Here is a 57671-nt window from a genome sequence, read left to right as displayed (position 1 = left end):
AGAGTGTCAGTTGGATGATGCCGGGCATGGTGATCATGCTGGGCATACTGATTGGCTACGGTGCTTTTTCTGGTGGCTTTGCCGAAGCTTGGTCTTTTCTGTTTTCGTTCAATGCCGAAGGGTTAAGCAGTGAAGGGCTCTTAGCAGCACTGGGGCATGCCTTCTTTACCTTGTCGCTCGCGTCTGGTGCCATTCTTACCTACGGCTCTTACCTGCCAGAAGGGCACTCCATTGCACGCACGACATTCAGTGTGGCCATTGCTGATACCGTTGTCGCGCTGATGGCTGGCTTGGCTATTTTCCCGATTATTTTCGCTAACGGAATGAATCCCGGCCAAGGGCCAGGGTTGATCTTTATGAGCTTGCCCCTGGCCTTCCAAGCAATGCCGTTTGGTACGCTGTTTGGCGTCCTGTTCTTTGTGATGCTGTCGATGGCCGCGCTTACGTCGTCGATTTCAATGATCGAAGCGACAGTGGCCTGGCTCGTTGCCAGCAAAGGGATGACGCGCAAACGGGCATCCTGGGGTGTGGGTATCGTACTGTGGTTGGTGAGCACCTTGGCAATGCTGTCCTTCAATGTGGGCGCGGACTGGACGGTGGCAGGCCGCACTTTCTTTGATTGGCTGGATTACCTGACCTCCCGTTGGATGATGCCGCTAGGCGGTTTAGGTACGGCGCTGATGGCAGGCTTCCTGCTGCGTACTGAACTATTCAGGGAAGAACTAGGACTCTCCCGTACCCAGCACACGCTGTGGCTGTTTATGGTGCGTTACGTTAGCCCGTTAGGCATCGTGTTAATTTTCATCGATGCGCTGGGTCTTGCCACCCTTCAAGTAGGCACTCAGTGGCCGTGGCTGCTAGCCCTGCTGGTGGTTATTACCGTGGTGGGAGAGTTAGCTAGCCCACGACTGCGGCATCAGGCTTCCTGAAGCAAGTCATTAGAATAAGACATTAAGAAGAGTCATCAAAGCGCTCCCATCGACTATCGATGGGAGCGCTTTGCGTTAACGTGCCGCTAACGCATCAAAGGCATTGGCGTTAGGGCATAAGCGACGGCACTCATCAAGCTCGGCACTTGCCCGCATCGCTTTCCAACAATCGCCAACGGCTGCGCAGGCGTTGCAGGTGTCACGCAGTGCAACATAGTCGGCATGATTGATCACTCCGCCTTCTTCAAGCGCACTCTCGTTAAGCCCAAAGCGCTGCATCATAACTGGCATTAAGGTTTTGGCTGGGCTGAAATGAGCGGGTTGGCCTGCTGCTAGCTGCCTTGCCACTGCCTGCTCAAAGCGTGGCTCTAGCGGTCTTTCCAGGTCGTTGATCAGTGCATCATAGCTAGCGCCTGCTTGCTGCTTTATGTTGCGGGCTAACGTCGCGGTTGATGCTGTATAGCAGCGCTCTGTGAGGCGGCCCCACCAAGAGGTGGTATCTGTATGTTGGGCAGTATCCATGGTCATTCTCCCTCGGCGGTTCTTGATGATGACATCAGTATCAACCGACGAGAGATAAACTATCTTGACGCGGATCAAGTTGGTTTCAAGTGAAACAGAGATGCGGGAGGAGGGAGTGGAGGGAAGTGATAGAAAAGTAGCTGCTTATAGGGCGTCATCAGAATGTGAGTGCTGCTCTCGCCGCCTATTATACGGCCGCGGCGAGAGCATCTAATCAAGCGGCTCAGTGACTGACAACACTCGCTTCGATACGCTCTTCGGCCGCTGCATTGACTAACTGTTCATGAAAGAAGGCAAGTGCGGCAGGCGCGTCGACACCACGACTCTTTATCGACTCACTCCAGGCATCTTGTAAGTTGCTCGCAACGCCCCTCAGGTAATCAATGTCTTGTTCCGATGCTTGGGTAAAGGTTGCGCCATTCTCTTCACCAAATTCAACACCGCGCTGGTCGGAAACATCCATCATGTAGCCAAACAAGCGTGAAAGCCGCTCACCCGATACGCTTTCAATCGCCGCGCGGTCTTCGTCCGACACTTGGTCCCAGAACATCGGGTTCATAACAATCGCAAAGCTGCCGCGATAGAAACCGCCGTCTACGGTAAGGGTGTGCGGAGCCACTTCAGCCACGCGGAAGCTGCGCAAGCTCTCAAGCGTTAGCATCGCGCCGTCGACAACGCCCTGAGAGGCTGCTTCGTAGGTGCCTGTCGGAGGAATGGAAACTCCGGTCACTGACATTGCTTCGGCTAAGCCACTCATCACGCCGCCGCCCACGCGCAATCGTTTGCCAGCAAGCTCATCGATGGAGCTTATTTGGTCACGGGTAAATATTTGCCCAGGCCCGTGTACGCCCATCGCAACGACATCAACACCACGGTGCTCATTGGCTTGCTGCAAATACTCTTGGTGGGTGTGCCAATAGGCAGCCGAAGCATCTTCTGAAGAGAACTCCTCAAAGGTGGGGAACTCAGGTAGCTGCGTGGCTAGAAAACGTCCCGCCATATGGGCGTGAAAAATCCAGCTGGCGTCTGCAATTCCATCAGCAACGATCTCCATTTGTGCGGGAGGAGGCCCCATATCGTGTACCACTTCTACCGTGACACGGTCATCCGTGGCTTCTTCAATCCACGCCTTCCAGGTTGGCCAAACAATGGTATTAATACCGTGATTCGGCCCACCCCACGTGCTCACGGTGATCGTTGCCTGAGCAAATGAAGACATGCTGAACGCCATGCTGGAAAGCGCGATAGCACCCACGAGTAAGCGAGCTGGTTGTTTCATGCGGAAACTCCAAAACGACGTTATTAACGTCTGTGTTGTTATTGGTAACGCCTAACTCCGAGCAAGTAGCGCCTTCTCAGGTGGCGTAAATCGCATTGCTTACCTTGCCTCTAGATAGTTTCAATAGCAACTAATTTAAGGTTGGTTGAGTTGATACTTAAGTCTTAATTTTTGAAGTTTTGAATGTTAGCTCTAACGGACAGCAAGGTTTGGTGGTCTCGATCAGTTGATTCAACGAATCGGGATAGCGGTCTCTTCTTTGATATTGCGCAGCACGAAATTGGAGCTGACCTGTGAGATACCGTCCAAGGTGAAGAGTTTTTCATTCAGAAATCGGTCATAAGCCGCCATATCCTCGATCACTACTCGCAATACGAAATCGGCATTGCCGGTGGTGGCGTAGCACTGCAGCACTTCTGGATATTGCAGAATGCGATTTTCGAACTCGACGGTATTGTCGATGTGGTGGCGAACCAACGTCACCATGACCAGTGCTGATAGTGGTTGGCCCACTAGGCTGGGTTCCACCAACGCCGCAAAGCGGCGGATAACGCCACTCTCCTCTAGGGCTTTTACGCGTCGCCAACAGGCAGCGGGGGAGAGCCCGATCTGTTCGGCGAGCTCATTGTTGGTAATACGCCCCTGTTGCTGAAGCAGGGTAAGAATGCGCTGATCATGCCTGTCTAAGGTGATTTCTTTGATTGCTTCTTTCATGGTGCCATTTCATTTATTTGTGGTTTGTTGAATATCATTGCGTCAAAACTAAAAAAATGAAAGTAATGATTAATAACCAGACGTTTGAAGAGTTAATTAGCAAGCACCTTTAGTGCGCTCTTGGCTAGACTCAAATGTATTACAACCATAACTCTTCAACCGTACTGGTGAACTCTCATGACAACCCCCTCAATTGCTGAGCAGGCGGGTTCTATTACCCAGCCTCTCGAGATCGCACTCGATAATTATCAGCTGGCCGACCGCTATAGCCGCGGCGAAGGCCGTATTTTTCTTACTGGCACCCAAGCCTTGGTACGCATCGCCTTACGCCAGGCGGAGCTTGATCGCCACAATGGCCGCCAAACGGCAGGGCTTATCAGTGGCTATCGTGGCTCGCCCTTGGGCGGTGTAGACCAAGAAATTTGGCGGGCGAAAGCCGCTATGGAAGCGCATCACATCGATTTTGTCCCTGCGATCAATGAAGACCTGGCCGCTACCATGATGCTGGGTTGCCAACAGGTAGAGACAGATCCTGAGCGACAAGTCGAAGGCGTCTTCGGCATGTGGTACGGCAAAGGGCCAGGCGTTGACCGCGCGGGCGATGCGTTAAAGCACGGTAATGCCTACGGTAGCTCGCCGACGGGTGGTGTGCTGGTGGTCGCGGGTGATGACCATGGGTGCGTGTCGTCCTCAATGCCACACCAGTCGGATGTCGCCTTTATGGCCTGGTTTATGCCGGTCGTAAGCCCTGCCTCATTGGCGGAATACGAGCGCTTTGGGCTATGGGGTTATGCACTTTCACGCTTCTCGGGTTGCTGGGTGGGTTTCAAAGCCGTTTCCGAAACCGTAGAGAGTGGCGCATCGGTGGACGTGCCACCTTTGCCGGAATATGTAACGCCGGATTTCGAAATGCCGGAAGGCGGGCTGCACTACCGCTGGCCTGACCTGCCGGGGCCTCAGCTTGAGACCCGTCTTGAGCACAAGCTGGCCGCCGTTCAGGCGTTTGCCACGGCTAACCCGATTGATCAGTATTTATTTCGCCAAGAACAGGCGACGTTTGGGCTGGTTACCACAGGCAAGGGCCACCTGGATTTACTTGAGGCGCTGCGTTTGTTGGGGCTGGATGAAGCGAAGCTGCGTGAATTGGGGGTGGAAATATACAAAGTCGGGATGGTGTGGCCGCTCCATCGCCCCGGCATTCTTGAGTTTATTCATGGCAAGCGCGAAGTGCTGGTCATTGAAGAGAAGCGCGGCATTATTGAAAGTCAGCTTAAAGAGTACATGTCCGAACCCGATCACCCTGGCGAGGTGATCGTGACCGGCAAGCAGGATGAAACTGGCAAGCCCTTGATTCCCTTTGTTGGGGAGCTGGGCCCGCGTCTCTTGGCAGGCTTTGTCGCCGAGCGTCTCGCGCGCTTTTTCAAGATTGATTTTAGCGACAAACTGGCAACCGTTGACGCTTGCCAAGCCGGTGTTAAGGAGCTTGGTGGTGTGCGCCGCATGCCGTATTTCTGCTCCGGTTGCCCACACAATAGCTCGACCAAGGTGCCGGAGGGCAGTAAAGCCTTAGCGGGGATCGGTTGCCACTTTATGGCCTCGTGGATGGGCCGCAACACCGAATCGTTAATTCAGATGGGCGGCGAAGGCGTTAACTGGGTGGGCAAGAGCCGCTTTACCGGCAACGGCCATATTTTCCAGAACTTAGGTGAAGGCACCTGGTTTCACTCGGGCTCAATGGCGGTGCGCCAGGCAGTGGCTGCCAACGTAAATATTACCTATAAAATCCTGTTTAACGACGCGGTTGCCATGACGGGCGGCCAGCCCGTGGATGGGCAAATCAACGTGCCGATGATCGCTCGGCAGTCGCTGGATGAAGGTGTTCGTCGGGTAGTGGTGGTCAGTGATGAACCCGAAAAATACCGTGGGCATGAAAAGGAGTTTCCTAAGCAGGTAACCTTCCACGGGCGCGAAGAGATGGACACGCTGCAACGTGAACTGCGCGAAATTCCTGGCTGCACCGTGTTGATTTACGACCAGGCTTGCGCGGCTGAAAAGCGCCGTCGGCGCAAGCGTGGTTTGATGGAAGACCCCGCCCGTCGGGTGTTCATTAACCATCATGTTTGCGAAGGTTGTGGTGATTGTTCTGTACAGTCCAACTGTTTATCGGTGGTGCCTCGCGAGACCGAACTAGGCCGCAAGCGCAAAATTGATCAGTCGTCCTGCAATAAGGATATGTCCTGCGTTAGTGGCTTTTGCCCCAGTTTTGTCACGGTTGAAGGTGGCGGGCTGCGTAAAGGCCAGGGCGTCACCGCAGATAATGCCTTTTGGCAACGCATAGCTCATTTGCCAACCCCTGCGATTGCCACTTTAACGGCCCCTTATGACTTGCTGGTGGGAGGCGTTGGAGGCACAGGCGTGGTGACCGTTGGGCAGTTGATTACCATGGCCGCACACCTGGAAGGCAAGGGCAGCAGCGTGCTCGACTTTATGGGGTTTGCGCAAAAAGGTGGGGCGGTACTGAGCTATGTGCGTCTGGCATCACAGCCCAGTGAACTGAATCAGGTACGTATCGAAGCCGGTCAGGCCGATGCGATGATCGCTTGCGATATGGTGGTGGCGAGTTCACAGAAAGCGCTGAATGTGCTGCAACCGACCACGCGTATCGTGGCGAATCTGGCCGAGCTAGCCACGGCGGATTATGTTCTTTATCGCGATGCGGATATGCAGCCCAGCAAGCGCCTTAACATGCTGTGTGAAGCGGTAGGCGAGGAACGCTTTGCTTCCCTGGATGCCAATCGCCTAGCCGAACAGCTGCTGGGCGATACGGTGTTTTCCAATATGATGATGCTGGGGTTTGCCTGGCAACAGGGGTTGGTGCCGCTTTCTGAGCCTGCGCTGCAGCGTGCTCTGGAGCTAAACGGCGTCGCTGTGGAGAAGAACCGTCAGGCATTTGCCTGGGGTCGTTTGGCTGCGGTGGAGCCCGACTACCTTCAGCAGCATTTGGATACGCTACCCCTATCCGCGAATGCCACACTGGACGATGTAGTTGCGCGTAACAGCCGCCACTTGGAACGCTATCAGAACCGTGCTTGGGCTGAGCGTTACGTTACTCAAGTAACGAAAGTGCGTGAAGCAGAAACAGCGCTAAACGGTGGCCAATCGTTGAGTGAAGCCGTCGCCCATCAGCTCTATCGCTTGATGGCGTATAAAGATGAGTATGAAGTGGCGCGACTTTACACCCAAAGCGATTTTATGGATGAGATCAAAGCAACCTTTTCGGGTGATTACCAGTTAACCTTCCACTTGGCGCCGCCGCTTATAGGTGGTCGTAAGGATGCTCAGGGGCGCCCAGTGAAGCGCCGCTTCGGCCCCTGGATGCTGAAGGCAATGGGTGCGTTGGCAAAGATGCGCGGTTTGCGCAACACGGCTCTCGATCCTTTCCGCTTCAGCGCCGACCGCAAACTCGACCGCGCCTTATTGGCTGATTACGAGCAGCTTATCAATGAGTTAGTGGCTCGTCTTGATGGCACGAATCACGCCACGGCCATAGCGCTTGCTAAGCTGCCGGAAGAGATTCGTGGTTTCGGACCAGTCCGCGAAGCTGCCGCTGAGAAAGCCAACGAGCGCCGCGAGACGTTGTTGAAGGAACTACGTGAAGGGCACTCGAAGACCATCGCTGTCGAAGCTGCTTAAGGCAACCCAATATAGGTAAAAAAGGCCACGCAATGCGTGGCCTTTTGCTAGGTAGCGAGACAGTGATTCAGCTACGTCTCTTTTCGGCGGCGTACCAGCAGCCAGTGGCTTAGCAAGGCGAGCAGCCCCATTAGTCCGATCGTCAAGGCCATGGTGCGCGAGCTGCCGTCGTGGAATTGCCCGACTAACCCACCTACCACAGCGGCAATCGTCATTTGCAGAAAACCAAACAAAGAAGACGCTGCGCCCGCACATTGAGGGTTGGGCGCTAGTGCACCGGCCATTGTTTGTGGCATCAAAATGCCAACCCCCAGCATGAACACCATATGCGGCCCCACCACCGCCCACGGATGATGAACGCCAACGGTGGCCAAGCCCGCCATGACGACGCCCCCAATTGCGCAAATTACGCTGCCCAAAGTAACAAGGCGATCACGCCCCAGGCGGTGGCTATAGCGACCGCTGATCAGCGTCCCGAAGAAGAAGCCCGCGACAATCAGCGTGAACAGCACGCCATACAACGTGGGCGCGACACCCAGGTACTCGATGAGTACAAAAGATGAGCCCGAAAGGTACGCGAATAGCCCGGAGAACGCGGCCGCATTCACCAAGGTGTAGCCAATAAAGGCACGCTGAGTCAGTAGTAAGCGGAAGTTAGCCAGTACTGTTTTTGGGTGGATCGATTGCCGTCGCTCCTTCGCCAACGGCTCGGGTAGCATAAAGATCAGCACCGCCAGCATCACTGCCGCGTAGAGCGCCAGCACCACGAACACCGATTCCCAGCCAAAAAACAGCAGTAACCCTGCGCCCACCACGGGGGCCAGAGCAGGGGCGAGGGCCATCGTGCTTGCCATATAGGAGAGAATGCGCCCAGCCTCGATAGGGCCATGAATATCACGCACCGATGCCCGTGCTAATACCGGGCCAGCAGCACCGCCGAAGGCCTGTAAAAAGCGCCCTACCAGCAACCACTCGACGCTAGGCGCCCATGCACACAGTAGGCTCGCAGCGAGAAACAGCGATAAACCCGCGATCATCACCGGGCGGCGGCCAAAGCGATCAGAGATTGGCCCGCACACTAATTGGGCCAGAGCGAATCCAGCCATATAGAGGCTAAGGGTCAGCTGTATTCGGTCTGGGCCAGTATTCAGCGCGTCTGCCATCGCGGGCATGGCTGGCAAGTACATATCCGTGGCCAGCGGGCCAAGTGCAGTCACCGCGGCTAGGGCCACGACGGTGGCGGTAGAGGGCAGCTTTAGCACCCCTTAACTCCTTTTGGTTGGATGTGATGCCCCTTCGGACACGAGACGGGCGCCTTCCCGAGTGGAAAGACGCCCGCTTATGTTAGCCTGCTTAGTATAACTTAATCGTATCGCTTTATTTGGCTTGGCTTCAGCTTAGTTGGCGTCAGGCTGTGCCCCGGGGGCGGCTTTTGCGAAAGCTGGCAGCGCACGACAATTGGCAGCGATACGCTGGATCGTCAGGTAGGCTGACAAATCGCACTCGAAGCGTTCTGCGTTATACACCTGGGGAATCAGGCAGATATCCGCAAGCGTTGGGGTGTCGCCATGGCAAAAATCGCCGCTGTTTGAATCAGATGCTAGCGTTGCTTCCAGAGCTGCAAAGCCCTCGGTAATCCAGTGGCGATACCATGCTAACTTGGCCGCCTCATCCACTCCCAGTTCATTGACGAGATACTTGAGCACCCGCAGGTTATTGAGCGGATGAATCTCGCAAGCGACCGACTGGGCAAGCGCACGAATTCTTGCGCGCGCTAAAGCATCAGCCGGTAGCAGCGCAGGCTCGGGGTGTAGCTCATCGAGATACTCACAGATCGCCAGTGACTGGTTAACTACTGAGCTATCGTCCAGTACCAGGCTAGGCACCATCCCCTGAGGGTTGCGCGCCAAATGCTCGCCATCACGCTGCTCGCCTTTCACCAAGTTGACCGGAACCTGATCGTAGTCCAAGCCTTTCAGGTTTAAGGCGATCCGTACCCGGTAAGCAGCCGACGAGCGGAAATAGCCGTAAAGCGTCGTCATGTTACCTTCCTTGTGTTGGCTTTATTTGGGCTGGTACTTCACGACTTGCTGATCGATGGTACCAAAGAGGTTGTTGCCATCGCGGTCAAACATCTCGATGCGCACCCGGTCGCCAAAGCGCATAAAGGGGGTTTTCACCTGGCCGTAAAGTATCTGCTCGACCATGCGTACTTCGGCCAAGCAGCTATAGCCTACGCCGCCGTCAGCCACCGGTTTTCCAGGGCCGCCATCGGGGTCTGGGTTGGAAACAGTACCCGAACCAATCACAGCGCCCGCGCCGAGGTAGCGGGTCTTGGCCGCATGGGCAACCAACTGTGGAAAGCTGAAAATCATATCGGGACCCGCTTCTGGCTCGCCAAACTTCTCGTCATTCAGGTGCACGGTCAGCGGCAGGTGCACTTTGCCTTCTTGCCAAGCATCGCCCAGTTCGTCTGGAGTCACCGCGATGGGCGAGAAAGCAGAGGCGGGCTTGGCTTGGAAAAAGCCGAAGCCCTTCGCCAGCTCGCCTGGAATCAGGCCGCGCAGGCTGACATCGTTGACCAGCATCACCAGTTTAATGTGCTTGGTGGCTTCCTCGGGAGTGACGGCCATCGGCACGTCATCGGTAATAACCGCGATCTCACCTTCAAAGTCGATGCCATGCTCTTCACTCACCGCCTCGATATCTTCGGTGGGCGCCAGGAAGCAGTCGCTACCGCCCTGGTACATAAGCGGATCGGTCCAGAAGGTTTCGGGCATCTCGGCATTACGCGCCTGACGTACCAGTTGGACATGGTTCAGATAGGCGGAGCCGTCGGCCCACTGATAGGCACGCGGTAACGGAGAGTGCAGCGCACGCTGATCAAGCTCAAAAGTACCGTCGGCATTGCCATTGTTTAGCTGCGCATAGCGTTCTTCAAGCTGAGGGCTAACGGCTTCCCAGCTTTCAAGGGCCGCCTGAAGTGTGGGAGCAATATCAACAGCGCTTACGGCACGGGTGAGGTCGCGAGAGACGATGATAAGTTCGCCGTCGCGGCCTTTGTTAAGTGTTGCAAGTTTCATGGGCATTCAATCCTTGTCGTCAGGGGGCGATAAGTTTTACGGCTGGTTTGGGTTGAAGTGCGAACGCAGCGTTGACCAAACATCCACATAGTCACGTTGGCGGAAGTCAGCCTCCAGAGCCGCAGGGGTTGGGTGGAAGAAGTAGCGGCTTTCAAACATGAAGGCCAATGTATCGCCTATGAAGTGTGGCTTCAGCTCAGCATTGGAAGCTTTCTCGAATGTCTCAGCATCCGGGCCGTGGGGTGACATTGAATTGTGTAGGCTGGCTCCGCCTGGAGTGAAGCCTTCCGCTTTCGCATCGTACTCGCCATGAATAAGCCCCATAAACTCGCTCATCAGGTTGCGATGGAACCAGGGCGGCCTGAAGGTGTTCTCGGCAACCATCCAGCGCGGCGGGAAGATGACAAAATCCAGATTGGCCATTCCCGGCGTATCGGAGGGTGACGTTAATACGGTGAAGATTGACGGATCTGGATGGTCGAAGCTCACCGTATTGATGGTGTTGAAGTTGGCGAGATTATATTTATACGGCGCGCAGTTACCGTGCCACGCCACTACATCTAACGGCGAATGGTTAAGCTTTGTTTCCCAGAAACGGCCAGAGAACTTAGCGACTAAACGGTAATCACCTTCCAGGTCTTCATAAGCTGCCACCGGGCTTTGGAAGTCACGCGGGTTGGCTAAGCCGTTGGCCCCGATGGGACCGAGGCCGGGCAGTTCTAGAGGGCTGCCGTAGTTCTCACAAATATACCCCCGCGCAGCGTCAACACCCTGTGCTTTACGCACTTGGAACTTCACGCCGCGAGGAATAACGGCAATCTCACCGTTATCAATCTCGAGTTCACCAAACTCGGTGCGTAGACGAATAGCCCCCATCTGCGGAACGAAGAGCAGTTCGCCATCTGCGTTGTAGAAAAAGCGTTCAGTCATGTCTTGATTGAACGTATAAACATGCACGCCCACGCCAGCCTGGGTGGCCGCATCACCGTTCACTGCAATGGTAAACAGACCATCGATAAAGTCAGTCGGTGCATCCGGTATCGCAACCGGGTCCCAGCGCATTTGGTTGGGGTCCGCCGCTGGCTTCTCTAATGGGGATGTGTGTACGTTGCTATTTTCCAGTGGCTGATACGCGCTCTGAACAACTGAAGGGCGAATGCGATAAAGCCAGCTACGAAAGTTTTGATGCCGAGGCGCAGTGAATGCGGAACCAGTGAGTTGTTCAGCATATAAGCCGTAAGCACACTTTTGCGGTGAGTTTTGCCCAATTGGCAGTGCACCCGGCAGCGCTTCGCTTGAAAAGTGGTTATGGAAACCGTTCTGATATTGCAATTGTTCAGTCATTGTTAAGACCTGCTGTGTTTGGACGTTACTTAAATAAATCTAAGTCTTATAAACATAGACGCGGCGATTAATCACCATCACCAACCGCATGGGAAATGGCTGCTTCTAGCACGGTTTGATCGCCGATATGATTAGCCAGTAACAAGATCAAACGCGCATTGATGCGCTCACTCTCTGCCTCGCTGCGGTCGCGATGTAGCGCGGTGAGTGCCGCGTAAAAGGCGTCCGGATCAGTGAAGTTGGGATTTAATTCAAGCCTTGGCATGGCAACGCTCCTGAAAGGTCGTGTCAGCGGTACCCGCAAGATAAACGCCCAGCGCGCGGTCTAATGCGTCTTCAACCTGGTGGGCAGTGACGGTGTGCCAGCGAGCAGTAACGTGCTGGTCAGGACGGATAAGGTATCCGCCACCAGCTTTGAGGCCGTAGCGTTGCGTCACTAGCCCTTCGGTATCGTCTATCACGGTGGTGCGCGGTAGAGCGCCAAACTTATCCGGAGCTGGGCCAACCACCACAAGGCGTAAGTCAGTGTGGCGATCTAACAGCTCGCTCAGCTCTCTTAACGGCGCAGTGGCGTGACCGTCATCAATACGGCCATCGAGTAACAGTACAAAACCATTACCCAACTGATTGAGTAGCCAGGCGCTCTGTTCGCCCAATCGAATAGGGGCATCTTTAGTCGGGCTGCCAGGGCGCAGTTCGCTTGGGCCACCATCAACATCGGGCGTATTAAGCGGTGAGCTGTCATAGCGACACGGCATGGAAAGGCGGCCGCTGTTGACTAGGCTGCGTGCGAAGGCATGTTTCTCCGCCAGCTCCAGCGTCACATCGCGGAATACCTGGCTGATATGGCTCTTCGGGGTAATAAAATCAGTGGCGCGGGTAGAGTTAAGCAGGTTTTCTGTCGCACCGTGCTGGCGCTCGGTGTTATACGTGGATAAGAGTGTTTTCGGTGCCTGCGCTTTGAGAACACGCGCCAGTTTCCAGGCTAAGTTCTCCACACCCTGGAGGGCGCCGTTGGCACCTCTGGCACCAAAGGGGGATACCTGATGAGCGGCGTCGCCCATAAATATCACGCTGTGATGAATGAAGTTATCCATCTTACGGCAGCGGAAGGTGTAGACACTGGCCCACTCAAGCTCAAACTCCACGTCCGGGCCAAGCATCGCCTGCACGCGCGGGCGAATGTTCTCTTCTTTCTTTTCTTCTTCCGGGTCAGCGTCCCAGCCTAGCTGGAAGTCGATACGCCACACATTGTCGGGTTCTTTGTGCAGCAGCACCGATTGATTGGGATGGAAGGGCGGATCAAACCAAAACCAGCGCTCTGTCGGGAAGTCAGCCTTCATCACCACATCCGCAATCAGGAAGCGGTCTTGAAATACTTGGCCTTTGCAGTCAAGGCCTAGCATGTCGCGGATGCGGCTGTTGGCACCATCCGAAACAAGCAAATAGTCGCAGGTTAGTGAGTAGTCACCATCCTGAGTCGACACCTTGATGGCGGTGCTATCAGGCTGAGCATCAACATCAATGACCTTATGTTTCCAGCGCAGATCAATTTGCTCAGCAAAGTCGTGAGCGCGATTGACCAGAAACTCTTCAAAGTAATACTGCTGCAAGTTAATAAAAGCGGGAATGCGGTGGCCATCTTCGGGCAGCAGGTTGAAGTCATAGACTTCGCGGTCTTGGAAAAAGACGCGGCCATGTTGCCAAGTGACGCCTTTTTCAAGCATCGGCTCGACGCAGCCTAAACGGTCAATAATTTCCAGTGAACGCTTGGCAAAGCACAATGCCCGCGACCCCACGCTAACGGTGTTGTTGTCGTCCAGGACAATTGAATGAATGCCTTGCTGAGCCAAATCGATGGCGGCGGCGAGGCCGCTAGGTCCGGCACCGACAATCACCACCGGGTAATGGCGAATATCTTGAACATCAAGTTCAGGCGGGCGTCGGTAAGGATAGACAGGATTTTTATAGGTTGTTGGCATCTATTGCTCCCCTGCAGCGTCGGGTGCGTTACACCCGACAGCTGGGCATGATCAGTGGGTGTCTCAAGTAAGCACTTACTGATTTTCGACGGCGTCCTGCAGGGAGTGCCACATAGCGGTATCGCGCTCTGCCGTCCAGATACGTGGATCTGGATATTCGCCACCTGCTTCGTCATAGCAGCGAGTGATATCGAAAGGCACGCAGTGATCGAAGATGACCCAGTGGCCATACTTCGGCTTCAGAACCGCGTAGGTCTCGGCGTAGCACTCAGAGAGTGACTTGCCCGCCGCTTTGCCTGCTTTGACGCTGCCATACATATCGCTCAAGAAGTCGCGGGTGCCCTGAATGGCTTCCTGGCACTGTTCGGCAGTTTGCAGCGCATCGCCACGGCCGGGTACCAGCTTTTGAGGCTGCATGGCCTGTAGGCGATCAAGCGTAGCAGGCCAGTCCTCGTGGTAAGCATCACCGGTATAAGGAGTAGCGCCATACTCAACGAGGTCACCGGAAAACATGATTTTTTCTTTCGGTAACCAGACAACGGTGTCGCCCTTGGTGTGTCCACGGCCAAGATGAATGATCTGCACCTCACGCTCACCCATAAACACCGTCAGCTTTTCCTGGAAGACGATGGTTGGCCAAGTCAGGCCAGGCACAGAATCGACCCCTTTGAACAAGCGGGGGAAGCGGCCAACCTCGGACTCATAATCTTGCTGACCACGCTCGACAATCAGATCATAGGTGCTCTGGCTCGCGTAGATATTCTCGGCATCGTATGCGGATGCGCCGAGAACACGCACGGCATGGTAATGGGTCATGACCACATGCTTAATCGGTAGGTCAGTCACCTCGCGGATACGGCGGATAACGTCCTGGGCCATGATGGGGGTTGCCTGGGTGTCGATGACCATCACGCTGTCATCGCCAATCACTATGCCCGTATTGGGGTCACCTTCAGCCGTGTAAGCATAGAGCCCCTCTGCCAGCTTGGTGAAACTGATCTGTTTCTCTTCGGTATCGGCATGGGACGCGAATTTCTTACTCATGGTATCTCCGGTGCTAACAGGGTGGTTCAGCTGTTTATTGGATTGTTGTATGCCATGAGGATAGTTTCTAATGAAACTAAATGTCCAGCGCTCCATAGGCGAGTCAGCCGTTCTTGTGCATGAAATCGACAATAACTCTCAATAAATCAGATGATTATTGCAATATAGTACCTAAGTATAATAATTAAAATCAGCAAATTAGTTGCATAAGAGAGTATCTGTCGGCACTGTTCTGGCTAATGCTGACAGGGCTTGCCCTGAGCGTTGGCAACCTAACGCTGATGACATTTTTGTGTGATAAAGGCGAGTAAACGGTGAGTCGTTTTATTCAAAACAGCGTTATTGGATGGAGCCAAGAGGACTCTCTTCCTCAAGGTGGTCAGTATGATAGGCGCGTTGCTGGTGTCTATATTCCCAGCTATGGTGCTGATTTTTATCATCACCACCCCTGACAAACGGTGGCTCTAGGAGAAACACAATGACGATGGATAAAGCAGCAAGCGATGCTCCTCTGGAGTCTTCAGCCAGGGCAGAGCTGGATCTCAACCAGTTTTTACCCTATCAGCTTAACCGTTTAGCTGACCGCATCAGCCAGGCGTTAGAGAAGCTTTATGCCGAGTCTTATGATCTCAACATTGCTCAGTGGCGTGTACTTGCATGGCTTAGCCACTGTGATGATTTAACCGCTAAGAAGGTGTGTGCCTACACCAACATGGATAAGGCGCGCGTGTCTCGGGCTATTCAGTCGCTGGAAGAGCGTGGGCTGATAAGCCGCACGCCATCCCAGCAAGATCAGCGACTGCACGACTTACATCTGACAGAGGTAGGGCAAGCGCTACTTAATAAACTAGTGCCCGAAGCTCAGGCGTGGGAAGCCGATCTAGTGTCTACCCTCAGCGTTGGTGAATATCGTGACTTGCTCAATACCATGCGCAAGCTTGAGCGGCAGTTGGAGAGAATTGGTTAACAGCGCGACACCCTACAGACAAGCCAAGATGGCAGAGGATACCTCTATGTCGATACCCCTATGTCGTCAGTGGTGTGTCATTGATATCAAAGAAAATGTGATTTGTGTAACAAAAAGATGGATTCAAAATTATTCCCCGATAGTCATTGATAGTGACTCGGAGAGGCAGCTTTTTTCATATAAGCATTTGTAAATTAATAACTATATGGGGGTTGATACTTAAGTATTAGCATCTATTGGTCGATGGGTTGTTGCATGACCCAGGTATCTGTAGGCATTGTGATAAATAACGTGATTCACTAGATTTTAAAAAGATAAAAATAAAGTATCATGTTTTGCGCTTCGACTTCGTGACGACCAGAGGAAAGAAAAGTGAATAAAACAACAAACCTGATGATTGGCGCTATCGCCGCCGCAACGCTGAGCACCACCGCCTTGGCGCAAACGACCATCACCGTGAGTACCTGGGCAGGCCCCAATCACGGCATTAACACCATCGTCTGGCCAACCTGGAAAGCGTGGATTGAAGAAGCCACAGAGGGTCGCGTAACAGTAGAAGTGATACATGACATGGGGCCCCCAGCATCACAAATGGAGATGGTCGCTGATGGTATCGCTGATGCTACCTGGGTTTTTCATGGCTATAACACTGGCCGCTTTCAGTTAACCAAGCTGCCGGAGTTTCCTACCTTTCAAGAATTTTCGTCAGAAAATGCCTCCAGTGCCTATTGGCACACACACCAAGAGTACCTGGCAGCCGCGGGTGAACACCGTGGCGTAGATGTAGTTGCTGCCGGTGTCCACGGGCCTGGCTGGATCTTCAGCAGCGAGCAGTATGAAACCTTAGAAGACCTTAAGGGTAAGCGTATTCGCGTTGGCGGTGGCGTGATGGGAGATCTCTCCAATGCCCTAGAGCTGACCGGTGTCGCCTTGCCGCCCACAGGCGTTTATGAAGCGGGTTCTCAGGGCGTTATCGATGGGGCCATGCTTGTTCCAGAAGGGCTGCGTAGCTTCCGTGTCGCAGAGATTTTCCCCTATACCCTCACGGTAGACGGCGGTTTCTACCGCGGCAGCTTCACTATCGTTGTCAACCCGATGATCTGGGATGAAATGTCGCCCGAAGATCGTGAAGCCGTTGAGTCCGTCTCTGGTGAGCGGCTGTCTCGTCTGTTCGGTTACATGATGGATGTCGTGGATGTCCGGGGCGTCGATTTTGCCGAAGAGCTTGGTCATACCTTTACTGAACTCGGTGATGAAGATCTCAATACGCTGAAAAGCATGAGTGACAGCATGGTCGCTGAGTGGGCTGAGTCTGTTTCAGAAAACCGCAACGTGGATGCGATGGCCGCTATCGAGTTCTATCGTGAGCAGCTTGTCGCTGCAGCGGAAGAAGAGAGCGTCAGTAGCCTAGTGCCAGATGAATTAGTGTCTGGCGAATCAGTACCAGACGACACAAAGTAACCCCCCACTGGCGCTAGATGGAGAGTGACCATGCAAACCCAAATGGCACGTGCTACGCGCGTTAGTCGGGTGCTGCAGCTGATGTTAGAGGGGGTGGCTGGCGCTACCCTCTTTGGCATGATGCTGTTGACCACTGCTGACGTAGGCGGCCGCTACTTTTTTAATTCCCCCATTCTAGGTGCTATTGAATTAACCCAACTGATGTTGGCGGCATTGGTATTCCTGTCGCTGCCAGTCGTTTGTTGGCGTCAAGAGCATGTCAGCGTTGATCTGCTTGATGCGGTGTTCCCTGCAAAACTTATTTGGCTACGTGAGGTGATCGTCAATCTGATCGTAACAGCGGCTCTTTGGGTGATGGCGCAGCGTGTATGGGCACTGGCAGAGCGGGCTTTTTCATGGGGAGATGTGACGGAATTTTTGCGCATTCCCTATGGCTATCTGATCGGGCTGATCGCCATCATGCTCGCGCTTTCAGCACTACTGACCCTTATCCGAGCCGTTTTTTACCTGCTTGAGGGGCTTAAGGTAATCGAAAAAGGTGGCCCATTGAGTATAGGAGAGCCCCATGACTGAAGCGTTGTACGGTTTCGCAGTACTGTTGATACTCGTATTCCTGCGTGTGCCACTGGCGTTCGCGATGGGAATCGTTGGTTTCGCTGGGTTCTATCTATTAACGGGTAACTGGAATGCTGCCGAAGCAATGGCGGCGCGCCGGGTAGTAGACACCGCCATGGATTATGGCCTGTCGGTGATTCCATTGTTCATTCTCATGGGTAACTTTGTTTCTCATGCGGGATTATCCGATGCCCTGTTTCGAGCCTCAAATGGTTTTCTAGGTCACCGCAAGGGTGGTCAGGCAATGGCGACTATCGTCGCTTGCGGTGGTTTTAGCGCGATATGCGGATCGAGCTTAGCAACGTGTGCCACTATGGGCCGAGTCGCCATGCCGCAAATGCGCAAATATGGCTATAAGGACTCGCTGGCTGCCGCTTCCATCGCGGCGGGTGGCACCTTGGGTATTTTGATACCGCCCAGCGTCATGCTGGTGATTTATGGGATCCTGACCGAAACCAGTATCCGCGAGCTTTTTGCCGCTGGCTTTATCCCCGGCATTCTTGGCATCTTTCTTTATATTGGTGCCATCAAGTGGGTGCTTTGGCGTGATCCCTCCGCTGGCCCTGCGGCAGAGAAAGTGCCATGGCCAGAACGGATCAAGGCGCTAAAAAGCGTCGGCAGTACGCTAGCACTGTTTGTACTCGTGATTGGCGGTATTTATCTAGGGGTGTTTACGCCCACTGAGGCGGCCGGTATCGGTGCAATGGGCGCTTTCTTAATCGCGCTAATGCGTCGGGCGCTGACCCCACAAGTGTTAATGAACGTGTTAATGGACACCGTGCGCACCACCGCGATGCTGTTTGCCGTGGTACTAACGGCGCTGATTTTTGCCAACTTCATCAACCGTGCGGGGCTGCCTGGCGACCTGCTAGCACTGGTTAATGGCCTGAATGTTGCGCCTTTTGTGGTCATCCTGGTGATTATCGCGATCTATGTCGTACTGGGCTGTGTGTTCGAAAGTATGTCGATGCTGTTGCTCACCGTACCGGTATTTTTCCCGGTAGTGGCGGGGTTAGGTTACGACTTGGTGTGGTTTGGCATTCTGGTCGTTATCGTTATCGAGATTAGCCTGATAACACCTCCCGTCGGTATGAACGTGTTCGTATTGCGAGCCGTATTGCCGGACGTATCCACAGGCACGATCTTCCGCGGAGTCACCCCGTTTTGGGTCGCGGGTACCCTACGCGCACTGCTCGTACTTATCTTCCCTGCGATCGTACTTTTCCTACCGCGACTGATGTATTAAAGCGACGTTATTAATACGGTTCTATTAAGCTCCTCGCTAAACAAACGGATGACAGAGCGTACGCCCTGTCATCCGTTTTTGTTGCTTACTTGTTTTTCAGGTTTATCGGCTGAGCCGTTACTGCCGTTTAGCGACCAGCGTTAAAATGTCGTAGCTGGCGACTAGTTCATCATGTTGATTGGTCACTGCCACGTCCCACATCACCACGCCTTGCGGGTGGCCGTCGGGAGATGCCCGGCCCTGGTCAATCTTACGCTTACAGGTGAGGCGGGCGCGGATGGTGTCGCCAACCAGCACCGGCGTAATAAAGCGCAGCGTATCCAGGCCGTAGTTAGCCAGTACGGGACCTTCGCCTGGGTAAACGAACAAGCCAGCGGCTGCCGACAGTACAAAGTAGCCGTGGGCAATGCGCTGGCCAAATTGGGTCTCTTTGGCGGCAATGTCGTCGAAGTGCATGTAGAAGTGGTCGCCGGATAGGCAGCCAAAATTGACGATGTCGGCTTCAGTGACGGTGCGGCGGTGGGTTAGCAGTGACTCGCCAACCTGCAGGTCATCGAAATGGCGGCGGAACGGATGGATATCGTTCTCGATCACCTTTGCGCCACGCACATACTCCCCTGTGACTGCCGCGAGCATGGTCGGAGAGCCCTGGATAGCGGTGCGTTGTAGGTAGTGGTGAACAGCACGAATGCCGCCAAGCTCCTCGCCACCGCCTGCGCGGCCGGGGCCGCCATGCTTGAGCATCGGTAGCGGAGAGCCGTGACCAGTGGATTCCTTTGCTGCCTGGGCATCCAGAATCTGCAAGCGACCATGCTGGGCGGCCAGCACAGGGATCATTTCGGCAGCAATGGCGGGGTCTTTGGTGGTCAGCGTGGTTACTAGGCTGCCCTTGCCCTTGGCGGCGATGGTTAAAGCTTCGTCGATGCCGTTGTAGGGCATTAGCGTCGCGACGGGACCGAAAGCTTCGATGTCGTGCGCACCACCGTCGTTCAGTGGGTTGCGGTTGATCAGTAAGTGAGGAGAGATGAACGCGCCGTTTTCCACCTCTTGGCCGACAGGCTTGAAACTGCCGTCTCTGCCAAAGACGCACTCACTGGTTTCTAGCAGCTGTTCGATCGCATGATTCACGTCTCTCAACTGGTCACGGGAAGAGAGTGCGCCCATGCGCACGCCTTCCTGATGAGGATCACCGACTACGATGTTGGCAAGGCGCGCCGTGATTGTGTCTGCCAATGCATCGAGATGCTCGGCGGGCACTAAAATTCGGCGGATCGCGGTGCATTTCTGGCCTGACTTGGCGGTCATCTCCTTGACCACTTCTTTGGCAAAAATCTCGAACTCTGCGTCTTCAGGGCTTACATCTGGCGCCATAATGGCGCTGTTGAGCGAGTCCGCCTCGGCGTTGAACGGAATGCTCTTGGCCATGATGTTAGGGTGGCTTTTCAGCATTAGGGCAGTGCTTGCCGAGCCGGTAAAGGTGACAAAGTCCTGCTCATCCAGGTGGTCGAGTAGGTCGCCGGCTCCACCAATCACCAGTTGCAGCGCACCCTCTGGTAGCAGGCCAGAATCGTTGATGACGCGCACGGCCGCTTCGGTTAGGAAACTTGTCGCCGTTGCCGGTTTAAAAATACACGGCATGCCTGCCAGAAAAGCGGGCGCGAACTTCTCCAACATACCCCAGATAGGAAAGTTGAACGCATTAATATGTACCGAGACACCACGGCGGGGTACCAGAATGTGGGTGCCGTTGAAGTGGTTCTCTTTGCCTAATTGTGTCACAGGGCCTTCGTGGGCCACATTGCCGGAGGGCAGTTCCTTACGGCCGGTGGAGGCGTAGGTAAACAGGGTGCCGAAACCACCGTCGATGTCGATCCAGGAATCGGCCTTGGTGCAGCCGGTGTGGTGAGAGATGGCATAGAGCTCACGCTTACGCTCTTGGATATAGGCGGCCAGCGCCTTAAGAATGGCGGCACGCTGCTGGAAATCCAGTGCCAGAATGTTCTTCACGCCGGTGTTGCGGGCGTACGCCACCGCTTCGCGGAAATTGATCTCTTCTTGATGAGTATGCGCAACGGTGGTGCCGTTAATGGCGCTGATAAGGGCTTTGGACTCGGTTTGTCCGAACCACTGGCCTGCGATGTAACTTTGCAAAACTGGCATTGCGTGTTCTCCCGTACAACATAGACAAAGCCGACGCAGTCGCCGGCTTGGAAGTGGGTGGGCTAGGGGTTATACCTCGTCAAAATCGAGCACCACCTTGTCGCTGATCGGATAGCACTGGCAGGACAGCACGTAGCCGGCATCTATTTCGTAATCTTCCAGGGCGTAGTTGGCGTCCATTTCCACCTCACCTTCGATCACTTTTGATTTACAGGTGGAACACACGCCCGCCTTGCACGAGAACGGCAGGTCGGCGCCGTGCTCGTTACCCGCGTCCAGAATATTCTGGGTATTGCGGGGTAGGTTATATTCGATGGTGCGGCCATCGATAATCACCTTGATGTGCGAAGTTTCAGCCTCAAGCTGCCCGGCTCTGGCTGCCTGGCGGCGCTTGGCGCTTGCTGTTGGCAAGCCAGTAGTGAACAGCTCAAAGTGCACCTTCTCCTTTGGCATTCCATGTTGAGTCAGGACGTCGCGCACGATCTCGGTCATCTCTTGCGGGCCACAGATAAACGCGGCGTCGAGCTTGGGTACGTCTACCCAACGGTCAAACAGGGCGTTGCACTTATCGGCGTCGATACGACCGTTGTAAAGATCGATTTCATGCTGCTCGCGGCTAAACACATAGATGATATTGAGGCGTTCGAGATAGCGATCCTTGAGATCCTGCAAGCGTTCGCGAAACAGTGTGCCCGTGGTGGAGCGGTTGCCATAAATCACCGTAAAACGGCTTTTTGGCTCGCTTTCCAACGTAGTGGAAACAATCGACATAATGGGGGTGACGCCGCTGCCTGCGGTCACTGCCAGATAGTGCCCTTCACGACTGGGGTCGAGAGGCACGAAGAACTTGCCCTGTGGCGGCATCACTTCCAACTGCTCCCCAGGCTGCAGTTGCTGGTTGGCAAAGGTAGAGAAGCTACCACCTGGCACCAGCTTGACGGCTACTCTTAGCTCGTGTTCGTGGACGCCGGTGCAGATTGAATAAGAGCGGCGGACATCCTCACCTTCGATGTCGCGGCGCAGTGTCAGGTACTGCCCTTGGGTAAAGCGAAAGGCGTCTAGCAGGTCATCGGGAATATCGAAAGCAATGGAAACGGCATCATGGGTTTCCTTGCGAACATCCTTGACGGTCAGGGCGTGAAATCGGCTCATGGGAAATAGTCTCGTCGTTTTACAGACACTTGAAATAATCGAAAGGCTCCAGGCAGTCGCGGCAGCGGTAGAGCGCCTTGCAAGCCGTAGAGCCGAATTCGCTGACGCGTTCGGTTGTGTTGCTGCCACATAACGGGCAGGGCACTACCGGGTCAGACTGGCCCGTCAGGCTGCGCTTGCTGGCGCTCCCTACCGGCGGCGCGATGCCGTAAGCGCGCAATTTTTCGCGCCCGGCGTTGGTCAGCCAATCGGTGGTCCAGGCGGGTGACAGGCGACGCTGAATCAGCGGGTCTGAGTAGCCGGCGGCCACCAGCGCTTCATGAATATGCTGTTCGATAACTTCCGTCGCCGGGCAGCCGGAGTAGGTGGGGGTCACGTTGACCACCAACCGACCGTCCACCCAGTCGATAGCGCGCACAATTCCCAGCTCAACTACGCTGACCACCGGCACTTCTGGGTCTAGCACTTGCTGTAAAACTGCCAGCACAGCGTCGACATCGCCTTGCTTGCCGGCGGGTGGCAGTCCGCGACGGTCGCTGCCAATCAAGTCACTGGAAGGCCAGTCATCAGGCCTGTTATCGATAGGGCCGTCCGACGGTGGGTTACCAGACGGTTGCATCGGGATATGCCCTCGGCAGGTATTGCATTTCCGCCAACAGAAAGCCCAGGTGCTCGGTGTGATGGCCGACTTTGCCGCCGGTATACATCCAAGCGTCGTAGGAAGGCCGCTCAAGCGTGGCTTCCTCAAGCACCTCTTCCACCGTCGCTTTCCAGCGAGCGGCAATGGTTTCAGGGTCAGGCGCGATACCAGCCTCTATCATGGCCTGATCAATCTCATCGACCTGCAATAGCTCGCCGGTGAACTGCCAGAGGTTGTCGAGTGCGCGCTGCATACGGGTGTGGCTTTCTTCGGTGCCATCGCCTAGGCGAATCACCCATTCAGAGGAGCGGCGGAGGTGGTACGTTGCTTCTTTGAGCGATTTGGCAGCCACTTCGGCAATTCGCGGGTCGCTGGACTCGGCCAAGCCATCCAGTAGGTGAACGTGCCAAGCATCGAACAAAAACTGACGTCCCATGATGTCGGCGAAGTCACCGTTGGGCTGCTCGGTGATCAACAGATTACGAAAGTCCTGGGCGTCGCGGCGAAAGGCCAGATGGTCGGCATCGATCTCGTCGGCTGCCATCAGTTCAGAAGCATAGTCAAGCCAGTTGCGTGCCTGCCCGAAGAGGTCGAGCCCTACATTCATTAAGGCCAACTCTTCTTCCAACGCAGGCGCCTTGCCGCATAACTGTGCGTGGCGCTGACCCAGTACTAACGCGTTGTCGCCAAGGCGTAGTAGGTAGTCAGTCAGTGGTGCTTGCGTTTTTTGAGCCGCGTTTTTCAGGGCAGTGTTTTTCAGAGCCATGTTCTGCATGACAGCCTCCCTTACATGTGGCCGACTTCTTTCGGCAGTTTGTAGAAGGATGCGTGGCGATAGACCTTGTCATTAGACGGGTCAAACAGCGGCTCTTTCTCATCGGGAGAAGACGCGGTGATTTCGCTGGCCGGAACCACCCAGATGCTCACCCCTTCATTACGCCGGGTGTAAAGCTCGCGAGCATTTTCGATTGCCATGCAGCGGTCTGCGGCGTGTACGCTGCCGACGTGTTTGTGGTTAAGGCCGTGCTTGCTGCGGATAAAAACTTCGAAGAGGGGCCAGTCAGCCATGAGAGATGCCTCAGTGGTCATAGGAGTCTCGCGAGACTCCTTATTGTTCTAAAAAATAGTGTTTTAAAAGTCGGGTTTTAAAAATCAGACGTTGCCAGCTCAGGCTGCTCGGCGTTGACGCTTGGCAGCATAAGCCACGGCGGCTTCACGCACCCAGGCACCGTTATCAATGGCGTTACGGCGTGCTTCGACACGCTCGCGGTTGCAGGGGCCGTTGCCTTTTACGACGTCGAAGAACTCCTGCCAGTCGATTTCACCGAACTCATAGTGACCGGTCTCTTGGTTATATTTGAGATCCGGGTCTGGAGCGGTGCAGCCCAGCAGCTCTAGCTGCGGTACGGTTTGGTCGAGGAAGCGCTGGCGCAACTCATCGTTGCTGTGGCGCTTGATCTTCCAGGCCATCGACTGGGCGCTGTTGGGTGAGTTCTCGTCGGATGGCCCGAACATCATTAGCGATGGCCACCAGAAGCGGTTGATGGAGTCCTGCACCATGGCTTTCTGGTCGTCAGTGCCCTCTTGCATCATGGTCAGCAGAATTTGATAACCCTGGCGCTGATGGAAGCTCTCTTCCTTGCACACGCGAACCATGGCGCGCGCGTAGGGGCCGTAAGAGGTGCGCTGTAGCGGTACCTGATTGACGATGGCTGCGCCGTCGACCAGCCAGCCGATGGTGCCCATGTCAGCCCAGTTGAGCGTTGGGTAGTTGAAAATACTGGAGTACTTGGCGCGGCCATCGTGAAGCTTGTCGATCTCTTCGTCGCGGTCGGCACCCAGAGTTTCCATGGCGCTATAGAGGTACAGGCCATGACCCGCCTCATCCTGAATCTTGGCCATTAGCTGCAGCTTGCGCTTAAGGGTTGGCGCACGTGTCAGCCAGTTACCTTCCGGCAGCATACCGACGATCTCGGAGTGCGCGTGTTGTGAGATCTGACGGATCAACGTCTTACGGTAGGCGTCCGGCATCCAATTCTTGGGTTCTATTTTAATTTCGTCATTGATGCGCTCCTGGAACTGGCGTTCCTCAGGACCCATCTCATCAAGCGTTTTGAGTTTGTTAGAACCGGTTTCAACGAGCTGCGCGTACATAAGACCTCCGCGGCATCGGACTATCAGGGAGTGTGATTTATCTTGTTTGAAGTATAGTGACACGAAATATTTTATCAATAACTATTTTTGTGTGTCGCTTTAAGACTTTGTGATTACGTATTAATAAAATATGATTGATTTATAAAGAAAAAATGATTCATGCTAAGTGATTCTTAATGCCATGTCTTTTTTAATAAAAACTGGTTGTTTGGAGGTCAATCGTTAAAGGTATAGAAATTGACACTACCACTTTGGTTGAATAACGATAGGTTTTGGTGAAGTAAAATGCTTGTATTAGTAAAAGTGCGATTCTTCCTGCCAGTTTGTGCTCTTAAATGCCGCCTAGCTATGAGCAAGCTCAGTCATGTTTGCTCAAAAATGGAGTAACTAGTGAGATATTACGACCCGCATGCACTTCAAATATTTATTACTGTCTGTGAAGAAGGGAGTGTCGCGGGTGCGGCGGAGAAAATTGCGATCGTGCCCTCCGCTGTCAGCAAACGTCTAAGTGCTTTAGAAGAGCAGGTTGGTGTCAAACTATTGGAGCGTAGTAAAAGAGGGGCAGTACCCACCCCAGCCGGAGAAGTATTATTAAGGTCTGCCAAAGAGACTCTCATTGCTCTTGAGAGAATGCACGCTGAACTAAGTGAGTTTGGTGATGGCGTGCAGGGAAATTTAAGAATCTTGGCAAGCCTGTCTGTTATCTGTCAGTTCCTCCCGAAGCAGATCAGCACTTTTATGCAAGCTCATGAAAAGGTGCGCATTACCCTTGAGGAAAAGGTCAGCTCGCTTATCACCAGAGGTATTGAAGAGGGTCGGGGAGACATAGGTATCTGCTGGGAGGATGCCCACACTAAAAACCTTTATTCTCAGCCATACCTTACTGATCAGTTAGCGATTGTCGTCAATGCTCAACATCCATTGGCGGACAAGGCCAGCCTTTTTTTTGAAGACACGTTACCCTATGATCATGTAGAGATTCTTCCAGGTAGCTTGGTCAGTTTGACACTGCAAAGAGAGGCTGCTGCACTAGGCAACCCCATCAGATTTCGTATACACGTCACTACATTTGATGCGGCTTGTCGGATTGTTGACTCTAACATTGCTATTGCGGTGGTTCCGCTGGAAGTTGCTACGCTATACGAAACAGCAATGAACATTAAAGCCATCCCGCTCAACGATTCTTGGGCAACCCGCGCTTTCGTAGCTTGCGTGAGGGATTATGCAAAACTTAGTGTTCCGGCAAGGGCGTTGTTCGATCATTTGACCAATATAAATTGAGGAAAATTGGCAAGTTTTTGAAGCGAGGCTTTTAGAAGGGCGAGACTAAAACTATGATTAAAGATTAATCTCGCCAGGACATAACACAATATCGTCAGCTGATTTTCTCTAGTTTACACTTGTGTTGCTGAGCCTTTTCCACGTAATGGCTAGCATTTTCTCTTATCTCAGCAATGGCCTTATCAGAAAGCTCACGAACAACTTTTGCTGGCGCACCTACAATCAGTGAGTTATCCGGGAATTCCTTGCCTTCGGTAACGACGGCACCGGCAGCAACAAGGCAGTTCTTACCGATGACTGCACCATTTAAAATAATCGCTTGAATTCCGATTAAAGAGTTATCCCCCACGGTACAGCCATGTAGCATTGCTTGGTGACCAATAGTGACACCACAGCCAATTTTTAGTGGGTAACCAGGGTCGGTGTGTAAAACTGCGCACTCTTGGATGTTGCTCGCTTCACCAACTTCAATGAGCTCGTTATCACCTCTAAGCACTGCTTGATACCAAACACTGCTTCCGTTCGCTAGAGACACATTGCCGATGACATCAGCAGTGTCTGCCACAAAGGTATTGGTGTGGATATCAGGCTGTTTTCCATTATATCGATATATTGACATAGTGTTGCTCCACTTTTTTATTGGAATATCAGTGGCCTAAGCTAAGCATGCTGTTTGGCAGCCACATCGCAATCTGGGGGAAAATCAGCACCAGCGCTAACCCTATTACCATCAACATTACAAAGGGTACTGAACCACGGATAATCTGGCCGATCGGTGCGTTGGTCACTGCCTTGATAGTGAATAAGTTCATTCCCACTGGCGGTGTAATCATCGCTAATTCCAAATTAATGACTAGCAGAACTCCGTACCAGATTGGGTTAATGTCCAACAGTGCCAGAACTGGCATAACGACAGGTGAAGTGATCAAAATAATTGCAATGGACTCTAGGAACATGCCGAGTATAAAGATCATTAACATCATTAGGATCAGGAAACTATAGACCCCTAGGTCAACATTCAATACAAACTCAACAATTTGCTGTGGAATCATCATCTTAGTCAGTGCATGGCTGAAAATTGCGGCACTTGCCAGGATCATAAATAGCATGGCGGAGGTACGGCTGGCATCAATGGCTGACGTCCATATCTCACGTAGACCTATGCTGCGATAAACCAACAAACCGATTAATAACGCCAGTGTCGCGCCAATGGCCGCTGCTTCGGTCGCAGTAAAGACTCCTAAATACATTCCTCCTAGCACCATGGTAGGCAAAGCAATTGCCCAGCCAGATTTTCGGACGGCCTTAATGGCCTCCGCAAGAGATGCCCGTTGTGCCCGTTTGGCGTGGCGTTGATGAAAGGAGGTCCCAATCATGAATATCCCGGCTAGCATTAGGCCTGGGAGTAGGCCCGCCATAAATAGCCCGCCTATAGAGGTATCCGTGGCAACGCCATAGATGATCATGGGGCCGGAGGGGGGGATCAGAATTCCTAGCGTGCCGCCGGCAGCGACGAGTCCATAGGCTACTTTAGGGTCGTAGCCGTAGCGAATCATCTGTGGAATCGCTACCGCGCCAATGGTCAGCGCTGTCGCCACACTTGAACCTGAAATGGCGGAGAAGATCATGCATGCCATGATTGTGGCTATCCCTACACCACCTGGCAGGTGACGGGTCAGTGTATAGGCAGTGTCATAAAGGTCATCTACGATGCGGCCACGAATCATGATATGGGCCATATACGCAAACAGAGGGATAGCCAGAAGTACATACATACTGACCTTATTGAACACTATCTCAGTAAGGCCGCCCAAGGAGCCAGGCGTTCCCGCGAGCAGAGCAGCACCAAAGATCGACAAGCCGGCAAAGATGGGGAGGCCGGTAAACAGTAATAGAACTAAGCCAAGTAGGATGAATAGTATCGTGATCATAATCAGTGTTCCTCTTCCTGACATGAATCGACGAACGCTTTGCCACCGAAGCACAATCGTAGCAATGAGTCCAGGCATACCAGCAGCAGCATTACTCCACCCAGGGGAATCAACAGCTGTAGCCAGAACAGGGGAATCTCCACGTACCCCAACGTGGTCATGCCAAGCATTTTTGAGAACATGGCGGTCTGCCAGCCATCGACCACTAAGTAGAGCGCGACGAGTAGCACAGCAGACATCGACCAAGCCTGTGCTCCACGCTGGCGACGGCCTTGAAGACGCTCGGTGAACAAGTCGACACCCAGGTGTCGGCCTTCTCGAAGGGCAGTTGCAGCACCTAACATTACGATGCCAACTAAGATGAAGGTCACTACATCGTCAATCCAGAGAGAGGGTTGTCCAAGTACATAGCGAGCCAGTACGGCGTAACTTATCAGCGCTAGCGCCACCAAAACGCTAGCTGCAGATATCGCCATAGCGATGGTGGTCATCCAATACACCAACTGGCTCAATAAACGGCATACCAGCGGCGGATGAAATACGTCTGCCTCCCCTGTAGGGGGCTTCGCATAATTATTCATAATCTATCCTTTCGGGGAGTATTATTACTCCCAGCCCGGCTGTTATTGAGGGAGGAGGTGGCCCTCATCCTGCTACGCATGTTGATAGTGGAAATATCTTGGTAGCTTAGAGTTGTTTAATCAGATCAATCAGCCGTTCACCATCGTCGGCACTCTCAATGAATGCTTGCTCAACCGCCGGTTGCATCGCAACCCGAAGAGCTTCTACTTGGTCGTCGGATAGTACAGTGACCTCCATATTGTTCTCTTTCAATCTATCGATCCCTGCAGAATCGATTTCGTTGGTTTCCGGTAGCAATACACTTTCGGCGTTAGAGGCTGCGGACTCGACCAAACTCTGGAGGTCTTCTGGCAGGCTTGCCCACCATTGTGGATTAACAATAATGTTCTGGTAGACCGTTATCAGATTGGAGGCCGCCGCGTAGTCTTGAACTTCAAAATAGCGCCGTGAATAGACAGCATCGGTGCTGGTGACGGCGGCATCGATGACCCCAGTCTGCAGCCCCTGATAGACCTCCGAGCCAGGCATTGTCGCGGGTGAAGCTCCCATTGCGATCAGGCCAGCATCAAATACCCGGCTCAATCCGCGAATTTTAATACCCTGAAAATCGCTGGGGGCAATGAGTGGTTCGTCAGAAGAGGTAAATGCCGCATTATTGGCGTCTAACAACCATGCCAGATTTTTGACCCCCTTGGATGCCATCTTGTTATTCAGTATTTCTGCTGCTTTGGAGGTTGGGAACTGATCCAGCTGGCGGCTATCAGTCATCAAATAGGGGATGTTAAATACCTGCATCTCAGGAATGGTGCCACCCCATAGAAGGTTAACAATCGATGCTGCTTCAATGCGGCCGCGCGCAACAGCGGCATGGTATTCCGTAGGGCCGTAGAGCTGAGCGCCTCCAAATACTTGTACTTCGATGCGCCCATTGCTGATACTTTCCAATTCCTCCGCGAAAGCTTCAATTGCCTGTGCAACATGATGTGAACCAGGAAGTTGATGAGCGAGGCGCATAGTGTAGTCAGCGGCTGCAACAGTACCGATTGAACTAGCGATAGTGATTGATGCAATGAGTGTTTTGATAGCTACTTTCATGATGATTTCCATTATTGTCGTTGTCTTTATAGCTGTCTTATATGAATCACATGGCAGAGATTGGTAAAGGCGTTATATCAGGGGGGCCAGTCTCCCTAGTACTTCTTCGGTGTGCTCTCCTATTCTGGCTAGTGGGTAGCGCACTTGAGGGCGTTTACCTCCCATCATTAACGGCAGTAGTACGACATCGGTGGAGCCGCCGTCATCGGTCTGCATAGGCACTAATCCGCCGCTCGCTTTTAGGTGTTCGTCTTGCAGCAGTTCGTCGGGACGGGTAATGGGTGCATAAGGTAAACCTGCAGCATCCAGCTTTGCTGAGAGTTCATCGATGGAATGCTGCTTGAGTGTCTCGCCTAGGGTTGCTAACAAACCATCACGGACTTCTAGGCGCTGTTCGTTTTTCTGCAGCGCTGGATCGTCAAGTAGGTCTTGTCTTTCTAGTACGTTACATAGAATTTCCCACTGCTTGTCGCTAACAGCCCCAATAAACAACTGCTCGTTATTAGCTAGCGTGAAGACATCGTAGATGGTCCAGGGAGAGACCCGCGATGGCATGGGCGGTGGCACGTCTCCAGACATGGCAGCCTGCTGCATATGGGAGGCGGATAGAAACACGCAATTCTCAAACAGTGCGCTTTGAATTTCTTGCCCATTGCCGGTTTTGCCACGTTGCAAAATTGCAGCAAGCACCCCTATCGCACCAAACATTCCCCCCATAATATCGTTTACAGAGGCGCCAGCGCGTAATGGTCGGCCTTCGGGGCCGGTCATATAAGCTAGCCCGCCCATCATTTGAACGACTTCATCAAGGGCCAAACGGTTTTCATAGGGGCCGGGTAGAAATCCTTTATGAGACACATAGATAAGTTCGGGAAACTGTGCTGATAGTGCCTGGTAGCCTAGCCCTAATGAGTCCATCAGCCCAGGGCGAAAGTTCTCAATCATGACATCGGATTCGGCTAACAGTGCTAAAAGGTTCGCCTTTCCTTCGGGAGACTTAATGTCGAGCACTACGCTTTTCTTATTACGATTATAAGTGCGGAAAAAGCCCATCCCTAGTCCGGTCATCTGGCGTGTTTTATCGCCGCTTGTTGGCTCAATCTTGATAACTTCGGCGCCTAAATCTGCCAGGATCATGCCGCAAGTGGGGCCCATAACCATGTGACTAAATTCAATGACTCGGATACCTTCAAGGGGTAGCGTGGTCTTACCTAGAATAGAACTGTTCATAATAACCTCGTTACACTTCAGCAGATTGATGACTCGGCTGGTACGATTTTGGTAACCCTGCTTTCCAGAGAGTGCCGTGCATTTCCTCACCTTCCAGCCAGTTCGCCAGCTTCTGCCTAAGTGTTAACAGCTTGGGAATATCTATCTTGGTTTCATATCTCATGCTACCCAGCATGTAGGCCAAATCTTCAGAGGCTACGTTGCCACTTGCTCCTGGTGCATGAGGGCAGCCACCGATCCCAGCTAGAGATGCGTCGAAGCGTGTGATCCCTGCATCAAGCGCCGCGTAGGCATTGGCCAATGCGAGGCCTCGAGTATCGTGAAAGTGAGCTCGCCAGCACTTATCCCCCACTAGCTCAATGGCTTGTCCAAATAACTCTCGCACCATAGCTGGGTCGGCGTAGCCTACGGTATCCGCCATGCTGACGTAGTCAGCACCTGCTTCTAGCGCTGCCTGCATAAGTCGCAGAACCTCGCTACTGTCCACACTCCCCTGTAAAGTGCAGCCAAATGCCGTACCAATGCCCGCTTCGATCAATATCTCGGAGCCAGCGTTATCTTTCGCAGTTTTGATACGTTCCACCTCTGTGATCATTTCGTCGGGTGTTTTTCGCACATTGGCCAAACTGTGCTGGTGACTGGCAGAAATAGGCAGGATCATCAAGTCTGCACCGCTGGCGATGGCTCGCTCAGCTCCCTTAAGATTAGGCACAAGGACTGATACGAATAAACCGGGGAGTGTTTTGGCATAGGTCACAAGTTCCGCTGTATCCGCTAACTGCGGAAGCAGCTTGGGCGGAACGAAGGAACCTACCTCTATCTCGCGCATGCCCGCTACATAGGCGTCATGAATCCATGCTAGTTTTTTTTCGGTTGGCAGAGTTGACGCAATACTTTGTAGCCCGTCACGTAACCCCACCTCATTAATGACAGCCTTGCCTCTTGTTATTTGTTGCATCGCAGTATCTCGCTGAGTGTCGTCATAGTTGTTGTTATGAAACTTAAGACACTTGCTAAATACCTAAAAGGTCGGAATCATCAGCTAATCAGTTCCGATTCGGAACGAATACATAAAATTAATAATAAACATATGGTTAAAGTGTTTTAATGTTTTAATTGCGAGATAACTTAGACGTTGGTACATAGGTTAATACTCGCTTTTGATACTTCTTCTGATTGTTTGATCCTAAGTGGTCTCTAATGCAGCGGTTCTATCAGGAACTTTTTGCTTATAGTGACATTGAGATAAACAACATGCTGGGCTCATACACGACATCAATTAAACATGAGATTTCTCATGCTCAGGAAGAAAATGTCGTAGCTAGATGAGGTAAATCACCGCCGCATAAGTCTTTCACAGAGCTTATGCGGCGGCGTATGGCTATATTGGGGGCAAATGCTTCAATTTTCTGATGAGAACCGCAAACGTTTGCTTTTTGTCTCCATCGACTTCGTTCGGTCTAGTGACACGAGTCACAACATCTAAGAGCTGAATCAGCGTAGATCTTTGACGCGTCTGGCCTTGCCTAGCGAACGCATCACGCTCTCTACCGGGCACACTTCAACCTGGGTGCTGATACCAATATATGTCTTGATGGCATGCTGAAGCTGTTTCGCAGCGTTTTCACAGGCCACGGGGTCGCGGGCGATGTCATGATGATTTGCCTCTACACGAACAAGCACCATGTCCATATTGCCTTGGCGGCTGACTTCGATCTCGTAGTGGGGAGAAAGCGACGCGATCTTGAGCAGTTGCTCCTCGATTTGGGTGGGGAACACATTGACGCCGCGGATGATCAGCATGTCGTCGCTGCGGCCGGTGATTTTGTCGATGCGGCGCATGGGCCGCGCGGTGCCCGGTAGCAGACGAGTCAGGTCGCGGGTGCGGTAACGAATCACCGGTAGGCCTTCTTTGGTCAAGGTGGTGAACACCAGCTCGCCGTATTCGCCGTCTGGCAGCACGTCACCGCTGATCGGGTCGATGATCTCGGGGTAGAAATGATCTTCCCAGATGGTTGGACCATCTTTGGTTTCCAGACACTCCATGCCCACGCCCGGGCCCATTACTTCAGAGAGGCCGTAAATATCCAGGGCGTCGATGCCTAAGCGCTGCTCCAAGGCCGTGCGCATGCTGTCGGTCCAGGGTTCGGCACCGAAAATGCCGGTGCGCAGGGGCAGCGTGCGCGGATCGATGCCTTGGCGCTCCATCTCGTCAGCGATGTTGAGCATATACGAGGGGGTGACCATGATGATGTCCGGCTGGAAATCACGGATCAGCTGAACCTGTTTCTCAGTCTGGCCGCCCGACATGGGGATGACCGCGCAGCCCAGGCGCTCGGCACCGTAATGCGCGCCCAGCCCGCCGGTAAACAGGCCGTAGCCATAGGCCACATGTACTTTGTCGTTGCGACTGCCTCCAGCGGCACGGATCGAGCGCGCCACCACATCGGACCACACATCAATATCCTGCTGGGTGTAGCCCACCACCGTGGGTTGCCCGGTGGTGCCGCTGGAGGCATGGATGCGCACAATCTCGCTCATCGGTGTGGCCAACATGCCAAACGGATAGTTGTCGCGCAAATCGGCCTTGGTGGTGAACGGCAGTTTGGCGAGATCGTCAAGCGACTGGATATCGTCGGGGTGTACGCCAGCCTTGTCGAAAGACTGGCGGTAGAACGGCACATTGTCGTAAGCGTGCTTCAGGCTCCACTTCAGGCGCTTGACCTGAGTGGCGCGCAGCTCGTCGACGCTGGCGGTTTCCAAGGGGTCGAGAGTCGCAGTGTCGATACGCGTAGCGGGCTGATTCATCAGGGTCTCCGGTCAGGCAAGTTGTTATTGGGCTACGTTTTATGAGCTTTGCTCAGGGTGAGGGGCTTATAAGCGCTCAATGATCAGAGCAATGCCCTGTCCGACACCAATACACATGGTGCATAGCGCAAAGCGCCCTTGCCGACGTTCGAGTTCATGCAGGGCGGTAGTCACCAATCGAGCGCCGCTCATGCCCAGCGGGTGGCCAAGTGCAATGGCGCCTCCGTTGGGATTGACGTGCTCGGCATCATCGCTCAGTCCCAAGTCACGCATGACCGCCAAGGCCTGAGCCGCGAAGGCTTCGTTAAGTTCGATGACGTCCATTTGGTCAAGGGTAAGCCCAGTCTGGGCGAGTACCTTGCGGGTAGCGGGTGAGGGGCCGAATCCCATAATGCGCGGCTCCACGCCAGCGGTGGCCATACCCACCACACGAGCGCGTGGCGTGAGGCTGAAGCGTTCCGCCTGCTCGGCAGATGCCAGCAGTAGCGCGCAGGCGCCATCGTTAACCCCCGAGGCATTTCCCGCTGTCACACTACCGCCTTCGCGGAAGGGCGTGGGCAGCTTGGCAAGCTGCTCGGCGGTCGTAGTGGCGCGCGGATGCTCATCGGTATCCACGATCAATGGGTCTTGTTTGCGGCGGGGTATCTCGACGGGCACTATCTCTTCGCGCAGGCGGCCTGCCTCCATCGCGGCGGCGGTGCGCTGCTGACTGCGCAGCGCAAAGGCATCCTGATCTTGTCGAGAAATGCCAAACTGCTCCGCTACGTTTTCAGCGGTTTCGGGCATGGAATCCACGCCGAATTGAGCTTTCATAGCGCGATTGATAAAGCGCCAGCCGATGGTGGTGTCGAAAATATCAGCTTGGCGTGAAAAGGCTTGTTCGGCCTTGCCCATTACGAAGGGCGCCCGCGACATCGACTCGACCCCTCCAGCGATCATCAATCCCGCCTCGCCGGTTTTAATTGTGCGGGCGGCATTGCCTATCGCATCCATGCCTGAGCCGCACAGCCGATTAATGGTAGTGCCGGGTACCTCGACCGGCAGCCCTGCCAGCAGCGCGGACATGCGCGCCACGTTACGGTTATCTTCCCCGGCCTGGTTGGCGCAGCCGTAAAAGATATCGTCAATCAATGACCAGTCGACGCTTGGGTTGCGTTCCATCAGAGTACGCATCGGAATGGCCCCCAGATCATCGGCACGCATGCTGGAAAGTGCGCCGCCGTAGCGACCTATCGGGGTGCGAATGGCATCAATGATCAGTGCGTCTTTCATTGGTTATCTCCAGCAGCAGTATTTTCTGCGTCAGTATCTTCCAGGCGGCGTACGCTGCCGCGAATTTTGTAGGAACGTCCGCGGAACAAGGCAATGGTATCGCCGTGCTGATTGCGCAACGTAATGTCGTATATGCCGGTGCGGCCACGGCGACTGCGCTCTTCGGCGGTGGCGGTGATCTCGTCGCCTAGCTGGCCAGGGCCGAGGTAGTCGATATTGCAGCCAGCGGCGACGGTGGCTTCATCGTAGCTGTTGCAGGCAAACGCAAAGGCGGAATCGGCCAGGGTAAATAGAAATCCGCCATGGCAGTTGCCGTGCCCTTGAACCATATCTTGACGCACGGTCATGGTCAGTTCAGCGAAGCCGGGGGCCACGCGGGTAATACGCATGCCTAGCCCTTGGCTGGCATGGTCGCGGGAAAACATCGCGTCGGCACAGGCTTCCGCCAGCTGTTGTGGGGTCAGTTGGGTATCACTCATGAAAGCTTTCCTCGCTCAAGGCGTTGCGCCGTAGCAGAAATGAGCTGCGATAGCGCTGTTCACCGTAGCTCTGCTGTAGATGCGTCAGGGTGCGGTGAACGAAGGGCAGGCCCAGTGAGTCTGCCCAGGCCAAGGGGCCGCGGGGGTAGTTGACGCCGGCCTGCATGGCCAGGTCGCCATCCTTGGCACTGCAGACACCCTGGAGTACGGCGTCGGCAGCTTCATTGGCGAGCATAGCCACGCTGCGCAGCACCACCAGCCCTGGGGTGTCGGTTAGCCAAGCCACGTCGATCCCCAGGCGTTGGAAGAACGCCGTTGCCAGTTGGCGGGCTTCAGGTGATGTGGTGTGGCTGGCAGCAAGTGCGATGGCGCTGGCGTTGCGGTAGTCCAGGCACAGGTCGAACAGGACCAGGGCGTTGAGCCCTTCATTGACCGCGCGCTCGGCGGCGCACCGCCCGTCGCTAAGAGCCAACACCAGGTCACCCAGATATAAGCGAGGCGTGCCATCTGGCTGGAGTGATTCGCGACGAACGACGTCGAGCCCAGCTTCCTGGGCGCGCTCCAGCAGTGGAACGATCACGCCAGGGTCGCCCTGTACGACAAGTGCGGGTAGTTCCGCGTTTGCTGGTGCCGCAAACTTAGGTTGTGGCTTCGCAGCGTTTTCACCCGCGTAGTCAAAAAAGCCTTGGCCCGATTTGCGCCCCAGGCGTCCGGCTTCCACCAGCGCTTGCTGTACTAAGGAAGGTTCGAAACGGGTGTCACCGTAGTAGGCATCGAACACCGAGCGGGTCACGGCGTAGTTAACGTCATGACCGATTAGGTCCATCAGCTCGAAAGGCCCCATACGAAACCCGCCCGCCTGGCGCAGCAGCGCATCTATCGTGGCGGCATCGCTGGCACCTTCCTGCAGCAGACGTAGCCCTTCAGCATAGAATGGCCGTGCCACACGGTTAACGATAAACCCTGGAGTAGAGCTGGCGTGCACCGCGACCTTGCCCCAGGCAACGGCAGTGGCGTACAGGGTTTCAGCAACCTCGCTGGTGGTCGCCAAGCCCGACACTACTTCCACCAGCTTCATGATGGGGGCAGGATTGAAGAAGTGCATTCCCGCCATGCGCTCTGGGTGTTCAAGGTTCGCGGCAATGGAGGTAATCGACAGTGACGAAGTGTTGCTGGCGAGCAAGGTGTCCGCTGTGCATAACGCTTCCAACTGGGCGAATACCTGACGCTTGATCTCAAGATTTTCGACGATAGCTTCGATAACCAAACGGCTGTCGGCTAAGGCATCGATAGTATCGGCGGGCTGCAGGCGAGCAATAATGTTATCCACATCCCCTTGGTTCATCTTGCCCTTGGCAACACGCTTTTCCAACTGGCGGCGAATGTTCTCAATGCCCGCTTTGGCGGCACCCGGTTGATTGTCATGCAGGATGACTGAGTGGCCAGCTTGAGCGGCAACCTGAGCGATACCGGCACCCATGGCGCCTGCGCCGATCACGCCAATAACGGCGGACGTGGGGAGGGCTGACATCTCACTCTCCCTTGAAGGTCGGACGACGTTTCTCGATAAAGGCGCTGACGCCTTCGCGGTAATCTTCGGTGCGTCCGGCTAGGCGCTGCAGATCACGTTCCAGGTCGAGCTGTTCGTTGAAGCTGTTATCGCTGCTGGCGTGCAGGGCGCGCTTGATCAGCGCCAAGCCGCGCGTCGGTTGAGTGGCCAGGTGGCGAGCCATGTTCATGGCTTCTTCCTGTAGCGCCTCATCATCGACGCAGCGCCAGATCATGCCCCACTGCTCGGCGGTCTCGGCGGGAAGTTTGTCACCCAACATTGCCAGGCCTTTGGCGCGCGCCATGCCGACCAAGTTAGGCAGTGTCCAAGTTCCGCCGGAGTCTGGAATCAAGCCGATCTTACAGAAGGCCTGAATAAAGCTTGCCGAACGCGCGGCCAATACGATGTCGCAGGCCAGGGCGATGTTGGCGCCGGCACCTGCGGCCACGCCGTTCACTGCACAAATAGTCGGGAACGGCATGTCTTTAAGGGCGCGCAGCATAGGGTTGTAGCGCTTCTCAAGCGACTCACCGAGGTCGGGAGCTTGCTCGCCGGGTGCGACGCTGCGGTCGGAAAGATCCTGACCGGCACAAAAGCCTCGGCCGTTGCCGGTCAGTAACAAAGCGCGAACGCTTGCGTCCTGACGCACGGCTTTTAGCGCCTTACGCATCTCGGCATGCATGTCAGTATTGAAGCTGTTCAGGCTGTCGGGGCGGTTCAGCGTGATACGGGCGACGCCGTCTTCCACGCTGTAAAGCAGGGGCGCTTGGCTCATGGGGAGTATCCTTGTGTCAGTGCCCTTGAAAAGTGGCAGGTCGTTTTTCTTGGAAGGCGCGAATGCCCTCTTCGCGGTCAGCGGTGCCCGCTAGCAAGGTGAACGCATGGCGTTCAAAGCGCAGTCCGGTGGTTAGGTCGGTATCCATCGCCTTGTGTAACGACTCCCTTGCTAAGCGCACGGCCAGCGGTGCCTTGGCGGCAATGCGCGTTGCAATGGCCATGGCGCGCTCAAGGGTTAATTCGGGCTGGGTAATCTCGCTAATCAGGCCTGCTTCAAGGGCGCGGCGAGCGGAAATGGGCTCGCCAGTCAGCACCATCTGGGTGGCCAGTGATTTGCCCACTGCCCTTAGCAAGCGCTGGGTACCGCCAGCGCCGGGCATGATGCCTAGATTGATTTCGGGCTGGCCGAACAGGGCGTTTTCACCGGCGATGATGATGTCGGCATGCATAGCCAGCTCGCAGCCACCGCCCAAGGCATAGCCATTGACGGCGGCAATGATCGGTTTGCGAAAACGCGTAATGGTGGCCCAGTGGTGCTGGCGAGGATCTTCCAGCATGCCCACCAAGTCACGTTCAGCCATCTCGTTAATATCCGCACCGGCGGCAAATGCTTTTGCATTGCCGGTAATCACCACGGCGCGAACGTTGTCGTTACTATCCGCGTCGCTCAAGGTGTCGGCGAGCTCGCCGAGAAGCTGCGTATTTAGCGCATTCAGTGCTTCTGGGCGATTCAGCGTGATGCATAAAACGCCCTCAAGGGGTGGGGGTATTTTGAGCGTAGTGGGCATTGTTACCTCAGTTCGGCCTGTGGCGCACAGGATGAATATCTGTCGAGTATAGGTTTATTTTGATACACATCAATATTGTTTGATTGTTGTTAGTGTGTCGCTTATTGGTGTTTTTGATAATTTATGTTTTTTTAACAATGGCTTGTATGTATTTATAGCGAGTGAGTGATAGTTGTTAGACCATGGTATGAAAGGTGGGAAATTGGCCCGAAAAGTGATCTTTAGCCCGTATATATCGAGTTTATTGATCGTGGTGGGCTAATTCTTAAGCAAGCGGCGCCAGGGAAAGCGTTTGATGTTTTGTTACGGGAAAGATAGTCTTCTTTACTATAGCGTATCAAAAAAAATAAGTGAGTGCAGGAGCGCCCCCATGACGCAATCAGCGCAGCAGATGTTTGACCTTCACCGTGACATTCTTGACCAGGCTGTCGACGCCATTTCTAGGCGTAATTTCTGGACGCCCTATCCAGAAAGCATGCGCAAATACCCTGAGGATGCCGTTAAAGCGGCACCATCGAGATTTGAGTCACTGCTCAATCAACCATTCGCGCTGAATCGTGTTGGCAGCACCCAGCAGGTGGGTGGCGAAGTCTCACCCTATGGGTTTGAACTTGGCATTACTTATGACCAGCCAAACCCTGACGAGCTGATAGCGGCCATGCAGGTCGCAATGCGTGACTGGCGGAGTGCCGGGGCTGAGGCGCGTGTGGGAGTATGTCTGGAAATCCTGTCACGGCTAAATACCATGAGCCCTGAGATCGCCCAGGCGGTGATGCATACTAGCGGCCAGGGGCCGTTAATGGCGTTTCAGGCGGGTGGGCCGCATGCCCAAGATCGCGGCCTTGAAGCAGTGGCCTATGCCTGGCAGGCGATGGCGCAGATTCCTGCTACCGCACAGTGGGTTAAGCCCCAGGGCAAGCATGATCCCATTGTCATGGATAAGCGTTTTCACATAGTGCCACGCGGCATCTCGTTGGTGGTGGCCTGTTCTACTTTTCCCACCTGGAATACTTATCCTGGCTTGTTTGCCAGTCTGGCGACAGGCAACCCCGTCATTCTTAAACCGCATCCTGGCGCTATTCTGCCAGTGGCAATGACCGCACGGGTTGTTCAACAGGTACTGGAGGAAGCGGGCTTTGACCCTTGTCTGGTTAGCCTGATACCCGACACTGTCGATGCACCGCTGACGAAAACGCTGGCGCTTGATCCTGCGGTCAAACTGATCGATTTCACCGGCTCCAATGCCTTTGGCGATTGGCTGATAGATAACGCCACTCAGGCTCAAGTGTTCGCTGAAAAAGCCGGTGTCAATACAGTCATTATCGACAGCGTGGAAAATCTCAAAGCGGTCACAGCGAACCTGGCTTTCTCGCTGAGCCTCTATTCCGGCCAGATGTGTACGACCCCTCAGGCCATTTATGTACCCAAAAACGGTATTGAAACAGCAGATGGCCAGTTAAGTTTTGACGACGTGGCGGCAGCGCTTGCCAAAGCCGTCCAAGCGTTTCTGAGCGACAACGACCGCGCCTGCACGGTGCTGGGTGCCCTCCAGTCGCGGGAGACGCAAGCTCGGATTGATGAGTGCCGTGACTTGGGCGAAATGGCCCTGGATAGCGAGCCGCGAGCGCACGCTCAGTTCCCTGACGCCCGCATTCACACGCCGCTTATCCTCAAGGTAGATGCAGCACAGAAGGCTACCTATAGCGAGGAACGCTTCGGTCCCATCAGCTTTGTCATCGCGACTGAGAATACCGCGCATAGCATTGAACTGGCGCGTCAGGTGATCCGGGAAAAAGGCGCGATAACCCTCGGTGGCTATACGACTGATGAGACAGTAGCCAACCAGTTCGAAGAGCTGGCGATGGAAGTGACAACCCCGCTCTCGTTGAACCTGGATGGGGGGATATTCGTCAACCAGTCGGCTGCTTTCAGTGACTTTCACGCCACAGGCGGTAATCCGGCAGCTAATGCCTCGCTATGTAACCAAGCTTTTGTCGCCAGCCGTTTCGTGGTGGTGCAAAGCCGTCGCCACGGCCAACCGAACTAACGGAGAACGTGATGCCTTACTATCGACTTGAAGGGGTGACGCCAGTGGTGCACCCAACCGCTTATGTCCACCCGACCGCAGTGCTCATCGGGGATGTGATTGTTGGCCCCAATTGTTACGTTGGCCCTGGCGCGGTGATGCGTGGTGACTTCGGCCGCCTGGTGCTGGAAGAGGGCGCGAACCTGCAGGATACCTGCGTCATGCACGGCTTTCCGGGCTGTGTCACTAAGGTTGAGAAAGATGGCCATATCGGCCACGGCGCGGTTTTGCATGGCTGCGTGATTGGGCGTGATGCCATGGTTGGTATGAACGCTGTCGTGATGGACGGTGCCCACATAGCGGAGCGCTCCATTGTTGCGGCGGCCGCGTTCGTCAAAGCGGGATTTGAGTGCGAGCCACAGTCATTGGTGATGGGGGCACCTGCAAAGGTTAAGCGGGCGCTGAGCGATGAAGAGTTTGCTTGGAAGCAGCAGGGTACTCAAGAGTATCAGCGTTTAGTGACCCGTTGCCGAGACAGCTTGGAGCCTTGTGAACCGCTGACAGAGCTCGATGCTGACCGCCCAACCTTACTGGCCGGTGATACACAGCCTAAGCAGCAGAGCATAGCGTAGCAAGGCGATAATTATGGTATGGCTCGCTACCACCGCGTCCCCCTTGGCGAGCCATCCCCCACCCAACCACAGGTTGATAGCCTCAAGCGGTCTTTGTAGTCGCCCCATAATCCCACTCCTTCCTGAGCGCCAAGTCTCAAACCTGAGTCGTCCGAAAACCTCGGCTGCCGTCACGGTAAACGATGATCAAATTTGAAGAGACAAAGTGTTTCAAGTCCATACGCAACTGTTGCAAGTTGGGGCACTGATTGCTGTCGATTGATTGAAAATCTAAAAAAACTCAGACAAGTAAATTGCTTCAACTATATGAATAAAAAGAAATTGTTGATAGTCGGCGCGGTCAATGCAAGTTGAACGGGACTGGCATACACCTTCGATGTTCGTCCGCGAAGAGAACCGCAGGTGAACATCACGACAATAATAATGCGTGGAGAACTTCCCGTGATGAGACATGTACTTCCTACAGGGCTCTGTAGCCTAGCCCTGCTGCTGCCTACGGGCACTGTCTTGGCCTCTGCCGGCAGCGAGGCTATCGACAGGCACTGTTCAGCCTGTCATCAGACCCAAAGTGGCCCCGAGAGCTGGAGCCGTATTAGTGCGCAGCGTAAGACCCCGGAAGGCTGGGACATGACGATCGCGCGCATGCAAACTATGCACGGCCTGGAGCTGCCCCAGGAAGCCCGCCGGGATATCGTCAAGTTCCTCGCCGATACCCGCGGCCTGGCGCCCGAGGAGAGCGCGTCCCAGCGTGAGCTGATTGAGCGACGCCTCAACCGTATTGAGTCCTTTGATCATCCCAGCTACCAGGAGATGTGTGCCCGCTGTCATACTGGTGGCCGCGCCCAACTGCAGCGCCGCCCCCAGGAAGAGTGGGAGAGACTGGTGCACTTCCATGTGGGCCAGTTCCAGACCATTGAGTACCAGTCCATGGCACGGGATCGTGACTGGTTCGATCTCGCCCTGAACGAGATCGCTCCCTGGCTGGCCGAGACTCAAAGTCTCGAAAATGAAGCCTGGGAGTCATGGCAGCAGGCCGAACAGACCTCTCCTGAGGGCGACTGGCAGCTCTGGGGGCACTGGCCCGGAGAAGGCGACTTTTATGCCGACGTGACTATTAACGCCGCTGAAGGCGAGGATGCCTACTCGCTTAGCTTGGACGGTGCTTTCACCAGTGGTCGTCCGCTCAGTGGCGAAGGCCAGGCCATCGTTTATACCGGCTACGAGTGGCGCGCCAACCTGAACCTCAACGGTCGTGATCTCAAGCAGGTGCTGGATCTCTCCGGCGCGCACCCCAGCGGGCGTATCTTCGACGACCATGACGAAGCGTTTGGGATGATGGTGGAGATGATTCCTCACGAAGCGGCCGAGCCTGCGGTGTTAGCCAGCCTGCCCGCTTCGCTCAAGGCCGGCGAGCGCAGCCGGCTGGTGCTGCTGGGCCACGGTCTTGGGGAAGGAGAGATCAGTCTGGGTGAGGGCGTCACCGTGCGTAAGGTGATCGAACGTAGCGACATGCGCCTAGTGCTGGACGTTGAGACTAGCACCGATCTCACACCCGGCTGGCTGGCTATGCAGATCGGCGAGATCAGTGCTGAGAGGCTGCTGGCTGGCTATCGCACGGTAGATCGTTTGGAGGTAAGTCCAGCGCTGGGAGTTGCTCGCATCGGCAACGATAAGACTCCGCCAGTGAGTGGCGTCTTCACCGCCGCCGGCTATCTGGACGGGGCTGATGAGACCATCCCGCTGGGGCAGGTACCGGTACGTTGGAGCGTGTCCCCCTGGGACGAGATCGCCGAGCGCGACGAGGATGCTAGGTTTACGGGCATACTGGACGCCGCCACAGGGATCTTCTCACCTGCCGGGGCTGGGCCCAACCCGCTGCGTCAGTACAACGCCAACAGCGTGGGCAACCTACGGGTGACCGCCAGTGTGGTAGGACAGGAGGCGATACAGGACGAAGCCCAACTGATCGTTACCGTACAACGCTGGAACAACCCGCCGCTTCGCTAGGAGATCACCATGGGAATTTTACAAGCCATACCCGAGAACCTGCACCGGATGGAAGTAGAAGGCCAGCCGTTGTGGTTCCATATCCCCACCACCAGCCTGTTCGCCCCGGATGCCCTCAGCGAGGAGCTGCTGGCTCTGGCCGGAAGAGAAGAGGGGCTCGATAGCCGGGCGCTGCCGGGCCACCTGACACATCAGGTCAGTAGCGACGATATCCAGGAACGGCTGCTACAGCTCAAGGCGCTGAAGCTGATCACCGATGGCGTTGTCCAGGCTTATAATCCTAGTGTAAAGGTGGAGCAGTTCCCGCTTTCTACCGTGGTGCTCAACGTCAACACCGGTTGCAACCTTAGCTGCAGTTACTGCTACAAGGAAGACTTGGATAACCCTCGGGACGGTAAGAAGATGGAGCTGGCCACCGCCCAGGCCTCTATCGAGATGATGCTGCGCGAAGCCCCGCAGCGGGATCGCTACAACATCGTCTTCTTTGGCGGCGAGCCGCTCAGCAACATGCCCTTGATCCGCCAGGTGGTGGACTGGGCTGAGGCGCGCATTCACGGGCTTGGTAAGGCAGTAGATTTCACGCTGACCACCAACGCCACGCTACTGAATGAGGAGAAGATCGCCTTCTTCGACGCCCATCGTTTTGGGCTTACGGTGAGCATGGACGGCCCCAAGGCGGTCCACGACAAAAACCGCATTGCGGTCAACGGCCAGGGCACCTACGATCTGGTCGCCAAGCGCATTAAGCCGCTGCTGGCCAGCTATCGCTCACGACCGGTGGGAGCCAGGGTGACCCTGACTCGTGGCATCACCGACGTTATCGGTATTCACGACCACTTGGTTAACGAGCTGGGTTTCGCCGAAGCAGGCTTCGCTCCAGTCACCTCCGGTGATATGGCTGACTACAATCTTACCAGCGACGAGCTCAAACAGGTCTTCGACGGTATGGTCGAGCTTGGTGAGCGGGCCGTGGCAGCCGCCATTCAGGGGCGCGATATCGGCTTCGGCAACTTCAACCAACTGCTCACCGACCTTTGGGAAGGGCGCAGCAAGGCGGTGCCCTGTGGGGCTGGCTTAGGGCTGGTTTCGGTGGATCATGCGGGCGATGTGCACCTCTGTCACCGTTTCACGGGCTCCGAAATGCCCACCTTCGGCAGCGTCCAGGAGGGGCTCGATCACGCAGGCCTCAAGCAGTTTATCGAGGCCAGGAGTGATCGCACCGAGCGTGGCTGCAGTAATTGTCGGATCCGAAATCTTTGCTCCGGCGGTTGCTACCACGAGAGCTATGCCCGCTATGGCGACCCCATGACCCCCACCTACCACTATTGCGACCTGATGCGCGACTGGGTCGATTTCGGCATTCAAGCTTACGCTCGCATCCTGCGTCATAACCCCGATTTTCTCGACGGCCCCCTGGCCGGGAGGCAGACAGCATGACGAATAACAAGAAGAACTTGACCGCCCTGGGGTTGGCGCCCCTCAACCGCAAGGCCCGCGAAATGGAACGGGCCGCTAGCCCAGAGGCCCTGGAAGAAGTGCAGGCCATGCAGACCATCGCCGGGTGCACTTCCAGCTTCGATCCAGGCTGGGAAGTAGATCCCTTCGGCGGCGTGGCTTCGCTGTGCCAGCCCATGGAAGCGGATCTCTATGGCTGCGCTGATCCCTGCTGGTGGCCTGCTCAGGTGCCGGACACTATGAACACCTACCCCAACTGGGGGGATGGAGCCGACCGCGCTGAGGATGATTGGCGCAAGTTCGATAGTGTCTATCCGGGAGACGATAAGTGATGAATAGCTCAGAAATTAAGCGGCTCAATCTGACCCTAATGGGGGTGCTGGCCTTCGCTGCCCAGTCTCTGGTAGTTAATGCTGCTGTTGCCGGTGCAACCAGCGCTGATGAAGCACGTGAGTATCTGGTAACCATGGCCCGTCCCAACCAGCTCTACGTGATTGATCCGGAGGCCCAGGAGGTAGTGCGTACCTGTGACGTAGAAGGCGCCTTTGGCTCTGGCACCCTGCAGCTATCGCCGGATGAGCGGATCGCCTATGTGCTGCACAATCGTTGGGAAGACGTAGTGGGGATTGACCTCACCAGCTGTGAGGAAGTCTTTCGTGCCAGTGGCTCAGGCAACTCAATACGCGCTAAATCCATCGCTTCCCTTGCCTTGAGTCCCGATGGCAGCCGCCTCTATAGCGTCTGGGATCGGGCGCGGCTGGGCCTTGACCACTACGAAGTATTGGAGCCCCAGCTAGCAGTCTATGACACCGCAGCCGGTCTTGATGCCGAGCCCCTGGCCACCTTCCCAGCACCGCGCCAGGTGACGACCATGGGGGCCGCCGAGGATGGTAATCTCTATCTCGCTGGCGCTGATATCTATCGGGTCGACCCGGCAAACGGCGAGACCGAGATCGCTATCGCCAACCGAAATTGGGATCGCCCCAGCTTTAGCCCGCCAGACTCCTTAGCCGTGTGGTCTATGGGAGAGGTAACCAACGAGTTCCTGCGCCCCTACACGGTGGCGGAGCATCCTGGCGAGGAGAGCGAGGCATGGCACTGGGGCATCAGCCGCGTCGACCTAGCCACCGGCGAGACCGAGAACAAGGAGATAGCCCCTTTCGAGTTCATCATCTTCTCTATGGTTTCTGATCCCCGGGAGCGGGACGTCTTTTATGGCGTCTACACTCAGCTCAGCAAGCTGGATGCCCGTACTCAAGAGATCGTGAAGGTGATCGATCTTGATCATACTTACTACAGCATTAATACTTCCTATGACGGCTCGCGGATCTACTTGGGCGGCGCTTCCAGTGATATCGCCATCTATGATGATGACTTCAATGATCTGGGGCGCATTCGCCTGCCCGGTGATATGAGCACCGCAACGCTGAAGGTGGCACGCTTCTAGATTGCCGCTGCATGATCCTTCTGGCCGGCGCTTGTGAAAGCGATCGGCCATTTTTGCTGGGGGCAACCCTTATAGTTGATGAATGAAGAGAGCGTCGATGCGCGAGCCTGACTTCACCCGTGACACAGGGGCGCTGCCCTGGGGCTGGCTTTACCGCCCCCTCAAGGCGCGGCGCCTAGCGTTGGCCCGGCTGCTGACGCTGAGCCTAGTGGCGACCCTGCTGGCGCTGTTGCCTCCGTTGCTCACCCAGCGTTTGATCGATCACGGCCTTATGCAGGGGGACTTCAGCACCGTTGCCGCTTACGTCGCCGCCCTGGTGGTGTTGGGGCTCTCCGCCTTGGCCCTACAGGGGCTAACCCGCCTGCAGCATGTGGCGCTCTCTGCCCGACTATTGCTCTCGCTGCGTCGCTCCTTGCTTCGCCACCTGCTGCGCTTGGCACCGGCCCGCTGGCAGGCGCGAGGGCGAGGCGATCTGATGAGCCGTCTAGATGGCGACCTGTCTATCCTCCAGGGCTTCGCCCTGGACGGCCTGCTTAGCGGACTCTCCAATCTGTTAGGGCTGGTGGGAGCGCTGGCTATGATTGGCCTATTCAGCCCCATGCTGATGGCTCTGGTGGCCGTGCTAGTCCCCATCCAATGGCTGTGGCTGCGCGCTTGGCGCCCGGCGCTGACTCTCCGTCAGCAGGCACTTCGTGAGCAGAGCGGGGAACTCTCCGGCTTCTGGCAGGATACTCTGGCCCATGGCCCCTGGTTTCAAGGCCAGGCACTGGAGTCGTCGCGACTCAATCGTCTCCAGGGGCTTGGACACGAGCAGCTGCGACGCCTGTTGGCGGTGCGTCGGGTGGGCTTTCTCAGCGACGTGGGGCCCCAGCTGATCCTCTCTCTGGCCCGGGCCGGGGTGCTGCTGTTGGGCGGCTATCTGGTGATTCAGGGGCAGTTGCAACTCGGTGAGCTGGTGGCCCTGTTGGCGTATCTCGGTATGGTGATGGCCCCCATCGGTGGCCTGCTGGGTCTCTATGGGGGGTGGCAGCGGGCCCGGGTCAGCGCTTGCCGCTTGGCCGAGCTCTTCAATGAGCCTGCTATGCGTGACCCCTATCGGGGCAGTCGCCCTACCGGGCCTGGTGAGCTTTGTTTGAAGAGTGTACGTTTCCGCCATCCCGGCCAGTCCGGTTGGCTTCTGGATGGTATTGATCTCGCGCTTCCGCCGAGTAGCAAGGTGCTGATTGCCGGTCCCTCCGGGGCAGGCAAGAGCAGCCTAATCCGTCTGTTACTAGGGCTGGAGACGCTCGAGTCGGGCGAAATCCGTGTCGATGGCGTGCCGCTTGATGCGCTCTCCCGCCATCATTGGCTCAAGCAGGTTGCTTGGGTGGAACAGCACCCCAGCCTGCTACGCGGCAGCTTGGCCGAGACCCTGCGCGCCCTGGCCCCTGAGGCAAGCGATGCCGAGTTGATTGACGCGCTTTCCCGCGTTGGGCTCGCCGACTGGCTGACCGCCCTGCCGGAAGGGTTAGAGAGCGAGTTGGGTGACCTGGGGGGTAAGGTCTCTGGCGGCCAGCGCTCGCGCCTGGCCCTGGCTCGGGCACTGCTAAAAAAGCCTCGCCTAGTTCTACTGGACGAGCCAACTGCGGCGCTGGATCCAGTGGCTGCCCGAACCTTCGATGCCTTGCTTGATGAGGTGCTGGGAGATACCACTCGGCTGATCATCAGCCACCAAAGCGACCACTTTGGCAATCTGGATGCCTACTATCGACTCCAGCAAGGGCAGCTGGTCGCAGTGGAGACGGCGTCATGTCTCTAATTCCGGCCATCAGCCCGACCCTGGGGGTTATCGATAGTGGGGTGCCTCCTGGTATGTCCATGGCGCGTTTCCATTCGCCCAGCGGTGCTGACCCCGGGGATCGCCTTGGTCACGGCCGGGCGATCCTCGCCACCCTGGGCCACTATTTGCCGCTCACGCGGCTGGAAATCGCCTTCTACAAGCTATTCGAGGAGCGTCTCACCGCCAACGCCGCTGCCCTTGCTGCGGCCTTCGAGTGGCAAGCAGAGGCACCACCGGTTTGGCTGCTATGTAGTCTGGGGTTGCCCCGAGCCGACACGCGACTGCAGGAGGCGGTGGAGAGGCTACAGGCCGCGGGCACCCGCATCGTTGCTGCCAGCCCACGCTTTGGGGCGCCGGTCTACCCAGCCGCCTGGCCCGGGGTGATAGCGGTCAGCGGCGCCGCGGGACTGATGCCGGGCTCGCCACGGCGTGATCGGAATGGCCACTGGTACGCCTGCGTCTGGGCGGCTCGGGAGGGTAACGCTTGGCAACCCTGGCAGGTGGGGCCACCACCGATGGAGACTCCTCCTGCGCTGGGCGGGGCCAGCTTCGCTGTGGCCCATGCGCTGGGCTATTGGCTGGCGGAGTCAATCGGTGAAAGGGGAGCACTGCCAAGAGAGTGGGGCTCGGGCAGCGCTGGCCAGTCAGGGTGATCGGCCCACCAGCGGACTATCGCCATGGCTGCGGGGCCAGCGGCGGCCAATAGTGCCCGAGCCGCTGCGTGGTCGCCATCCTGCATAGCCTTGACCAAGGGCGCTAAGGGAATTCCCGCCACTGCCTGGATCCCCATTGGCTGGTCCGGGGTAAACACCAGCTCCCGCTCGGCCAAGTGGTTACCAATGATAGCCAGGCCGCGTCTCACTCGTACTTGAGCCCAAGGCTCTGGTAGATGTAGCGGTTGATGATCGGGCCAGTGACAGCGCGCCGTCCAGTAGGGCGCCGGATCGGCGTCTATCGACTCTTGATAGGCAGCCTGACGGTAGAAGTCGCGTCCAGCCCGGGCGAAACGCCAGTACTGGGCATCCTGACGGCGTTGGTGGAAGCGCTCTAGGGGCGCGATGCTGGTCTCCGCAAAGAGACTATTGAGAACTGGTGCTAGGCCGTGGGCTGAGGAGAGCGCGTTGAAAATGCCCTGTCCGGAGAGGGGATCGATGGCCATGGCGGCATCTCCGAGGCGCCAGAGGCGCCCCTCTCTCACTTGGGTGCGCCCCAGTAGGCTAGGGCGTTGGTAGTGGTGGCTAATCTCGGCTTGGCCCCAGAGCTGTGCCAGGTCGAGCTGGGCGGCTAGCCAGGTGCTGGGGTCATGCCGTGCCCGACGTAGCGTCGCTTCCGGTAGGGCCAGCTGCAGATACTGCTGGCCTTTGAGCCGCGACCACCAGGCCCAGCCTCCACCGGGCAACGACAGGGCAGCACTGGCGGGGTCTGGGTCGGCGGCCTCGCCGCGTAGGATCCAGGCAGGGGTTGACCAGGGAGCGGCGTCGCGGAACTGGCGCCGCGCCGCTGCCCGTCCCCGGGCCTCCACGCCCCAGGAAGCAGTCAGTACGCGACCATCTGCCAAGCCCAGGCGAACGTCACTTTTCTGGCTCTCCAGGAACGTGACCCGCGCTTTGATCACTGGGATACCAGCCTCGTGAAGATCTTCCAGCAGGGCGGCATCGAAGGATGGACGCGGCAGCAGCCACTCGGCGTTGGGCGCTCGAGTTTTACCACCCCAGGTGACTCGCCGCGGCAAAGGACCCACCGCGCAAGCGGCGGCCCGGTGCAGCCCCAAGCTTTGTAGGGCCTGGAGGCTGCGCCGGGCAATGCCCTCGATGGCCCGGTAATCGCGTACACGCCCCACCAGGATGACTCGCCGGCCGGCGCGATGCAGCAGCATGGCCAGAGCGGCACCAGCGGGGCCGCCTCCGGCGATCAGTATCTCGCTATCCACGTCTTGGCGCATTAGAAGAACCCCCTTGGGGCTGGTGCGGTGCCAGAACTGGGTTAGATCAAACGATCATCACAACCGATTTCTGCTCTGTGTAATGCTCGATCAGTGAATCGCCGAGCTCGCGGCCAATGCCCGACTGTTTGAAGCCGCCGAAGGGCATGCAGGCGTCCAGCAGGTTGTGGCCGTTGACCCAGATACTACCGGCCTCGATTTCTGGTATCAGGCGATTGACCGCCGCAAGATCGTTGGACCAGATGCTGGCGGCCAGTCCATAAGGAGAGTCGTTGGCCAGTAACACGAGTTCGTTCAGATCGCGGAAGGTCTGGACCACGACCACCGGACCGAAGATCTCCTCTTGCACACAGCGGCTTTCCTGGGCCAAGCCGGTGATCACCGTCGGCTCGACGAAGTAGCCGATTTCGCTGCCTTTGCCACCGCCGGTGACGATGGTGCCGCCGTCGCTGCGCGCTTGTTCGATATACGCCAACACTCGTTGCTGCTGTTTGGAGGAGACCAGCGGGCCCAGGCTACTGGTGGGTTCACAGCCCGGTGCTAGCGTTAGCTGCTGGGCCTGTTCGGCTAGCTTAGTGACAAAGGTATCGTGGATCGACTCATGTACATAGATCCTCGATCCAGCGGTACACACCTGCCCCTGGTTAAAGAAGATTGCCTGAGCCGCGCCGGCAGCGGCTGCCTCGGCATCTGCATCGGCCAGCACCATCACCGGTGACTTACCACCTAGTTCCAGGGTGGTACGGGTCAGGTTCTCCATGGCGGAATGCCCGATCTGCTTACCCACGGGGGTCGATCCGGTGAAGGCTATCTTGTTGATTCCTGGGTGGCTGGCCAGCGCTGCTCCAGCGGTGTGCCCCAGACCGGTGACGACGTTGAGAGTGCCTGCCGGGAAACCTACTTGCTCGGCCAGTTCCGCCAGCAGCAGGGCGGTGAGCGGCGTGTCCTCGGCGGGCTTGAGCACGATACTGCAGCCGGCAGCTAGGGCCGGAGCGACCTTCCAGGTTGCCATCAGCAGTGGGAAATTCCAGGGGATGATGGCACCTACCACGCCGATGGGCTCGCGGCGGGTGTAGGCGACAATTTGCTTGCCTTCGGGCACGAAGGGCATCGAGGGTGTCATGCTACGACCCTCGATTTTGGTGGCCCAGCCCGCAGTATAACGGATAAAGTCGATGGCTAGAGCTACGTCCATATGCCGCGAAAAGGTCACTGGCTTGCCGTTGTCTAGTGTCTCGAGTAGGGCAAAGTCATCGGCGCGGGCTTCCAGAGCATCGGCGAGATCCAGCAGCAGCTTTTCACGCTGGGCTGGCCGCGACTTGCGCCAGTCACGGAAGGCTTCCCGGGCAGCACCGACCGCAGCATCAATATCGGTGGCATCACCCGCCGGAACCCGACTGATCACTTCCGCGGTGGCGGGATTATAGACATCCAGTGTCTGGCCGCTGGTGGCGGTGCGCCACTGGCCGCCAATAAAAAGAGCGTGGCTTTTGTCCAGCCAAGCTTGAATAGCAGTGGAGGGCTGCGTCATGGTTGTGCTCCTGTCAGACTGATTTATGATTGTTGTGAGTGCGTGCTAAGCATTGCACGCCTCTCATACTCCTTAGCAAGTACTCCCTAGCAAGCCCCGTGCCAGCTCAGGGAAATAATATAATCACAACAATATCAGTGAGTTGAAGGTTAGCTATGACGATATTCCTCCGCCGTCTCGTCGCCGGATACGACGGCTGTCGCATTCTGGGACAGCTCGCCGACCTCGCTGGGAGAGGCCCATGATCTCCAAAACAGTCCTGCGAACCCCTGACGTGATTCGCCAGGCCCGTGAACATCTGCTCCGTGACCAGCAACTACCGATGGGCATGCTCGATGCCAGTATCGACCGTTCTTGGCAGCGCTGCATTGAGCATGGACTGCAGCTTGGTAGCCTACCCGAGTTGCCGCGGCTCGACAGTAGCGAACTCCGCACTCAGCGTGAGATGCATCGTCGTCTTATCGAACTGGCTGACCCGCTGATCAGGCGAGTGACTGAGGACCTGCGTGGCTGCCAGTTGCTGCTGGCCACCCCGGATGCCACTGTGCTCAAGAGCTACGGACAGCGGTTCGTGCTTAATGATCGCTTCCACATCGGGGCCGGCATCAACCTGGATGAACGCTGGTTCGGAACCAATGCACCTGCCCTAGCGCTCATCGAGCGTGCACCGGTGCTGGTCAAGTCCTGCGAGCATCTGCTGTTCCCCGACAACCCCGTCTCCTGTGTCGCTGCCCCGCTGTTTGATCTCAACGGCGACTGTTTAGGATTGATCGACCTTACCTTTGAGGCCGACCACCCACGACCAGAAATTTTCCTGCGCCGAGTGCAGCAGCTCACGGGGGCGTTGGAGCAACGGCTGTTTTTCCACCATTATCAGCAGCGTTGGGTGCTCCAGGTGCACGCATCGTTGGCTGAGTTAGACAGCGTGAGCTGTGGTCTAGTGGCCATGAACGACTCGGGGCTGATCCTGGCGGTTGATTCTCAGGCCGCTCAATGGCTGGGCGAGGCCTCTGCCTCACTAATTGGTCGCCATATTGAAGAATTATTGGGCAATTCCTGGAAGGAAATCTGTCGCCAATGCGAACGGTGCTCGGTCTTGCTGGGGCTGCCGCTTACCGGCGCCCAACTGGTGGGGCGGCTTAATCCCCCGGATCAGTGGCAGCCAGCAATTTTGAGCGGAGAAGCCACGGTGAGGCCGGCGTCGCCTGAACCATCTCTCTCTCGTGGGCTTGAGGCGCTGGTGGAGGACTGGCCTGAGGCGCTGGCCCGGGAGGCTCGCCGGGCTTGCCGGGCACTGGAAGCGGGTTTACCTGTACTGCTGCAGGGCAAAACTGGCACCGGAAAAGAGCAGTTGGCTCGAGCACTGCATAGCAGTCTCGGTGAGCAGCTGCCCTTCGTGGCACTCAACTGTGCTGCGCTACCCGAAAGCCTTATCGAGGCGGAGCTATTCGGCTATGTGGAAGGCGCTTTCACCGGTGCCCGTAAGGGCGGGTACAGCGGGCGTCTGGTACAAGCTAATGGTGGCACTTTGATGCTCGACGAGATCGGTGACATGCCGCTGGCGCTGCAGGCCCGTCTGCTGCGGGTGTTGCAGGAGAGAGTGGTGACGCCTCTGGGCGATCACCGCGAGGTACCCATCGACTGCCGAGTCATAGCCGCGAGCCATCGCGATTTGGAAAGCCTGGTGACGACCGGTGACTTCCGCGAAGATCTTTTTTATCGTCTGGCTGGAGTGGTAGTAGAACTTCCCACGCTGAACGAGCAGGCTGATCTCGCGGGACAGATTCGTCAACACTGGGCCGCGCTATGTCGCCAACATGGCCGCTCTCTGGCGCTGGATGAGTCCTTGGTAGAGTGTTTGACTGGCTACCTTTGGCCCGGCAACTGGCGGGAACTAATTCACTGTTTAGAAGCGGCTTTGGTGGGAGCTGAGCCAGAGTGCCAACGGCTAACCATAGAAGGGCTTTCGCCGCGTTGGCAGCGTAAGCTTGCTCAGTCCACAGATAATAGCGCTCGTAATACGGTCACACCGGAGGGCCTTGGCAACGGTTGCCAAGAACTGCGAGAAATGGAGCGAACCCATATGGTACGTACGCTCGAAGCCCATGGGGGAAACATGACTGCCGCGGCCCGGACGCTAGGTATCAGCCGCTCGACGCTTTATCGACGGCTGGGGGAAGCGTCACCTTGAGCCGGTGAAGTGCAACCAAGCTGGACGGTCTCTTCCAGCTTGGCCTTATAGGCTGTCTAGCTCAACGGAGGGCAGGTGTCCCCCGCCATAAGATACGTAAGGCGTTTATAAGACACGTAAAGCGTTCATTCCAACCCACCGAAGCGTTGGTAGAAGCTGGGACCAGGGGCTGGTAATGGACCTTCGGCAGTTTCCAGGTGCCGGTCCAGCCAGCGTTCTGCGCGTTCGTAGAGCAACCGATAGAGGTTGCGGCAGAGCTGATGGGCGTAGCGACCTTCCCACGCCGTAGGGAGTAGTTCGTCAGGCAGCAGGGGGTCGCGTAGTTGAACCTTACGATACTCATGAATCAGTAAGGTACGGGCAATGAAGCACTCTTCCTGTCCTAAATGGTTCTCTGCGTTGAGTGCATTCCACAGTGGGCGAAACTTAACCAGAAAACGCTGATATAGCTCGGCGAGTTCGTCGAGGTTCCAGCTATCTCTGACCTGCAGGCGCAGCGGCTTACTGGTCATGGGCTCCATGGTCTGGGTTTGCATTACGATCGTGTCGTCTGCCGCATCAAGCTCTTGCAAAGCCACCATGGTTTCCGCGCATGACAGCGTGGGATGCGCCAGCACGCCCTGAGCGAAACTACCAAAACCGAGCCATTCAAGCTCATCACGAATCTGCTGGCGTCGATCTGCAGGTAATTGCGTCAGCAGCGCCAATGTCCACTGGCCCGACCAGGGAGGCTGGGCGCCGTGATAGACGCGCTTAAAGGCTTGTTCAAAACGACGCCGTCCAGGGCCACTCAGCCGGTAGTAGCTGCGACGCCCGACCTTTTCACCGCGTAGCCAGGTTTCATGGGTCAGCCGGTAAACCGATGTGCGCACCAGCCGCTCATTGATACCAATGGGCTCCACCAGTTTCGATAGACTGCCGAGCCACACAGTACCGCCCCGCGGAACGATAGAGTCGCCATAGACAGTAATAATTAGCGAGCCGGCGCGAATAGGCCGACGCTTCTGGAAGTCATCAATAAGCGTAGCGACGCAGTCTGTAGCTGACGACATGGTGAGTGTTGATTCCCTTGACGATGAAGTTGTCGCAAAACGACAGAAAATATAGCTTTTATAGAAGATTATCGTATCACGTTTTTTTGTGATTTGGCCTGCGTCGCTGCCAGTGATTTATGAATAATACTTTGGTGTCGTGAAGGTTGTTGGGTTAAATGTCCTGATAGAGCTGTGCATGCTTTTTTGAAAATATAAAAATAGTTTAAATAGTTTACTAAGCTTTAAAAAGCGAAGGTGATTGTCTTGTTGTTTTTGAAGTGATCAGCGGGGTGGTTTTAATACATTTTAATTAATGGTTTTCTTGTTTCTCTTAAGTGTTGGTTTGTTGTGCGATTTTTGGCGATTGATTGATTAGTGGGGGTTAGCTTTGTATGAGCGTTAGTGTCTAGTTTTATTGAGAAGTTTAACTTTTTTTAATAGTTATAAAGTGTATGATTCCATCGCTTGGCTCGAAGCGGGAAAAGTATGTGACCTGCGTGGCTAATTAGAATCATTATTTAACATTTCGCTGATTTTGTTTGGTGCACTAGCATATCGCCTCTTTTCTAGAGAGGTTTTTTGTTTTCTAGCAGGCATTGTTTTTGTTGCTTATATGGCTTTTCAGCTATTGATGAGTAAAAAAACATTAACACATGAGTAAAATTGTAAACACTCAACACTTGTTTGGCGGCGGCGTGGATATGGATAATCTAGCGGGGAAAAAAATTCTGGTCGTTGACGATGCCGAGGCAGATCGTATGCTTATTTCTTCGTATCTTTTGCACCAGGGTTGTCGAGTCTTTCATGCCCAAGATGGCATCGATGGTATTCACAAAGCGCGTCTTTTACTGCCGGACTTAATCCTGATGGACGTAGAAATGCCAGAGTGTGATGGTTATGCGGCATGTAAAGTACTAGCAAATGATCCTTTTACCGAAAACGTTCCGGTTATTTTCCTTTCAGCCTACTCAGAACCCGAGAAGCGTGTTCAAGGACTGCTAGTCGGTGCCGTAGATTACATTCACAAGCCTTATTTATTTGATGAGGTTAAGTTGCGCATGGCGATTCATCTACGTAATCGGGTGCCGCAAAAAGCATCTGCTTATAATGATCTTGATGAAGTAGGTCTAGATAGCGAACAAGCTAACCCTATTAATAATATTCTTTATCACAGTGCTCGGGTTCATTTGCTGAACTCTCTATCTGATGCTCCGAGCCTACAGGAGCTGGCGCGCTTAGTGGGTACTAATGCAAAACGTCTTAATGCCGCTTTTAAAGAGATGGTGGGTATGACTGTATATGAGTATCTTCGCGAAATACGTATGAATGAAGCGCGTGAACTTTTGTCTAATACCCACCTTTCTGTTAGTGCTATAGCTGCTCACGTAGGGTTTAGTAGCAGCGCGAATTTTTCAACGGCATTTAAAGAAAAATTTGGAACATCGCCTATGAAATTTAAAAATCAGTATCCTTCGCCAATTAAGAGACCGATTAAAGAGTATCAGTGAGAAGCAAATTGTTTTATTAATGGCTTAATGTTGTCAGATTTGGCCCCCCTCTAACATGAAGGATCAAGAACAGCGCTAATTGCTCTAAAGCCTCCGCATTTAGCAAGGCCACCTATTTTTTAGCTCGGTCTGCTTTACGGGCGTTGGCAACCTATATGTCAATTAAAAATCAATTAAATCAGTTGTTTGTCAAAGTGCTAGCCAGGCGTTAATTTCGGGGTGTAGGCCACGGTTCAATCAGCCATGCATCTATTGTGCTCAAACGTATCTCTAGCCACCTTACCATCGAGTGGCTGTCAGTATTGCTCAACGTTGTATGTAACCAAAGGGGGGAGTATTGGCAGGGTGCTTCATGTAAATATTTTTTTCGTTAGTTTTTCTCCATTGCTCCGTTTTTAGCGTTGTGTAAGTCGGTAGCAGCGGCTGCATAAGCTAGAAATGTGGCTAGAAAATGAATAAAAGTGGCGACTAAGTGATTGTTTTCATAAATAGCATTTCATGGTTTTAGCTGTGATCATCATTGATAGGGTTTTATTTGAGAAAAAGCTAGCTCTGTGGATTCGGATGCTTAAGTAACTTAAATCCTTGTTTTTTTAATTTTTATTTGGTTGTCATGGGTTTTGTTTTTTATCAGCGTTAACAGTTTTTTATTTTTGTTATTAGTAATAATTCACTCCTGCAAATGTTATTGCCTTTTATCAAAAGAGTCATTGATTAGTTAGTGATAAAGTTCGCTGAATTTAAATTAGCTAATACTTTATTTGAATTAGCTATATTACTGATTTCTAACTAATTTTTTGCAGGAATAAGGGAATGTTTCAACGTATGTCGACCTTCAAGCTCAACCCCATGTCACTTATGCTGGCAAAGCAGGGGCTGGTAACCATTGCTCTGTCACTCATGGTGAGCGGCGTATGTGCGCAAGAATCACCAGCCTCTTCACAGCAATCTGCTATTGCAGACAATGTGGCTGACGTTGTCAAAACTGCTATTGAGTACAACCCCCAGGTAAAAGCAGCATGGAATGAGCTGCAGGCGGCTGAGCATGATGTTGATGTAGCGCGTGGAGGCTACCTGCCCTCTATTGATGCAACCGCTGGTGTGGGGCGTGCTGACCGTGAAGTAGATGGAGTCGGTAGCTATTCAACAAGTTTTGCTGAGTTAACGCTTAACCAGATGATTTGGGACGGATTTGCGACTCGTAATGAAGTTGAACGGCTAGATCGCGCCAAGCTGGTTAGTTATTACGAGTTGTTAGGTGCCAGTGAGAACGTCGCATTAGAAGCAGTGCAAGCCTATCTA

50 protein-coding genes (2 of these 50 cut by a window edge) are annotated in these 57671 nt (G+C 55.1%); 19 read left to right on the top strand and 31 right to left on the bottom strand.

Annotated features, from left to right (window positions below; all coding sequences use genetic code 11):
• On the top strand, positions 1 to 929 hold the 3' portion of the coding sequence (locus NF683_RS05360) for a sodium-dependent transporter (RefSeq protein WP_089040437.1). 532 nt of this gene lie to the left of the window's left edge; the window shows 929 of its 1461 coding nt (coding positions 533-1461); the start codon falls outside the window, past its left edge; the stop codon is at positions 927 to 929.
• Positions 930 to 1004: 75 nt separating this feature from the next.
• On the opposite strand, the gene NF683_RS05355 is transcribed toward NF683_RS05360, so the two are convergent.
• From NF683_RS05355 to NF683_RS05345, 3 genes are all read right to left on the bottom strand, one after another.
• On the bottom strand, positions 1005 to 1451 hold the full coding sequence (locus NF683_RS05355) for a DUF6455 family protein (protein ID WP_253921487.1): 447 nt from the start codon (positions 1449 to 1451) through the stop codon (positions 1005 to 1007).
• 223 nt (positions 1452 to 1674) lie between these two features.
• Positions 1675 to 2730, bottom strand: a complete 1056-nt coding sequence (locus NF683_RS05350) for a TRAP transporter substrate-binding protein (protein WP_253486220.1) — start codon at positions 2728 to 2730, stop codon at positions 1675 to 1677.
• Positions 2731 to 2961: 231 nt separating this feature from the next.
• The gene (locus NF683_RS05345) at positions 2962 to 3444 is read right to left on the bottom strand and encodes an Lrp/AsnC family transcriptional regulator (RefSeq protein ID WP_253921486.1); all 483 of its coding nucleotides are present in this window, start codon (positions 3442 to 3444) and stop codon (positions 2962 to 2964) included.
• 177 nt (positions 3445 to 3621) lie between these two features.
• On the opposite strand from NF683_RS05345, the gene NF683_RS05340 reads away from it, so the two are divergent.
• The gene (locus NF683_RS05340) at positions 3622 to 7137 is read left to right on the top strand and encodes an indolepyruvate ferredoxin oxidoreductase family protein (RefSeq protein WP_253921485.1); all 3516 of its coding nucleotides are present in this window, start codon (positions 3622 to 3624) and stop codon (positions 7135 to 7137) included.
• A gap of 71 nt (positions 7138 to 7208) precedes the next feature.
• On the opposite strand, the gene NF683_RS05335 is transcribed toward NF683_RS05340, so the two are convergent.
• The 7 genes from NF683_RS05335 to NF683_RS05305 form a co-directional block, all read right to left on the bottom strand.
• Positions 7209 to 8399 carry a multidrug effflux MFS transporter gene (locus NF683_RS05335; protein ID WP_089040445.1) on the bottom strand — a complete coding sequence of 397 codons (1191 nt, stop codon included), beginning with the start codon at positions 8397 to 8399 and terminating at the stop codon, positions 7209 to 7211.
• A 135-nt stretch (positions 8400 to 8534) separates the two neighbouring features.
• Positions 8535 to 9179: a maleylacetoacetate isomerase gene (gene maiA, locus NF683_RS05330; RefSeq protein WP_089040446.1), complete on the bottom strand. Its 645-nt coding sequence runs from the start codon at positions 9177 to 9179 to the stop codon at positions 8535 to 8537.
• A gap of 21 nt (positions 9180 to 9200) precedes the next feature.
• Positions 9201 to 10220, bottom strand: a complete 1020-nt coding sequence (locus NF683_RS05325) for a fumarylacetoacetate hydrolase family protein (RefSeq protein WP_089040447.1) — start codon at positions 10218 to 10220, stop codon at positions 9201 to 9203.
• A 36-nt stretch (positions 10221 to 10256) separates the two neighbouring features.
• Complete coding sequence (hmgA, locus tag NF683_RS05320; RefSeq protein WP_089040448.1) at positions 10257 to 11564, bottom strand: homogentisate 1,2-dioxygenase; 1308 nt, start codon at positions 11562 to 11564, stop codon at positions 10257 to 10259.
• Between the two features lie 67 nt (positions 11565 to 11631).
• On the bottom strand, positions 11632 to 11829 hold the full coding sequence (locus tag NF683_RS05315) for a DUF2783 domain-containing protein (protein ID WP_089040449.1): 198 nt from the start codon (positions 11827 to 11829) through the stop codon (positions 11632 to 11634).
• Complete coding sequence (locus NF683_RS05310) at positions 11816 to 13546, bottom strand: FAD-dependent oxidoreductase (RefSeq protein ID WP_253921484.1); 1731 nt, start codon at positions 13544 to 13546, stop codon at positions 11816 to 11818. The genes NF683_RS05315 and NF683_RS05310 overlap by 14 nt, the downstream gene beginning before the upstream one ends.
• 75 nt (positions 13547 to 13621) lie before the next feature.
• The gene (locus NF683_RS05305; protein WP_089040451.1) at positions 13622 to 14590 is read right to left on the bottom strand and encodes an MBL fold metallo-hydrolase; all 969 of its coding nucleotides are present in this window, start codon (positions 14588 to 14590) and stop codon (positions 13622 to 13624) included.
• A 314-nt stretch (positions 14591 to 14904) separates the two neighbouring features.
• Here NF683_RS05305 and NF683_RS05300 point away from each other — a divergent pair, with 314 nt between their 5' ends.
• From NF683_RS05300 to NF683_RS05280, 5 genes are all read left to right on the top strand, one after another.
• Positions 14905 to 15042, top strand: a complete 138-nt coding sequence (locus NF683_RS05300) for a hypothetical protein (protein ID WP_253921483.1) — start codon at positions 14905 to 14907, stop codon at positions 15040 to 15042.
• A gap of 26 nt (positions 15043 to 15068) precedes the next feature.
• Entirely contained in the window at positions 15069 to 15557 is a 489-nt protein-coding gene (locus NF683_RS05295; RefSeq protein WP_089040452.1) for a MarR family winged helix-turn-helix transcriptional regulator, read from the top strand.
• A 372-nt stretch (positions 15558 to 15929) separates the two neighbouring features.
• Positions 15930 to 17018, top strand: coding sequence for a TRAP transporter substrate-binding protein (locus tag NF683_RS05290; protein WP_089040453.1), 1089 nt, complete (start codon positions 15930 to 15932; stop codon positions 17016 to 17018).
• Between the two features lie 30 nt (positions 17019 to 17048).
• Positions 17049 to 17591, top strand: coding sequence for a TRAP transporter small permease (locus tag NF683_RS05285; protein ID WP_089040454.1), 543 nt, complete (start codon positions 17049 to 17051; stop codon positions 17589 to 17591).
• Positions 17584 to 18879: a TRAP transporter large permease gene (locus NF683_RS05280; RefSeq protein ID WP_089040455.1), complete on the top strand. Its 1296-nt coding sequence runs from the start codon at positions 17584 to 17586 to the stop codon at positions 18877 to 18879. Before NF683_RS05285 ends, NF683_RS05280 begins: the two co-directional genes overlap by 8 nt.
• Positions 18880 to 18996: 117 nt before the next feature.
• Here NF683_RS05280 and paaZ read toward each other — a convergent pair whose 3' ends face one another.
• The 6 genes from paaZ to paaA all read right to left on the bottom strand — a co-directional run bounded on the left by paaZ (position 18997) and on the right by paaA (position 24985).
• The gene (gene paaZ / locus NF683_RS05275; protein WP_253921482.1) at positions 18997 to 21039 is read right to left on the bottom strand and encodes a phenylacetic acid degradation bifunctional protein PaaZ; all 2043 of its coding nucleotides are present in this window, start codon (positions 21037 to 21039) and stop codon (positions 18997 to 18999) included.
• A gap of 69 nt (positions 21040 to 21108) precedes the next feature.
• Positions 21109 to 22191, bottom strand: a complete 1083-nt coding sequence (paaE, locus tag NF683_RS05270) for a 1,2-phenylacetyl-CoA epoxidase subunit PaaE (protein WP_253921481.1) — start codon at positions 22189 to 22191, stop codon at positions 21109 to 21111.
• Positions 22192 to 22210: 19 nt separating this feature from the next.
• Positions 22211 to 22810, bottom strand: a complete 600-nt coding sequence (gene paaD, locus NF683_RS05265; RefSeq protein WP_232471412.1) for a 1,2-phenylacetyl-CoA epoxidase subunit PaaD — start codon at positions 22808 to 22810, stop codon at positions 22211 to 22213.
• The gene (gene paaC / locus NF683_RS05260; RefSeq protein WP_253921480.1) at positions 22794 to 23606 is read right to left on the bottom strand and encodes a 1,2-phenylacetyl-CoA epoxidase subunit PaaC; all 813 of its coding nucleotides are present in this window, start codon (positions 23604 to 23606) and stop codon (positions 22794 to 22796) included. The genes paaD and paaC overlap by 17 nt, the downstream gene beginning before the upstream one ends.
• An 11-nt stretch (positions 23607 to 23617) precedes the next feature.
• Positions 23618 to 23899, bottom strand: a complete 282-nt coding sequence (paaB, locus tag NF683_RS05255) for a 1,2-phenylacetyl-CoA epoxidase subunit PaaB (protein ID WP_009101609.1) — start codon at positions 23897 to 23899, stop codon at positions 23618 to 23620.
• Between the two features lie 99 nt (positions 23900 to 23998).
• Positions 23999 to 24985 (bottom strand): 1,2-phenylacetyl-CoA epoxidase subunit PaaA, encoded by a 987-nt coding sequence (gene paaA, locus NF683_RS05250; RefSeq protein ID WP_253921479.1) that lies wholly within the window; start codon positions 24983 to 24985, stop codon positions 23999 to 24001.
• A gap of 390 nt (positions 24986 to 25375) precedes the next feature.
• On the opposite strand from paaA, the gene NF683_RS05245 reads away from it, so the two are divergent.
• Entirely contained in the window at positions 25376 to 26266 is an 891-nt protein-coding gene (locus NF683_RS05245) for a LysR family transcriptional regulator (protein WP_253921478.1), read from the top strand.
• Positions 26267 to 26360: 94 nt separating this feature from the next.
• Here NF683_RS05245 and NF683_RS05240 read toward each other — a convergent pair whose 3' ends face one another.
• From NF683_RS05240 to paaF, 12 genes are all read right to left on the bottom strand, one after another.
• The gene (locus tag NF683_RS05240; protein ID WP_253921477.1) at positions 26361 to 26885 is read right to left on the bottom strand and encodes a gamma carbonic anhydrase family protein; all 525 of its coding nucleotides are present in this window, start codon (positions 26883 to 26885) and stop codon (positions 26361 to 26363) included.
• 28 nt (positions 26886 to 26913) lie between these two features.
• Complete coding sequence (locus NF683_RS05235) at positions 26914 to 28197, bottom strand: TRAP transporter large permease (RefSeq protein WP_253921476.1); 1284 nt, start codon at positions 28195 to 28197, stop codon at positions 26914 to 26916.
• A gap of 2 nt (positions 28198 to 28199) precedes the next feature.
• Positions 28200 to 28778, bottom strand: coding sequence for a TRAP transporter small permease (locus NF683_RS05230; protein WP_253921475.1), 579 nt, complete (start codon positions 28776 to 28778; stop codon positions 28200 to 28202).
• A 106-nt stretch (positions 28779 to 28884) separates the two neighbouring features.
• Complete coding sequence (gene dctP, locus NF683_RS05225; protein ID WP_253921474.1) at positions 28885 to 29874, bottom strand: TRAP transporter substrate-binding protein DctP; 990 nt, start codon at positions 29872 to 29874, stop codon at positions 28885 to 28887.
• Positions 29875 to 29946: 72 nt separating this feature from the next.
• A complete protein-coding gene (locus NF683_RS05220; RefSeq protein ID WP_253921473.1) occupies positions 29947 to 31104 on the bottom strand; it encodes a CaiB/BaiF CoA transferase family protein in 1158 nt (385 codons plus the stop codon).
• A 10-nt stretch (positions 31105 to 31114) separates the two neighbouring features.
• The gene (locus NF683_RS05215; RefSeq protein ID WP_253921472.1) at positions 31115 to 32062 is read right to left on the bottom strand and encodes a hydroxymethylglutaryl-CoA lyase; all 948 of its coding nucleotides are present in this window, start codon (positions 32060 to 32062) and stop codon (positions 31115 to 31117) included.
• 536 nt (positions 32063 to 32598) lie between these two features.
• Entirely contained in the window at positions 32599 to 33912 is a 1314-nt protein-coding gene (gene paaK, locus NF683_RS05210; protein ID WP_253921471.1) for a phenylacetate--CoA ligase PaaK, read from the bottom strand.
• Positions 33913 to 33978: 66 nt separating this feature from the next.
• Positions 33979 to 35184 carry a 3-oxoadipyl-CoA thiolase gene (gene pcaF, locus NF683_RS05205; protein WP_253921470.1) on the bottom strand — a complete coding sequence of 402 codons (1206 nt, stop codon included), beginning with the start codon at positions 35182 to 35184 and terminating at the stop codon, positions 33979 to 33981.
• Positions 35181 to 35663: a hydroxyphenylacetyl-CoA thioesterase PaaI gene (gene paaI / locus NF683_RS05200; protein WP_253921469.1), complete on the bottom strand. Its 483-nt coding sequence runs from the start codon at positions 35661 to 35663 to the stop codon at positions 35181 to 35183. The genes pcaF and paaI overlap by 4 nt, the downstream gene beginning before the upstream one ends.
• Complete coding sequence (paaH, locus tag NF683_RS05195) at positions 35656 to 37194, bottom strand: 3-hydroxyacyl-CoA dehydrogenase PaaH (RefSeq protein ID WP_253921468.1); 1539 nt, start codon at positions 37192 to 37194, stop codon at positions 35656 to 35658. Before paaH ends, paaI begins: the two co-directional genes overlap by 8 nt.
• A 1-nt stretch (position 37195) precedes the next feature.
• Complete coding sequence (gene paaG / locus NF683_RS05190; protein WP_146944972.1) at positions 37196 to 37987, bottom strand: 2-(1,2-epoxy-1,2-dihydrophenyl)acetyl-CoA isomerase PaaG; 792 nt, start codon at positions 37985 to 37987, stop codon at positions 37196 to 37198.
• Between the two features lie 16 nt (positions 37988 to 38003).
• Positions 38004 to 38777 carry a 2,3-dehydroadipyl-CoA hydratase PaaF gene (gene paaF, locus NF683_RS05185; protein WP_253921467.1) on the bottom strand — a complete coding sequence of 258 codons (774 nt, stop codon included), beginning with the start codon at positions 38775 to 38777 and terminating at the stop codon, positions 38004 to 38006.
• A gap of 370 nt (positions 38778 to 39147) precedes the next feature.
• Here paaF and paaN point away from each other — a divergent pair, with 370 nt between their 5' ends.
• From paaN to NF683_RS05145, 8 genes are all read left to right on the top strand, one after another.
• Positions 39148 to 40824, top strand: a complete 1677-nt coding sequence (gene paaN, locus NF683_RS05180; RefSeq protein WP_253921466.1) for a phenylacetic acid degradation protein PaaN — start codon at positions 39148 to 39150, stop codon at positions 40822 to 40824.
• Between the two features lie 11 nt (positions 40825 to 40835).
• A complete protein-coding gene (gene paaY, locus NF683_RS05175; RefSeq protein WP_253921465.1) occupies positions 40836 to 41435 on the top strand; it encodes a phenylacetic acid degradation protein PaaY in 600 nt (199 codons plus the stop codon).
• A 444-nt stretch (positions 41436 to 41879) separates the two neighbouring features.
• On the top strand, positions 41880 to 43442 hold the full coding sequence (peaA, locus tag NF683_RS05170) for a quinohemoprotein amine dehydrogenase subunit alpha (RefSeq protein ID WP_232471530.1): 1563 nt from the start codon (positions 41880 to 41882) through the stop codon (positions 43440 to 43442).
• A 9-nt stretch (positions 43443 to 43451) separates the two neighbouring features.
• A complete protein-coding gene (gene peaB, locus NF683_RS05165) occupies positions 43452 to 44879 on the top strand; it encodes a quinohemoprotein amine dehydrogenase maturation protein (RefSeq protein WP_253921464.1) in 1428 nt (475 codons plus the stop codon).
• Positions 44876 to 45229 carry a quinohemoprotein amine dehydrogenase subunit gamma gene (gene qhpC / locus NF683_RS05160; protein ID WP_051626386.1) on the top strand — a complete coding sequence of 118 codons (354 nt, stop codon included), beginning with the start codon at positions 44876 to 44878 and terminating at the stop codon, positions 45227 to 45229. The genes peaB and qhpC overlap by 4 nt, the downstream gene beginning before the upstream one ends.
• Entirely contained in the window at positions 45229 to 46344 is a 1116-nt protein-coding gene (gene peaD, locus NF683_RS05155; protein WP_253921463.1) for a quinohemoprotein amine dehydrogenase subunit beta, read from the top strand. Before qhpC ends, peaD begins: the two co-directional genes overlap by 1 nt.
• A 97-nt stretch (positions 46345 to 46441) precedes the next feature.
• Positions 46442 to 48142, top strand: a complete 1701-nt coding sequence (locus NF683_RS05150; protein WP_253921462.1) for an ATP-binding cassette domain-containing protein — start codon at positions 46442 to 46444, stop codon at positions 48140 to 48142.
• Positions 48133 to 48816 (top strand): S8/S53 family peptidase, encoded by a 684-nt coding sequence (locus NF683_RS05145; RefSeq protein ID WP_253921461.1) that lies wholly within the window; start codon positions 48133 to 48135, stop codon positions 48814 to 48816. The genes NF683_RS05150 and NF683_RS05145 overlap by 10 nt, the downstream gene beginning before the upstream one ends.
• On the opposite strand, the gene qhpG is transcribed toward NF683_RS05145, so the two are convergent.
• A complete protein-coding gene (gene qhpG / locus NF683_RS05140; protein ID WP_253921460.1) occupies positions 48735 to 50105 on the bottom strand; it encodes a flavin-dependent monooxygenase QhpG in 1371 nt (456 codons plus the stop codon). The two genes, NF683_RS05145 and qhpG, sit on opposite strands and share 82 nt — an antisense overlap.
• Before the next feature lie 46 nt (positions 50106 to 50151).
• Positions 50152 to 51636 carry an aldehyde dehydrogenase family protein gene (locus NF683_RS05135; RefSeq protein WP_253921459.1) on the bottom strand — a complete coding sequence of 495 codons (1485 nt, stop codon included), beginning with the start codon at positions 51634 to 51636 and terminating at the stop codon, positions 50152 to 50154.
• Between the two features lie 241 nt (positions 51637 to 51877).
• Between NF683_RS05135 and NF683_RS05130 the strand changes: the two genes are divergently transcribed.
• Positions 51878 to 53827 (top strand): sigma-54-dependent Fis family transcriptional regulator, encoded by a 1950-nt coding sequence (locus tag NF683_RS05130; RefSeq protein ID WP_253921458.1) that lies wholly within the window; start codon positions 51878 to 51880, stop codon positions 53825 to 53827.
• A 125-nt stretch (positions 53828 to 53952) separates the two neighbouring features.
• On the opposite strand, the gene paaX is transcribed toward NF683_RS05130, so the two are convergent.
• A complete protein-coding gene (gene paaX, locus NF683_RS05125) occupies positions 53953 to 54879 on the bottom strand; it encodes a phenylacetic acid degradation operon negative regulatory protein PaaX (protein ID WP_089040475.1) in 927 nt (308 codons plus the stop codon).
• 635 nt (positions 54880 to 55514) lie between these two features.
• On the opposite strand from paaX, the gene NF683_RS05120 reads away from it, so the two are divergent.
• Together NF683_RS05120 and NF683_RS05115 are read left to right on the top strand one after the other, a co-directional pair.
• Complete coding sequence (locus tag NF683_RS05120; RefSeq protein ID WP_253921457.1) at positions 55515 to 56369, top strand: response regulator transcription factor; 855 nt, start codon at positions 55515 to 55517, stop codon at positions 56367 to 56369.
• Positions 56370 to 57182: 813 nt separating this feature from the next.
• Positions 57183 to 57671, top strand: partial view of a TolC family outer membrane protein gene (locus NF683_RS05115; protein ID WP_253921456.1) — the 5' portion only. The gene runs 1371 nt beyond the window's last position; 489 of the gene's 1860 nt are visible here — the first part of the coding sequence; the start codon lies at positions 57183 to 57185; its stop codon lies beyond the right edge, outside the window.

Source organism: Halomonas sp. MS1 (assembly GCF_024182575.1).
Classification (GTDB): Bacteria; Pseudomonadota; Gammaproteobacteria; order Pseudomonadales; family Halomonadaceae; genus Vreelandella.
Note: the sequence above shows the minus strand (reverse complement) of the source record. Positions and strands in the feature narration are given on the sequence as shown.

Bases quoted from the DNA above. Each gene is read 5' to 3' on its own strand.
- NF683_RS05355 (WP_253921487.1), bottom strand. From the start codon at position 1,451: ATGGATACTGCCCAACATACAGATACCACCTCTTGGTGGGGCCGCCTC.
- NF683_RS05350 (WP_253486220.1), bottom strand. From the start codon at position 2,730: ATGAAACAACCAGCTCGCTTACTCGTGGGTGCTATCGCGCTTTCCAGC.
- NF683_RS05345 (WP_253921486.1), bottom strand. From the start codon at position 3,444: ATGAAAGAAGCAATCAAAGAAATCACCTTAGACAGGCATGATCAGCGC.
- NF683_RS05340 (WP_253921485.1), top strand. From the start codon at position 3,622: ATGACAACCCCCTCAATTGCTGAGCAGGCGGGTTCTATTACCCAGCCT.
- maiA (WP_089040446.1), bottom strand. From the start codon at position 9,179: ATGACGACGCTTTACGGCTATTTCCGCTCGTCGGCTGCTTACCGGGTA.
- NF683_RS05325 (WP_089040447.1), bottom strand. From the start codon at position 10,220: ATGAAACTTGCAACACTTAACAAAGGCCGCGACGGCGAACTTATCATC.
- hmgA (WP_089040448.1), bottom strand. From the start codon at position 11,564: ATGACTGAACAATTGCAATATCAGAACGGTTTCCATAACCACTTTTCA.
- NF683_RS05315 (WP_089040449.1), bottom strand. From the start codon at position 11,829: ATGCCAAGGCTTGAATTAAATCCCAACTTCACTGATCCGGACGCCTTT.
- NF683_RS05310 (WP_253921484.1), bottom strand. From the start codon at position 13,546: ATGCCAACAACCTATAAAAATCCTGTCTATCCTTACCGACGCCCGCCT.
- NF683_RS05305 (WP_089040451.1), bottom strand. From the start codon at position 14,590: ATGAGTAAGAAATTCGCGTCCCATGCCGATACCGAAGAGAAACAGATC.
- NF683_RS05295 (WP_089040452.1), top strand. From the start codon at position 15,069: ATGACGATGGATAAAGCAGCAAGCGATGCTCCTCTGGAGTCTTCAGCC.
- NF683_RS05285 (WP_089040454.1), top strand. From the start codon at position 17,049: ATGCAAACCCAAATGGCACGTGCTACGCGCGTTAGTCGGGTGCTGCAG.
- NF683_RS05280 (WP_089040455.1), top strand. From the start codon at position 17,584: ATGACTGAAGCGTTGTACGGTTTCGCAGTACTGTTGATACTCGTATTC.
- paaZ (WP_253921482.1), bottom strand. From the start codon at position 21,039: ATGCCAGTTTTGCAAAGTTACATCGCAGGCCAGTGGTTCGGACAAACC.
- paaE (WP_253921481.1), bottom strand. From the start codon at position 22,191: ATGAGCCGATTTCACGCCCTGACCGTCAAGGATGTTCGCAAGGAAACC.
- paaD (WP_232471412.1), bottom strand. From the start codon at position 22,810: ATGCAACCGTCTGGTAACCCACCGTCGGACGGCCCTATCGATAACAGG.
- paaC (WP_253921480.1), bottom strand. From the start codon at position 23,606: ATGCAGAACATGGCTCTGAAAAACACTGCCCTGAAAAACGCGGCTCAA.
- paaB (WP_009101609.1), bottom strand. From the start codon at position 23,899: ATGGCTGACTGGCCCCTCTTCGAAGTTTTTATCCGCAGCAAGCACGGC.
- paaA (WP_253921479.1), bottom strand. From the start codon at position 24,985: ATGTACGCGCAGCTCGTTGAAACCGGTTCTAACAAACTCAAAACGCTT.
- NF683_RS05240 (WP_253921477.1), bottom strand. From the start codon at position 26,885: ATGTCAATATATCGATATAATGGAAAACAGCCTGATATCCACACCAAT.
- NF683_RS05235 (WP_253921476.1), bottom strand. From the start codon at position 28,197: ATGATCACGATACTATTCATCCTACTTGGCTTAGTTCTATTACTGTTT.
- NF683_RS05230 (WP_253921475.1), bottom strand. From the start codon at position 28,778: ATGAATAATTATGCGAAGCCCCCTACAGGGGAGGCAGACGTATTTCAT.
- dctP (WP_253921474.1), bottom strand. From the start codon at position 29,874: ATGAAAGTAGCTATCAAAACACTCATTGCATCAATCACTATCGCTAGT.
- NF683_RS05220 (WP_253921473.1), bottom strand. From the start codon at position 31,104: ATGAACAGTTCTATTCTAGGTAAGACCACGCTACCCCTTGAAGGTATC.
- NF683_RS05215 (WP_253921472.1), bottom strand. From the start codon at position 32,062: ATGCAACAAATAACAAGAGGCAAGGCTGTCATTAATGAGGTGGGGTTA.
- paaK (WP_253921471.1), bottom strand. From the start codon at position 33,912: ATGAATCAGCCCGCTACGCGTATCGACACTGCGACTCTCGACCCCTTG.
- pcaF (WP_253921470.1), bottom strand. From the start codon at position 35,184: ATGAAAGACGCACTGATCATTGATGCCATTCGCACCCCGATAGGTCGC.
- paaI (WP_253921469.1), bottom strand. From the start codon at position 35,663: ATGAGTGATACCCAACTGACCCCACAACAGCTGGCGGAAGCCTGTGCC.
- paaH (WP_253921468.1), bottom strand. From the start codon at position 37,194: ATGTCAGCCCTCCCCACGTCCGCCGTTATTGGCGTGATCGGCGCAGGC.
- paaG (WP_146944972.1), bottom strand. From the start codon at position 37,987: ATGAGCCAAGCGCCCCTGCTTTACAGCGTGGAAGACGGCGTCGCCCGT.
- paaF (WP_253921467.1), bottom strand. From the start codon at position 38,777: ATGCCCACTACGCTCAAAATACCCCCACCCCTTGAGGGCGTTTTATGC.
- paaN (WP_253921466.1), top strand. From the start codon at position 39,148: ATGACGCAATCAGCGCAGCAGATGTTTGACCTTCACCGTGACATTCTT.
- paaY (WP_253921465.1), top strand. From the start codon at position 40,836: ATGCCTTACTATCGACTTGAAGGGGTGACGCCAGTGGTGCACCCAACC.
- peaA (WP_232471530.1), top strand. From the start codon at position 41,880: ATGAGACATGTACTTCCTACAGGGCTCTGTAGCCTAGCCCTGCTGCTG.
- peaB (WP_253921464.1), top strand. From the start codon at position 43,452: ATGGGAATTTTACAAGCCATACCCGAGAACCTGCACCGGATGGAAGTA.
- qhpC (WP_051626386.1), top strand. From the start codon at position 44,876: ATGACGAATAACAAGAAGAACTTGACCGCCCTGGGGTTGGCGCCCCTC.
- peaD (WP_253921463.1), top strand. From the start codon at position 45,229: ATGAATAGCTCAGAAATTAAGCGGCTCAATCTGACCCTAATGGGGGTG.
- NF683_RS05150 (WP_253921462.1), top strand. From the start codon at position 46,442: ATGCGCGAGCCTGACTTCACCCGTGACACAGGGGCGCTGCCCTGGGGC.
- NF683_RS05145 (WP_253921461.1), top strand. From the start codon at position 48,133: ATGTCTCTAATTCCGGCCATCAGCCCGACCCTGGGGGTTATCGATAGT.
- qhpG (WP_253921460.1), bottom strand. From the start codon at position 50,105: ATGCGCCAAGACGTGGATAGCGAGATACTGATCGCCGGAGGCGGCCCC.
- NF683_RS05135 (WP_253921459.1), bottom strand. From the start codon at position 51,636: ATGACGCAGCCCTCCACTGCTATTCAAGCTTGGCTGGACAAAAGCCAC.
- NF683_RS05130 (WP_253921458.1), top strand. From the start codon at position 51,878: ATGATCTCCAAAACAGTCCTGCGAACCCCTGACGTGATTCGCCAGGCC.
- paaX (WP_089040475.1), bottom strand. From the start codon at position 54,879: ATGTCGTCAGCTACAGACTGCGTCGCTACGCTTATTGATGACTTCCAG.
- NF683_RS05120 (WP_253921457.1), top strand. From the start codon at position 55,515: ATGAGTAAAATTGTAAACACTCAACACTTGTTTGGCGGCGGCGTGGAT.